At 68.0% G+C, this 57,671-nt stretch carries 50 protein-coding genes and 1 pseudogene (2 of these 51 running past the window's edge); 13 read left to right on the forward strand and 38 right to left on the reverse strand.

The features are described from left to right. Together AC1D2F_RS04925 and AC1D2F_RS04930 are read left to right on the forward strand one after the other, a co-directional pair. On the forward strand, positions 1-87 hold the 3' end of the coding sequence (locus AC1D2F_RS04925; RefSeq protein ID WP_229995424.1) for an alpha/beta fold hydrolase. It extends 840 nt beyond the left edge of the window; the window shows 87 of its 927 coding nt (coding positions 841-927); its start codon lies beyond the left edge, outside the window; it ends in the stop codon at positions 85-87. After that, positions 84-1,175, forward strand: a complete 1,092-nt coding sequence (locus tag AC1D2F_RS04930; RefSeq protein ID WP_476966318.1) for a glycosyltransferase family 4 protein — start codon at positions 84-86, stop codon at positions 1,173-1,175. The genes AC1D2F_RS04925 and AC1D2F_RS04930 overlap by 4 nt, the downstream gene beginning before the upstream one ends. A 417-nt stretch (positions 1,176-1,592) precedes the next feature. Here AC1D2F_RS04930 and AC1D2F_RS04935 read toward each other — a convergent pair whose 3' ends face one another. From AC1D2F_RS04935 to pyrR, 13 genes are all read right to left on the reverse strand, one after another. Next, positions 1,593-3,767 carry a primosomal protein N' gene (locus AC1D2F_RS04935; RefSeq protein ID WP_476966319.1) on the reverse strand — a complete coding sequence of 725 codons (2,175 nt, stop codon included), beginning with the start codon at positions 3,765-3,767 and terminating at the stop codon, positions 1,593-1,595. Between the two features lie 168 nt (positions 3,768-3,935). Continuing rightward, positions 3,936-5,171: a methionine adenosyltransferase gene (gene metK, locus AC1D2F_RS04940; protein WP_229994564.1), complete on the reverse strand. Its 1,236-nt coding sequence runs from the start codon at positions 5,169-5,171 to the stop codon at positions 3,936-3,938. Between the two features lie 77 nt (positions 5,172-5,248). Next, positions 5,249-6,565: a bifunctional phosphopantothenoylcysteine decarboxylase/phosphopantothenate synthase gene (locus AC1D2F_RS04945; RefSeq protein WP_476966320.1), complete on the reverse strand. Its 1,317-nt coding sequence runs from the start codon at positions 6,563-6,565 to the stop codon at positions 5,249-5,251. 52 nt (positions 6,566-6,617) lie between these two features. After that, positions 6,618-6,878 carry a DNA-directed RNA polymerase subunit omega gene (rpoZ, locus tag AC1D2F_RS04950; RefSeq protein WP_229994566.1) on the reverse strand — a complete coding sequence of 87 codons (261 nt, stop codon included), beginning with the start codon at positions 6,876-6,878 and terminating at the stop codon, positions 6,618-6,620. A 39-nt stretch (positions 6,879-6,917) separates the two neighbouring features. Then, entirely contained in the window at positions 6,918-7,490 is a 573-nt protein-coding gene (gene gmk / locus AC1D2F_RS04955) for a guanylate kinase (protein ID WP_229994567.1), read from the reverse strand. A 39-nt stretch (positions 7,491-7,529) separates the two neighbouring features. After that, a complete protein-coding gene (gene mihF, locus AC1D2F_RS04960; protein WP_229994568.1) occupies positions 7,530-7,847 on the reverse strand; it encodes an integration host factor, actinobacterial type in 318 nt (105 codons plus the stop codon). A 226-nt stretch (positions 7,848-8,073) separates the two neighbouring features. Then, positions 8,074-8,940 carry an orotidine-5'-phosphate decarboxylase gene (gene pyrF, locus AC1D2F_RS04965; protein WP_229994569.1) on the reverse strand — a complete coding sequence of 289 codons (867 nt, stop codon included), beginning with the start codon at positions 8,938-8,940 and terminating at the stop codon, positions 8,074-8,076. Further along, positions 8,933-12,232 (reverse strand): carbamoyl-phosphate synthase large subunit, encoded by a 3,300-nt coding sequence (gene carB / locus AC1D2F_RS04970; RefSeq protein ID WP_476966321.1) that lies wholly within the window; start codon positions 12,230-12,232, stop codon positions 8,933-8,935. The genes pyrF and carB overlap by 8 nt, the downstream gene beginning before the upstream one ends. Beyond that, complete coding sequence (gene carA / locus AC1D2F_RS04975) at positions 12,232-13,464, reverse strand: glutamine-hydrolyzing carbamoyl-phosphate synthase small subunit (protein WP_229994588.1); 1,233 nt, start codon at positions 13,462-13,464, stop codon at positions 12,232-12,234. The genes carB and carA overlap by 1 nt, the downstream gene beginning before the upstream one ends. 19 nt (positions 13,465-13,483) lie before the next feature. Beyond that, positions 13,484-14,005: a PH-like domain-containing protein gene (locus AC1D2F_RS04980; protein ID WP_229994570.1), complete on the reverse strand. Its 522-nt coding sequence runs from the start codon at positions 14,003-14,005 to the stop codon at positions 13,484-13,486. Then, positions 14,002-15,390: a dihydroorotase gene (locus AC1D2F_RS04985; RefSeq protein WP_476966322.1), complete on the reverse strand. Its 1,389-nt coding sequence runs from the start codon at positions 15,388-15,390 to the stop codon at positions 14,002-14,004. The genes AC1D2F_RS04980 and AC1D2F_RS04985 overlap by 4 nt, the downstream gene beginning before the upstream one ends. Beyond that, positions 15,390-16,442, reverse strand: coding sequence for an aspartate carbamoyltransferase catalytic subunit (locus AC1D2F_RS04990; protein WP_229994572.1), 1,053 nt, complete (start codon positions 16,440-16,442; stop codon positions 15,390-15,392). The genes AC1D2F_RS04985 and AC1D2F_RS04990 overlap by 1 nt, the downstream gene beginning before the upstream one ends. Beyond that, the gene (pyrR, locus tag AC1D2F_RS04995) at positions 16,439-17,038 is read right to left on the reverse strand and encodes a bifunctional pyr operon transcriptional regulator/uracil phosphoribosyltransferase PyrR (RefSeq protein ID WP_290369379.1); all 600 of its coding nucleotides are present in this window, start codon (positions 17,036-17,038) and stop codon (positions 16,439-16,441) included. The genes AC1D2F_RS04990 and pyrR overlap by 4 nt, the downstream gene beginning before the upstream one ends. A 136-nt stretch (positions 17,039-17,174) precedes the next feature. Here pyrR and AC1D2F_RS05000 point away from each other — a divergent pair, with 136 nt between their 5' ends. Then, the gene (locus AC1D2F_RS05000; protein WP_476966323.1) at positions 17,175-18,437 is read left to right on the forward strand and encodes a PrsW family intramembrane metalloprotease; all 1,263 of its coding nucleotides are present in this window, start codon (positions 17,175-17,177) and stop codon (positions 18,435-18,437) included. A 53-nt stretch (positions 18,438-18,490) separates the two neighbouring features. On the opposite strand, the gene nusB is transcribed toward AC1D2F_RS05000, so the two are convergent. The 15 genes from nusB to AC1D2F_RS05075 form a co-directional block, all read right to left on the reverse strand. Then, positions 18,491-18,901: a transcription antitermination factor NusB gene (nusB, locus tag AC1D2F_RS05005; RefSeq protein ID WP_018773145.1), complete on the reverse strand. Its 411-nt coding sequence runs from the start codon at positions 18,899-18,901 to the stop codon at positions 18,491-18,493. Next, positions 18,901-19,464, reverse strand: a complete 564-nt coding sequence (efp, locus tag AC1D2F_RS05010) for an elongation factor P (protein ID WP_018773146.1) — start codon at positions 19,462-19,464, stop codon at positions 18,901-18,903. Before efp ends, nusB begins: the two co-directional genes overlap by 1 nt. A gap of 155 nt (positions 19,465-19,619) precedes the next feature. Further along, the gene (locus tag AC1D2F_RS05015; RefSeq protein WP_229994574.1) at positions 19,620-20,138 is read right to left on the reverse strand and encodes a tetratricopeptide repeat protein; all 519 of its coding nucleotides are present in this window, start codon (positions 20,136-20,138) and stop codon (positions 19,620-19,622) included. Then, the gene (gene aroB / locus AC1D2F_RS05020) at positions 20,138-21,229 is read right to left on the reverse strand and encodes a 3-dehydroquinate synthase (protein WP_229994575.1); all 1,092 of its coding nucleotides are present in this window, start codon (positions 21,227-21,229) and stop codon (positions 20,138-20,140) included. The genes AC1D2F_RS05015 and aroB overlap by 1 nt, the downstream gene beginning before the upstream one ends. Beyond that, positions 21,229-21,837 (reverse strand): shikimate kinase, encoded by a 609-nt coding sequence (locus AC1D2F_RS05025; protein WP_290369380.1) that lies wholly within the window; start codon positions 21,835-21,837, stop codon positions 21,229-21,231. The genes aroB and AC1D2F_RS05025 overlap by 1 nt, the downstream gene beginning before the upstream one ends. Continuing rightward, the gene (gene aroC / locus AC1D2F_RS05030) at positions 21,837-23,036 is read right to left on the reverse strand and encodes a chorismate synthase (protein ID WP_229994576.1); all 1,200 of its coding nucleotides are present in this window, start codon (positions 23,034-23,036) and stop codon (positions 21,837-21,839) included. Before aroC ends, AC1D2F_RS05025 begins: the two co-directional genes overlap by 1 nt. Positions 23,037-23,062: 26 nt before the next feature. Beyond that, positions 23,063-24,040, reverse strand: coding sequence for a shikimate dehydrogenase family protein (locus tag AC1D2F_RS05035; RefSeq protein ID WP_229994577.1), 978 nt, complete (start codon positions 24,038-24,040; stop codon positions 23,063-23,065). Further along, complete coding sequence (mltG, locus tag AC1D2F_RS05040) at positions 24,037-25,809, reverse strand: endolytic transglycosylase MltG (protein ID WP_229994578.1); 1,773 nt, start codon at positions 25,807-25,809, stop codon at positions 24,037-24,039. The genes AC1D2F_RS05035 and mltG overlap by 4 nt, the downstream gene beginning before the upstream one ends. Then, positions 25,806-26,390 (reverse strand): Holliday junction resolvase RuvX, encoded by a 585-nt coding sequence (ruvX, locus tag AC1D2F_RS05045; protein ID WP_229994579.1) that lies wholly within the window; start codon positions 26,388-26,390, stop codon positions 25,806-25,808. The genes mltG and ruvX overlap by 4 nt, the downstream gene beginning before the upstream one ends. Before the next feature lie 10 nt (positions 26,391-26,400). After that, positions 26,401-29,079 (reverse strand): alanine--tRNA ligase, encoded by a 2,679-nt coding sequence (alaS, locus tag AC1D2F_RS05050; RefSeq protein WP_229994580.1) that lies wholly within the window; start codon positions 29,077-29,079, stop codon positions 26,401-26,403. A 167-nt stretch (positions 29,080-29,246) separates the two neighbouring features. Continuing rightward, on the reverse strand, positions 29,247-29,513 hold the full coding sequence (locus AC1D2F_RS05055; protein ID WP_229994581.1) for a DUF6167 family protein: 267 nt from the start codon (positions 29,511-29,513) through the stop codon (positions 29,247-29,249). A gap of 19 nt (positions 29,514-29,532) precedes the next feature. Further along, positions 29,533-29,907 (reverse strand): DUF948 domain-containing protein, encoded by a 375-nt coding sequence (locus AC1D2F_RS05060; RefSeq protein ID WP_229994591.1) that lies wholly within the window; start codon positions 29,905-29,907, stop codon positions 29,533-29,535. Positions 29,908-30,074: 167 nt separating this feature from the next. Beyond that, positions 30,075-30,701: a 30S ribosomal protein S4 gene (rpsD, locus tag AC1D2F_RS05065; RefSeq protein ID WP_018773157.1), complete on the reverse strand. Its 627-nt coding sequence runs from the start codon at positions 30,699-30,701 to the stop codon at positions 30,075-30,077. Positions 30,702-30,888: 187 nt separating this feature from the next. Beyond that, a complete protein-coding gene (locus AC1D2F_RS05070; protein ID WP_229994582.1) occupies positions 30,889-31,287 on the reverse strand; it encodes a cupin domain-containing protein in 399 nt (132 codons plus the stop codon). 244 nt (positions 31,288-31,531) lie between these two features. Beyond that, positions 31,532-33,067, reverse strand: a complete 1,536-nt coding sequence (locus AC1D2F_RS05075) for a replication-associated recombination protein A (protein WP_229994583.1) — start codon at positions 33,065-33,067, stop codon at positions 31,532-31,534. 65 nt (positions 33,068-33,132) lie between these two features. Between AC1D2F_RS05075 and AC1D2F_RS05080 the strand changes: the two genes are divergently transcribed. Beyond that, a complete protein-coding gene (locus tag AC1D2F_RS05080) occupies positions 33,133-33,780 on the forward strand; it encodes an acVLRF1 family peptidyl-tRNA hydrolase (protein ID WP_229994584.1) in 648 nt (215 codons plus the stop codon). 78 nt (positions 33,781-33,858) lie between these two features. On the opposite strand, the gene AC1D2F_RS05085 is transcribed toward AC1D2F_RS05080, so the two are convergent. From AC1D2F_RS05085 to chcC2, 6 genes and pseudogenes are all read right to left on the reverse strand, one after another. After that, the gene (locus AC1D2F_RS05085) at positions 33,859-34,182 is read right to left on the reverse strand and encodes a 2Fe-2S iron-sulfur cluster-binding protein (RefSeq protein ID WP_229994585.1); all 324 of its coding nucleotides are present in this window, start codon (positions 34,180-34,182) and stop codon (positions 33,859-33,861) included. A 16-nt stretch (positions 34,183-34,198) separates the two neighbouring features. Then, positions 34,199-35,452: an NAD(P)/FAD-dependent oxidoreductase gene (locus tag AC1D2F_RS05090; protein ID WP_229994586.1), complete on the reverse strand. Its 1,254-nt coding sequence runs from the start codon at positions 35,450-35,452 to the stop codon at positions 34,199-34,201. Then, a complete protein-coding gene (locus AC1D2F_RS05095) occupies positions 35,445-36,722 on the reverse strand; it encodes a cytochrome P450 (protein ID WP_229994587.1) in 1,278 nt (425 codons plus the stop codon). Before AC1D2F_RS05095 ends, AC1D2F_RS05090 begins: the two co-directional genes overlap by 8 nt. 237 nt (positions 36,723-36,959) lie before the next feature. After that, positions 36,960-38,731 (reverse strand): annotated as a pseudogene (locus tag AC1D2F_RS05100) (HNH endonuclease signature motif containing protein). Positions 38,732-38,996: 265 nt separating this feature from the next. Beyond that, positions 38,997-39,770, reverse strand: coding sequence for an IclR family transcriptional regulator (locus tag AC1D2F_RS05105; RefSeq protein ID WP_229996058.1), 774 nt, complete (start codon positions 39,768-39,770; stop codon positions 38,997-38,999). A gap of 21 nt (positions 39,771-39,791) precedes the next feature. After that, positions 39,792-41,513 (reverse strand): 4-oxocyclohex-2-ene-1-carboxylate 5-dehydrogenase, encoded by a 1,722-nt coding sequence (gene chcC2, locus AC1D2F_RS05110; RefSeq protein WP_476966324.1) that lies wholly within the window; start codon positions 41,511-41,513, stop codon positions 39,792-39,794. Positions 41,514-41,645: 132 nt separating this feature from the next. Between chcC2 and AC1D2F_RS05115 the strand changes: the two genes are divergently transcribed. The 5 genes from AC1D2F_RS05115 (at position 41,646) to AC1D2F_RS05135 (ending at position 46,860) form a co-directional block, all read left to right on the forward strand. Further along, entirely contained in the window at positions 41,646-42,431 is a 786-nt protein-coding gene (locus AC1D2F_RS05115; RefSeq protein ID WP_476966325.1) for an IclR family transcriptional regulator, read from the forward strand. 135 nt (positions 42,432-42,566) lie between these two features. Beyond that, positions 42,567-43,328, forward strand: a complete 762-nt coding sequence (locus tag AC1D2F_RS05120) for an SDR family NAD(P)-dependent oxidoreductase (RefSeq protein ID WP_229996055.1) — start codon at positions 42,567-42,569, stop codon at positions 43,326-43,328. 95 nt (positions 43,329-43,423) lie between these two features. Next, positions 43,424-45,106 carry a 4-oxocyclohexanecarboxylate 2-dehydrogenase gene (gene chcC1 / locus AC1D2F_RS05125; protein ID WP_476966326.1) on the forward strand — a complete coding sequence of 561 codons (1,683 nt, stop codon included), beginning with the start codon at positions 43,424-43,426 and terminating at the stop codon, positions 45,104-45,106. Between the two features lies 1 nt (position 45,107). Beyond that, positions 45,108-45,437, forward strand: a complete 330-nt coding sequence (locus AC1D2F_RS05130) for a Dabb family protein (RefSeq protein ID WP_364743600.1) — start codon at positions 45,108-45,110, stop codon at positions 45,435-45,437. Positions 45,438-45,447: 10 nt separating this feature from the next. Continuing rightward, the gene (locus AC1D2F_RS05135) at positions 45,448-46,860 is read left to right on the forward strand and encodes an MFS transporter (protein ID WP_364743603.1); all 1,413 of its coding nucleotides are present in this window, start codon (positions 45,448-45,450) and stop codon (positions 46,858-46,860) included. Between the two features lie 330 nt (positions 46,861-47,190). Here the strand turns inward: AC1D2F_RS05135 and AC1D2F_RS05140 are convergent, their stop codons facing one another. Both AC1D2F_RS05140 and aspS read right to left on the reverse strand, forming a co-directional pair. Beyond that, positions 47,191-48,072 carry a GNAT family N-acetyltransferase gene (locus AC1D2F_RS05140; RefSeq protein ID WP_364743606.1) on the reverse strand — a complete coding sequence of 294 codons (882 nt, stop codon included), beginning with the start codon at positions 48,070-48,072 and terminating at the stop codon, positions 47,191-47,193. A gap of 101 nt (positions 48,073-48,173) precedes the next feature. After that, positions 48,174-49,961 carry an aspartate--tRNA ligase gene (gene aspS / locus AC1D2F_RS05145; RefSeq protein ID WP_476966327.1) on the reverse strand — a complete coding sequence of 596 codons (1,788 nt, stop codon included), beginning with the start codon at positions 49,959-49,961 and terminating at the stop codon, positions 48,174-48,176. Between the two features lie 127 nt (positions 49,962-50,088). Here aspS and AC1D2F_RS05150 point away from each other — a divergent pair, with 127 nt between their 5' ends. Beyond that, positions 50,089-51,438, forward strand: a complete 1,350-nt coding sequence (locus AC1D2F_RS05150; RefSeq protein WP_364743609.1) for an APC family permease — start codon at positions 50,089-50,091, stop codon at positions 51,436-51,438. A 40-nt stretch (positions 51,439-51,478) separates the two neighbouring features. On the opposite strand, the gene hisS is transcribed toward AC1D2F_RS05150, so the two are convergent. Then, positions 51,479-52,819 (reverse strand): histidine--tRNA ligase, encoded by a 1,341-nt coding sequence (gene hisS, locus AC1D2F_RS05155; protein WP_476966328.1) that lies wholly within the window; start codon positions 52,817-52,819, stop codon positions 51,479-51,481. Between the two features lie 276 nt (positions 52,820-53,095). Between hisS and AC1D2F_RS05160 the strand changes: the two genes are divergently transcribed. The 3 genes from AC1D2F_RS05160 to AC1D2F_RS05170 all read left to right on the forward strand — a co-directional run bounded on the left by AC1D2F_RS05160 (position 53,096) and on the right by AC1D2F_RS05170 (position 56,434). After that, positions 53,096-53,902, forward strand: coding sequence for a peptidylprolyl isomerase (locus tag AC1D2F_RS05160; protein WP_364743611.1), 807 nt, complete (start codon positions 53,096-53,098; stop codon positions 53,900-53,902). Between the two features lie 61 nt (positions 53,903-53,963). Continuing rightward, positions 53,964-55,640 carry a DUF349 domain-containing protein gene (locus AC1D2F_RS05165; protein WP_476966329.1) on the forward strand — a complete coding sequence of 559 codons (1,677 nt, stop codon included), beginning with the start codon at positions 53,964-53,966 and terminating at the stop codon, positions 55,638-55,640. Positions 55,641-55,741: 101 nt separating this feature from the next. Next, positions 55,742-56,434, forward strand: a complete 693-nt coding sequence (locus AC1D2F_RS05170) for a hypothetical protein (protein ID WP_476966330.1) — start codon at positions 55,742-55,744, stop codon at positions 56,432-56,434. A 62-nt stretch (positions 56,435-56,496) separates the two neighbouring features. On the opposite strand, the gene AC1D2F_RS05175 is transcribed toward AC1D2F_RS05170, so the two are convergent. After that, a protein-coding gene (locus tag AC1D2F_RS05175) for a RelA/SpoT family protein (protein WP_414645451.1) crosses the window boundary here: on the reverse strand, positions 56,497-57,671 show its 3' portion. 1,144 nt of this gene lie beyond the right edge of the window; only the last 1,175 of its 2,319 coding nucleotides appear in the window; the start codon falls outside the window, past its right edge — the gene reads right to left on this strand; the stop codon is at positions 56,497-56,499.

The following is a 57,671-nucleotide window of genomic DNA, read 5'->3' on the forward strand; positions in this document are numbered from 1 at the left end:
CCCGGCGTCGGGCACCTGATCCACTACGAAACCCCTGAACCGGCAGCCCGCTACATCCGACGCTTCCTAAAGGACCACGCCGCATGAAGATTCTCATTGATGCCCGCTTCACCCGGCTGGACCAGCACGACGGCATCAGCCGCTACGGCGCCAGCCTGATCGCGGCGGCCGCCAAGATCGCCGACGTCTCGATGCTGATCAGCGACCCCCGCCAGCTCGCGCTCCTGCCCGATGTCCCGTACACCGTGATCAACAGCCCGCTGTCCCCGGCCGAGCTCTTCGTGGCCGCAAGGGTCAACAAGCTCGGCGCGGACGTGGTGGTGTGCCCCATGCAGACCATGGGCAGCTGGGGCCGGAAGTACGCCCTGGTGCTGACCCTGCACGACCTCATCTACTACGAGCACCCCGCCCCACCCGGGTTCCTGCCAGCCCCCGTCCGGATCCTGTGGCGCCTCTACCACAAGGCCTTCTGGCCCCAGCGGGTCCTGCTGAACAGGGCGGACATCGTGGCAACCATCAGCTCCACCACGGCGGCCCTGATATCGAAGTACCGGCTCACCCGGCGTCCCGTCAGGATTGTCGGCAACGCCCCCCAGCACGGCCACACACCGCGCGACCCCGGGGCGGGGGCCGACAAGACGCTGCTCTACATGGGTTCGTTCATGCCCTACAAGAACGTGGAAACCATGGTCCGCGGCATGGCGGAACTCCCGGACATGACCCTCCACCTGCTCAGCCGCATCACCCCGGAGCGGCGGGCCGAGCTCGAGGCGCTGGCCCCGCAGGGCGCAAACATCGTCTTCCACAACGGCGTGACCGACGCCGAGTACGAGGCCCTCCTGGCGCGCACCACCGCCCTGATCAGCCTGTCCCGGGCCGAGGGCTATGGCCTGCCGCTCGTCGAGGCCATGTCGCACGGCACGCCTGTGATCGCCAGCGACATCCCGATCTTCCGGGAAGTCGGCGACGACGCCGTCAGCTACGTGCATCCCGACTCGCCGTCGGAGTTTGCCGAGGCAGTGCGCGAGCTCGAAGACCCCGCACTGTGGAAGGCCCGTTCAAGCCGCTCAGTGGAGCGGGCCGGCGACTTCAGCTGGGACGAGTCGGCACGGCGGCTCGTGGCCGTCGCCGAAGAGGCCGTCGCGCTCCGGGGCCGCCCTCGCAACCGGAAATAGCCGGGACGGCTGTCAGTCGCCGGCGCGGAGGGCCACTCCGCGCCGCACCCGCATCGAGGCCGGGATGACGCCGGGGGCAGCGCGTCGAGGAGCACCCATTTGCCGCAGAGGGCCGCAATGGGAGCCGCCATTCCGGCCAGCTGTGGCGAATGGCCGTTGGCGACACGTCGAAATAGCGAGTGTTCTTATGATGCAGACCCAGCTTCCGTATCCTCGGCATCAAGGAGGACGCAAGGACGCAGAGACGCAGGAACGCAGCAACGCAGCAACGCAGGAACCCAGGAACGCAGCAACGCAGCAACGCAGGAACCCAGGAACGCAGGAACGCAGCAACGCAGGAACGCAGGAACGCAGCAACGCAGGAACGCAGCAACGCAGGAACGCAGGAACGCAGGAACGCAGGAACRCAGCGGAATTCTAGAGGACGTCCACGCCGTCCAGGCGCAGCTGCACCGGGTCGTCGCTGCGCTTGGCTGCGGCTGCTGCCTTGACGGCCCGCATGACCGCCGTGGCGTCCGCGGCCTGGGCGTAGGGGATGAACAGCAGGGTCCGGACCTCCCCGCCGGAATCCCGCGGCGCAGAATCCCGCGGCGGCGTGCGGCCGGCCCCCGCGGCCGCCGGCAGGATGAGGGGCGCGGGCCCGGCCGTCCGGAGGACGGTTCCCTGCGCCGCCAGCCGCTGCTGGATGGCCTCCGTGAAATGTCCGACGGCGGTCCTGCCGCCGGTGACGGAGGCTACCCGCACGGCGGGCGGCAGCTGCAGCTCCTGCCGCAGTGCCAGTTCCCGGCTGGCGTACCCGGCCGGATCCCACCGCAGCAGGGCACCAACCCCGGCGGCGTCGTCGGCGGTAATGACCACCAGGCCGCCGTCGGGTGCCGGCCGCACCAGGGCCGCCGCGTTGAACCAGCGGCGGACTGCGTCCTCCCCCGCCCTCAGGTTTTCCCGGCGCAGCAGCGAGTCGCCGTCGAGCAGCAGGGCCGCGGCGTACCCGCCGGTGGCGACCGGCTCGGCACCGACGGTGGCAACCACGAGGGCTTTCGTCTCCGGAACGGTGGCCTTGATCTGGTCTCCGGAGGAGGTGATGACCGGTTTTCCCGGAAACGCCCGGCCCAGCTCCTCCGCCGTGCGCAGGGCTCCCGTGGCGCCACGCCGGAGCCTGGCACCGTTGCACGTGCCGCACCGCCATGCCGGGGCCGGGGACGAGCACCAGCGGCATTGCGGCACGGCGCTGCTCCCGCCCGGGCCGGCAATCGCCAGGGGCCCGCTGCAGGCGGTGCAGCGCGCCGGTTCCCGGCAGGTTTCGCACACCAGCGAGGGAGCGTAGCCGGCGCGGGCCACCTGGACCAGGACCGGACCGCGTTCCAGGCCCTCCTTGGCGGCCCGCCAGGCCGCCGCGGGGAGGCGGGCGACGCGGGCAAGCGGGTCATGTTCGAGTTCATAGCTGTCGGCCGTGTTCAGGACGCGCGGGACCGTCCGGCGGAGGACGGTCCGCTCCGCTTCCACGGCCTGGGCCCAGCCGGAGGCGACCAGCCGCTCCGTTTCGGTGCTGCGTGAATGGGCCGCGAGCAGGCACGCGGCCCCCTCCTGGCCCGCGCGGAGCAGGAGGACTTCGCGGGAGTGCGCGTACGGGGAGCGCTGCTCGATGTGGAGGTCGTCGCCGTCGTCCCAGCAGACCACGAGCCCGAGGTTCGGCACCGGCGCGTAGGCCGCGGACCGTGTGCCCACGGCGACCCCGGCCGCGCCGCTGAGGACGCGCAGGAAACTGCGGTAGCGCGGCGTCTGGCCGTCGTCCGCGGTGAGCCGGGCGACGTCGCCGGCAGGGAGGAGTTCCAGCAGGGCAGACTCCACGCGGTCGAGGTCCCGGTAGTCGGGCACCACAACGACGGCGCCGCGGCCGGAGATCCGGACCGCGGCCACCGCTTCCGCGATCATCCGCGGCCAGCCGCCGTGCCCGTACCCCTGGAGGGCGGTCAGCACGGCCCGGGGCGACTCCCCCGCGGCGAGGTGGGCGAGGAACGCCGGACCGTTGCGGTACGTGGCCCAGACGCTGCCAGCGGCCGGGGGCGGAAGCGACACGTCGGTCGCAAGACCGAACATCTCAGTACCGAAAAGCGCGGGGTCGAGCCGGCCGTCCGGGGCGAATTCCCTTTCGAGTTTGGCCATGCGGGGCGGCACGGCAACGCGCAGGACGTCGCTGACCGTTCCGGCGTAACGCGAGGCGATCCGGCCGGCGAGCTCGGCCACCGCAGGGGTCAGGACTGGGACGGGAGAGAGCACTTTGTGCAGCGGCACGAGGGGGTGTCCGGCGTCGGACCCGGCCGTGCGCTCCAGCAGGTATCCGGCCAGCTCCTGCCCGTTGAACTTGACCTTGACCCGGACGCCGGGCACGGCCTCGGCGTCGAGGGCGGCAGGCACGCTGTAATCGAAGGGCCGGTCCAGGTGTGGCAGCGAGGATTCGATCAGCACCCGCGCCACCGGCAGCTGCGCAGCGAGGGCGGGTCCGGAGGCTTCCGCGGCGGAGGCGGGAAAGCCCTGGAGAAGGGACAGCTGCTGGGGTTCGCCGGGCGCGCCGCCGGCAGGACTGGGACTCACGGCTCGCACCTCCCTCGGGATCGTTCGACAAATGCACTGTTTTCCCAAATGCACTGTTTTCCCAAATGCACTGTAGCCAGGCCACTGGAGAGTGGCCTGGCTACAGTGCATCACACAGGACTGACAAAAACGCGCCGACGAGTCGGGCTCAAACGTCGTGGCCTAAACTCAGGCGTTGAAGAACGCCTTCAGCTCGTCCACCCGGTCCAGGCGTTCCCAGGTGAAGTCCGGGTCTTCGCGGCCGAAGTGCCCGTGGGCGGCGGTCTTGGTGTAGATCGGGCGCTTGAGGTCGAGGGCGTCGATGATGGCCCGGGGGCGCAGGTCGAAGATCTCGGCGATCGCGGCGCTGATCCGTGCCGGGTCCACGGTTTCGGTTCCGAACGTCTCAACGTAGGTTCCCACCGGGCGGGCCTGTCCGATCGCGTAGGCGATCTGGATTTCGGCGCGCTTGGCGAGGCCGGCGGCCACCACGTTCTTGGCGACCCAGCGCATGGCATAGGCGGCCGAGCGGTCCACCTTCGACGGGTCCTTGCCGGAGAACGCGCCGCCACCGTGGCGGGCCATGCCGCCGTAGGTGTCGACGATGATCTTGCGGCCGGTGAGGCCGGCGTCGCCCACGGGGCCGCCAATGACAAAGGCGCCCGCGGGATTCAGGATGTTGCGGGTCCGTGAGGTGTCCAGGTTGGACAGCGCCATGACCGGTCCCACCACATGCTCGGCGAGGTCGGCCCGGAGCCGGTCCAGGCTGGTGCCTTCGGCGTGCTGGCTGGAGATGACGACAGTCTCGACCGAGACCGGACGGTCGACGTCGTAGCCCACCGTGACCTGGGTCTTGCCGTCCGGGCGCAGGTAGGCGAGTTCGCCGTTCTTGCGGACCTCGGTCAGGCGCTCGGAGAGCCGGTGGGCGAGCCAGATCGGCACGGGCATGTAGGACGGCGTCTCGTCACTGGCGTAGCCGAACATGAGTCCCTGGTCGCCGGCGCCCTGGAGGTCGTAGTCGTCCTCCTGGCGTCCCTCGCGGGCTTCGAGCGAGTTGAACACGCCGCCGGCGATGTCGTTGGACTGCTGGCCGATGGATACCGAGACGCCGCACCGGGCGCCGTCGAAGCCGTTGGCCGAAGAATCGTACCCGATGCCCAGGATGGTCTCCCGGACAATCTGCGGGATCTCGACGTAGGCGTCCGTGGTGACCTCGCCGGCGACGTGGACCAGCCCGGTGGTGGCCAGCGTCTCCACGGCAACCCGGGACTCGGGGTCTTTGTCGAGCAGGGCGTCAAGGATCGCATCGCTGATCTGATCACAGATCTTGTCGGGGTGGCCCTCCGTCACCGACTCGGACGTGAAGAGCCGGAGCGCGGCGGGCGTGGACCCGTGGAAGGCGGGGATGTGCAGCGGTAAAGTCACTCAACTACCTTACTGGTTGGAAATCGGACGTCCGGCGGCGTGTGTCCCCATGCTAAGGAGATGTTGGTTACGCCGGGCTACGCCGGCGGTACAGCCCGGCTCAGCTCGGCGCTGATCCGGTCGATCACGGCGGCGGCGACGTCGGATTTGGAACCCGACGCCTCTTGGGGTTCGGAGCCGTCGCGGGAAAGGATGACTACGGAGTTCGTGTCTTCGCCAAAGACCATGTCCCGGCCCACCTGGTTGACGACCAGCAGGTCACAGGCCTTCCGGCGCAGCTTGTCCCGGGCATACTCGAGGACGTCGCCCCCGGCGTCGCCGGTCTCGGCGGCAAAGCCGACGATCAGCTGATCCCGGGACGCGGCGTCGCGGACCTCGACGATTTCCCGCAGGATGTCGGGGTTGCGCACCAGGTTGATCACCGGATCGGCGACGTCGTCGCGCTTCTTGATCTTGGTCCCGGAGACGTCCGCCGGGCGGAAGTCCGCGACGGCGGCGGCCATGATGACGACGTCGGAGTCGGCGGCCGCATGCAGCGCCGCCTTCCGCAGTTCCAGGGCAGTCTCGACCTGGACGACCTCGACGCCGGCGGGCGCCGGGACCTCCATGTGGGCGGCCAGCAGGCGGACGCGGGCGCCGGCTTCGAGGGCGGCTGCGGCCAGAGCCACGCCCTGCTTGCCCGAGGAGCGGTTGCCGAGGAACCGCACGGGGTCCAGCGGTTCCCGGGTGCCGCCGGCGCTGATGGTCACAGTGAGCCCGGCCAACGGCGGCACCACCGGCTGTGCCGCTGACGGACCTGCGGCCAGGACCGCGTTCACGTCCTGCTCCGCGGCAGGGTCGGCCAGTGCCCCTGCCGCAGCAACAGATGCCCCGGCAAGAGCCAGTGCGGCGGTGAAGATCGCCTCGGGCTCGGGCAACCGGCCGGGACCGGAGTCGGCGCCGGTCAGGCGGCCAATCGCGGGTTCCAGCACGGTGACGCCGCGGCTGCGCAGGGTTTCGACGTTGGCTTCGGTGGCGGGGTGCTGCCACATTTCGGTGTGCATGGCCGGGGCCATGAGCACCGGGCAGTCGCCGGCCATCAGCAGGGTGTTGGTGAGGAGGTCATCGGCCTGTCCGGTGGCCGCGCGGGCCAGGAGATCGGCCGTGGCGGGGGCCACGACGATCAGTTCGGCGTCGTGGCCGAGCCGGACATGGTTGACCGTGTGGACGGCGTCGAACACGCTGTTGCTCACCGGGTGCCCGGACAAGGCCTCCCACGTGGCGACGCCGACGAAGCGGGTGGCCGCCTCGGTGGGGATGACCGTGACGTCATGCCCGGCTTCAGTAAAAAGCCGGAGGAGCGATGCCACCTTGTAGGCGGCAATCCCTCCCCCGACTCCGAGGACTATGCGCACGTGATCTCCGTCAACAGGCAGTCTGTTTAATTGGCTCTTCCCGCGGAGGGAATTACTCTGTGGCTTCGATCGGCGTGGAGACGAGCTTGCCTTCGTTGATCTCGCGCAGCGCGATCGACAGGGACTTCTCGTTCAGCTTGGTGTCGACCAGCGGACCCACGTACTCAAACAGGCCCTCGTGCAGCTGGGCGTAGTACGCGTTGATCTGGCGTGCGCGCTTGGCACCAAAAATCACCAGTCCGTACTTCGAGTCGGCGGCCTTCAGCAGCTCGTCGATCGGCGGGTTGATGATTCCTTCAAGGTTCGTGGACACGAATTCTCCAAATTCTAACGGGCTGATGGCTTCCCGCGGCTAGCGCGGGTGGGGGGTCAGCCCCATGAGTGAAACAAGCTCGTCCGCTGCCCGGCGAACGTCGTCATTAATAACGGTGTGGTCGAACTCCGGTTCAGCAGCAAGCTCTACTTTACCGGTTTCCAGCCGCCGCTGCTGTTCCTCGGCACTTTCCGTGCCGCGGCCCACAAGCCGGCGCACCAATTCGTCCCAGCTGGGCGGCGCAAGGAACACGAACTGCGCATCCGGAACGGCCTGCCGTACTTGGCGTGCTCCCTGCAGATCGATTTCCAGCAGCACCGGCCGACCCTCGGCGATGGCCTGGTTGACCGTGCTCTTCAGGGTGCCATAGGTGTTCTGCCCATGCACCACGGCCCATTCGAGCAATTCGCCTGCAGCCACCAGGGACTCGAACTCTTCCTTCGACTTGAAGTAGTAGTGCACTCCGTCGATTTCCCCGGGCCGCGGAGCCCGGGTGGTAGCCGAAACGGACAGCCACACCTCGGGATAGTTATCGCGGATATAGGTGGACACGGTGCCTTTGCCAACAGCCGTCGGGCCGGCGAGGACTGTCAGTCCCGGTTTCTTGGTCACATATTCCTTTGGGCGGTGGTGGCAGCTCGGCGGACCGAGCTATTTGTCGTCAATAAAATCTACCAGCGCGCGGCGCTGGTGGATTCCCAGGCCGCGGACCCGCCGGGATTGCGCGATGCCAAGCTGGTCCATGATGGCCGCCGCCCGGACCCGGCCGATCCCGGGCAGGGCTTCGAGCAGCTCCACGATTCTCATGCGGGCAATGGCGTCGTCGGTTTCGGCGGCGCTGATGACGTTGGCGATGCTTAGTTCTCCCGTTTTGAGGCGCTCCTTTGCCTCGGCCCTGGTGGCCCTTGCGGCAGCGGCCTTGCGGAGGGCGTCGGAACGCTCCTGCGGAGTGAGGGGTCTCAAACTCACTGGAAGTCCTCCCTGCATGGCGGGACGGGGCACTCATGCCCTTGCCCCGAACCTACAGTCTGGCGGCGGCAGAAATCAATGGAAATCTGCTTGCCCCGGTACGGGAAAACTCAGGACGGGAAACTCAGAACGGGAAAACTCAGAACGGGAAAACTCAGTCCCCGAACGGGACAGCCCGCGGCCCGGGTCCGGCAGCGCCGGTCCCGGGCCGGCTGGGCGGCTGCCGCTAGGCGGCGAGGAGTTCGTCGAGGGTGCGCCGTGCGGCATCGCGGAGGGACTGCAGCTGCGGTCCGGCGCCGAGGATGTCCCGGCTCGAGGTGCCCAGAACCTGGGGGTAGGCCGCACCGAAGGTACGGCGCAGGTCCGCGGCCGTGGCGCCCTGCGCACCCAGCCCCGGGGCAAGGATGGGCCCGCGGACCGCCGCCAGGTCGAGATCCAGTGTGGTGAGGGCGGAGCCCACCGTGGCGCCGACCACGAGGCCCACTGAACCGAGGGAACCGTCATAGCGGCGGTTCTCCGCCGCGGCCGCTTCCGTGATCCGCCGCGCGACGGAGTCCGCCCCGCCGACGTGCTGGACCGAGGCACCTTCCGGGTTCGAGGTCAGCGCGAGGACGAACACGCCGCGCCCGGTCTCGGCCGCCAGGTCCAGGGCGGGCCGCAGTGACTCAAAGCCCAGGTACGGGCTCAGCGTGACCGAGTCCGCTGCCAGGGGTGAGCCGTCCCGCAGCCAGGCGTCGGCGTAGGCGGCCATGGTGGAGCCGATGTCGCCGCGTTTGGCGTCGGCAATGCTCAGCACGGACGCTTCCGCCGCCGCGGCAAGGGTGCGTTCGAGCACGGCGATTCCAGCCGAACCGTGCCGCTCGTACAGGGCCACCTGCGGCTTCACCGCGGCAGCGAGGGAGGCCACGGCCTCCAAGACGGTCAGCGAGAAGCGTTCCAGCCCGGCGGCGTCGTCAGTCAGGCCCCAGCGCTGCAGGAGTGCCGGGTGCGGGTCGATGCCGACGCACAGCGGGCCCCGGTCCGCCATGGCCCGCCCCAGCCGGGAGCCGAAGGACTCCCGGCTTGCCGTTTTGGCGGTGGGGGCCTCAGGCATCCTGCAGGGCCTTCAGGTTCGCGGCGTGCTCCTGCAGGCTCGTGACGGACCATTCGTAGGTGCGCAGCGCCTCGATCGCCTGGACGGCGGCGTTGAACTCGGCCACGGTGGTGATGCACGGGATGCCGATCGACGTCGCGGCGGCACGCAGTTCGTAGCCGTCGCTGCGGGCCTCGCCGCCGGAGGGGGTGTTGAAGACCATGTCGATCTCACCGGCGATGATGAGGTCCGCGATGGTGCCTTCGCCCTCGGCGCTGGAGCCCTCGGCGACCTTCCGGACCGGGGTGGCCTGGATGCCGTTGCGGCGCAGCACGTCGGCCGTGCCGCCGGTGGAGACGATCTCGAAGCCGAGGTCCGAGAGCCGCTTGACGCCCATGATGACCGAGCGCTTGTCCCGGTTCGCCACCGACACGAAGATCTTGCCCTCGGTGGGCAGCGCGTTGTTGGCGGCCGCCTGGCTCTTGGCGAAGGCCGTGTCGAAGTGCTTGTCGATGCCCATGACCTCGCCCGTGGAGCGCATTTCCGGGCCGAGCAGGGAGTCGACCACCTTGCCCTCGGGGGTGCGGAAGCGGCTGAACGGCAGGACGGCTTCCTTGACCGAGACCGGGGCGTCCAGCGGCAGGGAGGAGCCGTCGCCGCTCTCCGGCAGCATCTTGTAGGCGCTGCGGAGCTGGTTAATGGTGACGCCGGTGCCGATCAGGGCCGCGGCCTTCGCCATCTGGACACCGGTGGCCTTGGAGACGAACGGCACGGTGCGTGAGGCGCGGGGGTTGGCTTCGAGGACGTAGAGCACGTCGGAGGCCAGGGCGAACTGGATGTTGATCAGGCCGCGGACGCCCACGCCCTCGGCGATCGCCAGGGTGGCAGTCCGGACCCGTTCCAGCACGTTGCCGCCCAGGGTAATGGGCGGCAGCACGCAGGCCGAGTCGCCGGAGTGGATGCCGGCCTCCTCGATGTGTTCCATGATGCCGCCGAGGTACATCTCCGTGCCKTCGTAGAGGGCGTCGACGTCGATCTCGACGGCGTCCTCGAGGAAGCGGTCGATCAGCACCGGGTGGTCCGGGGTGATTTCGGTGGCGTTGGCGATGTAGCGGGAGAGGTTGGGCTCGTCGTAGACGATCTCCATGCCGCGTCCGCCGAGGACGTAGGACGGGCGGACCAGGACCGGGTAGCCGATCTCGTCGGCGATCTTCTTGGCGTCCTCGAAGGACACTGCGGTGCCGTTCTTCGGCGAGACGAGCCCGGCCTTGTCAAGTACGCGGGAGAAGGCGCCGCGGTGTTCGGCGAGGTCGATCGCCTCCGGCGAGGTGCCGAGGATCGGCACGCCGGCGTCGGCGAGCTGCTGGGCCAGTTTCAGCGGGGTCTGGCCGCCGAGCTGGACGAAGACGCCCATGACGCCGCCGGTGCGCTCCTCGGCCGCGATGACCTCGAGCACGTCCTCCAGGGTGAGCGGCTCGAAGTAGAGCCGGGTGGAGACGTCGTAGTCCGTGGAGACAGTTTCCGGGTTGCAGTTGACCATGACGGTCTCGTAGCCGGCCTTGCGCAGCGCCATCGAGGCGTGGACGCAGGAGTAGTCGAATTCGATGCCCTGGCCGATCCGGTTGGGGCCGGAACCGAGGATGATGATGGACGGCTTGGCGTGCAGCGCGACCTCGTCCTCCTCGTCATAGGAGGAGTAGTGGTACGGGGTGTAGGCGGCGAACTCGGCCGCGCAGGTGTCCACGGTCTTGTAGACGGGACGGATGCCGAGGGCCTGCCGGACGCCGCGGACGACGTCCTCGGAGTTGTGGGTCAGGGCACCGATCTGCTCGTCGGAGAAGCCGTGGCGCTTGGCGCGTGTCAGCATCTCCGGAGTCAGTGCCGCGGCCTGCCGGATTTCGAGGGAGATCTCGTTCAGCAGCTGGAGCTGGTCCAGGTACCAGGGGTCGATCTTGGTGGCCTCGAAGAGCTGTTCCACGGTGGCGCCGCCGAGCAGGGCGCGCTGGACCTGGTGCAGGCGGTCGGTGGTGGGACGCTTGGCCTTCTCGATCAGCTCAGCAACTTCCCATTCCGGGACGTGGCTGAAGTCCAGCTGGGAGCCCTTCTGCTCCAGGGAGCGCAGGGCCTTCTGCAGCGCCTCGGTGAAGTTCCGGCCCATGGCCATGGCCTCGCCCACCGATTTCATGGTGGTGGTCAGGGTGGGGTCCGCCGCCGGGAACTTCTCGAAGGCGAAGCGCGGGACCTTCACCACCACGTAGTCCAAGGTCGGTTCGAAGGACGCCGGGGTCTTCTGGGTGATGTCGTTCGGGATCTCGTCCAGGGTGTAGCCGAGGGACAGCTTGGTGGCGATCTTGGCGATCGCGAAGCCGGTGGCCTTGGAGGCGAGGGCGGAGGAGCGGGAGACGCGCGGGTTCATTTCGATCACGACGACGCGGCCGGTGTCCGGTTCGACGGCGAACTGGATGTTGCAGCCGCCGGTGTCGACGCCGACCTCGCGGATGACGGCGATCGAGATGTCGCGCAGCCGCTGGTATTCGCGGTCGGTCAGGGTCAGTGCGGGGGCGACGGTGATGGAGTCGCCGGTGTGCACGCCGACCGGGTCGAAGTTCTCAATGGAGCAGACCACCACGACGTTGTCGTTCTTGTCCCGCATCATCTCGAGCTCGTATTCCTTCCACCCGAGGATGCTCTCCTCGAGCAGCACCTCGGACGTGGGGCTGTACTGCAGGCCCTGGCCGACGATCCGGCGCAGGTCGCCCTCGTCGTAGGCCAGCCCGGAGCCGAGGCCGCCCATGGTGAAGGAGGGCCGGACGACCATCGGGTAGCCGAGGTCCCCGGCTGCGGCGAGTGCCTCGTCCATGGTGTGGATGATGTGGCTGCGGGCCGACTCGGCGCCGCAGCGCTCCACGACGCCCTTGAACTTCTCGCGGTCCTCGCCGAGCTCGATCGCGGCAATGTTGGCGCCGATCAGCTCAACGTTGTACTTCTCCAGGACGCCGTTCTTGTCCAGGGCGATGGCCGTGTTGAGGGCCGTCTGGCCGCCAAGGGTCGGCAGTAGCGCGTCGGGGCGCTCCTTCGCGATGATCTTCTCCACCACTTCGGGGGTGATCGGCTCGATGTAAGTGGCGTCCGCGAACTCGGGGTCCGTCATGATCGTGGCCGGGTTGGAGTTGACGAGGATGACCCGCAGGCCTTCCTCCTTGAGGACGCGCAGTGCCTGGGTGCCGGAGTAATCGAATTCGGCCGCCTGGCCGATCACGATCGGGCCGGACCCGATGACCATGACGCTCTTGAGGTCAGTTCTCTTGGGCATTACTTCTTGTCCTCAGTCTTGGAATCGGTGGCAGTTTTTGTGCCTGTCTCTGTCTTTGAAGAAGCGTCCGCCATCAGCTCGATGAAGCGGTCGAAGAGGTAGGCGGCGTCGTGCGGGCCGGCGGCAGCTTCGGGGTGGTACTGCACGGAGAAGGCCGGGATGTCGAGGCAGGCGAGGCCTTCGACGACGTCGTCGTTGAGGCTCACGTGGCTGACCTCGACCCGGCCGAAGCGTTCCTCGGGGGCCTGGGTGGCGCCGTTGAGCGGGGCGTCGACGGCGAACCCGTGGTTCTGCGAGGTGATTTCGACCTTGCCGGTGCGGCGGTCCATCACGGGCTGGTTGAGGCCGCGGTGGCCGTAGCGCAGCTTGTAGGTGCCGAATCCGAGGGCGCGGCCCAGGATCTGGTTGCCGAAGCAGATGCCGAAGTACGGGATCTTCTCATCGAGCACGGAGCGCAGCAGCGCCACCTGGTTGTCCGCGGTGGCCGGGTCGCCGGGGCCGTTGGACATGAAGAAGCCGTCGGGGTTGACGGCCTGGACGTCGGCGAGGGTTGCCGTGGCGGGCAGCACGTGCACCCGGACACCGCGCTCGGCGAAGCGGACCGGGGTCATGCGCTTGATGCCCAAGTCGATGGCGGCAATGCTGAACCGCGGCTCGCCGTCCCAGCCGAAGTCCTTGGGCTCCACCGTGTACGCGGCGTCCACGCTGACTTCCTCGGCGAGGCGTGAGCCTTCCATCGGCGCGCTGGCCAGGACGGCGTCGAGAAGTTCCTTGTCCGTGGCGCGGGCGGCGTCGCCGGAAAAGATGCCGGCGCGCATGGTCTTGTGTTCGCGCAGGTGGCGGGTGATGGCGCGGGTGTCGACGCCCTGGATGCCGACGATCCCCTGCTCGACGAGCTCGTCATCCAGGGAACGTTCGGAACGCCAGTTGGAGGGCCGGCGCGCGGCGTCGCGGACGATGTAGCCGGCCACCCAGATGCGGCGGGACTCGGCGTCGTCGGTGTTGACGCCCGTGTTTCCAATGTGCGGCGCGGTCTGGACCACGAGCTGGCGCGCGTAGGAGGGGTCGGTGATGGTCTCCTGGTAGCCGGTCATGCCGGTCGCGAAGACCGCCTCGCCGAGCGCCGTTCCGGTGGCGCCGTAGCTGGTGCCGCGGAAAAACCGGCCGTCCTCGAGTACGAGGACTGCGGGGGTGGATGCTGCTGCAGCGGGTGCAGTGGGGTTTGCTGTCACTTTGGGGTCCGTCACGTTGTTACTTTCCACTATCGGCTTCTGCCTGAGGGGCTGCGGAGATCAAATCTTGGAGGGTGCTGAGGAGCACGGCCTTGTCCTCGGCACGGCGGGTCCGGTAGCCGGTGTCCAGCTCGTGGGAGCCGAGCATCCAGCTGAGCACCAGCAGGCCGTCTTTCTCGACGAACTTTCCGGCCATGCCGCTTTCCTGCCGCACACCGGTGAGGCGTCCGGCCGGGATGAACACCGGGCCGGCGCCTGAGCGCTCGAACAGGACGCCTTCGGGGTGCACGCTGAGCTTGGCGTTGGTGCGGACGCCCAGGTTGTGCACGGCGATCCGGTCCAGCCAGTCGCCGGCGGTGGTGGATGCGACGTACTGGCCGTCGGCGGCGGCCAGCGGGGCGCCAAGCCCGGCGGGAACCTCGGGGAGGGGCTCGACGTCGGACTGGCGGCGCAGGCGGTTGCGCCAGCCGACGGCGATGAGGGTAAGCGCGACGCCGATCAGGACGAGGGTGAAGAGCAGGGAAAGGTCCTTGACCGTCATGGGCGGAGGCCCGCCGGTCCGGCGTCGACGGCGTCGACCGGCCACCGGTACGGGGTGTTGAGTTTTCCGTCGAGAACGGTCGGGTGGCCCTTGAAGAACGTCGCCACTACCTTCCCTGGCAGTTCCCGGCCGGCAAACGGAGAGTTACGGCCCATGGTTGCCATCTTAGAAGGGTCCACGGTCCAGCGCGCAGCCGCGTCCACGAGTATGACGTTGGCGGGCTCACCGGCCTCGAGCGGGCGGCCCTGGTCCCGGACCCGGCCGATGGCGGCCGGCGCCGTGGAGGTCACGCGGGCAAAGTCTTCCCAGCCCATCAGGCCGGTTTCGATCATGGTGTGCTGCACCACGGACAGCGCGGTTTCCAGCCCGGTCATGCCCATGGCCGCCTGCGCCCACTCGCATTCCTTGTGTTCGCTCGGGTGCGGGGCGTGGTCGGTGCCGACGACGTCGATCGTGCCGTCGGCCAGGGCGGCGCGGAGGGCCTGGACATCGGCGTCGGTGCGCAGCGGCGGGTTGACCTTGTAGACCGGGTCGTAGCTGCGGGCGAGCTCATCGGTGAGCCAGAGGTGGTGCGGGGTGACCTCGGCCGTGACGTTGACGCCGCGGGACTTGGCCCAGCGGATGATCTCCACGGACCCTGCCGTGGAGACGTGGCAAACGTGCAGGCGGGAGCCGACGTGCTGGGCCAGCAGCACGTCCCGGGCGATGATGCTCTCTTCGGCGACGGCCGGCCAGCCGGCCAGGCCCAGGACGGCGGAGACCTCGCCCTCGTTCATCTGGGCGCCGGCGGTGAGGCGGGGTTCCTGGGCGTGCTGGGCCACGACGCCGTCGAACGCCTTGACGTATTCGAGTGCGCGGCGCATCAGCACCGGATCGTGCACGCAGATGCCGTCGTCGGAGAACACCCGCACGTGCGCGCGGGAGTCGGCCATGGCGCCGAGTTCGGCGAGCTGCTCCCCCGCGAGTCCCACGGTCACGGCGCCCACCGGGCGGACGTCCACCCAGCCGGCGGTCCGGCCCAGGGTGAGGACTTGTTCGACGACGCCGGCGGTGTCCGCCACCGGGGTGCTGTTGGCCATCGCATGGACTGCCGTGTAGCCGCCCAGCGCGGCGGCGCGGGTGCCGGTTTCAACGGTTTCGGCGTCTTCGCGGCCGGGTTCGCGCAGATGGGTGTGGATGTCCACCATGCCCGGGAGCGCAATGAGGCCTGCGGCGTCAATTACCGTTGCGTCCCTCACCCCGGCGCTGTCGGCGTCCAACTGCCGGCCGCGGGCGGCGATCACGCCGTCCCGGATCAGCAGGTCCTCGGCTGCCCCGCCCAGGATCGCGGCGCCTCGGATGAGGTAGGCGCCGCTGTTGTCTGCGTGCTGTTGCTGTTCGGCCATCAGTGGCTCTCCTGGTGGGAATAAGTGAGGTTCGGATTGGCGGCGGGGGAGGTTGCGGCAGATACAGATACAGGTGCGGCGGCCGGTTCGCGGTTCTCCCCGGAAAGCAGCAGGTACAGCGCCGCCATGCGGATCGAGACGCCGTTGCGGACCTGCGCCAGCACGGTGGAGCGGGGCGAGTCGGCCGCGGCCGCGGAGATCTCCAGGCCGCGGTTCATCGGACCCGGGTGCATGATGATGGTGTCCTTGAGCCCGAGGCTGTCCAGGGCCCGGAGCCGGTTGTCGTCGAAGCCCCAGCGACGCGAGTACTCGCGGGTGGTCGGGAAGAAGGACGCATTCATCCGTTCGCCCTGGACCCGGAGCATCATCATGGCGTCCACTCCCTGCGCGAGCGTCTCGTCGAGGTCGAAGCTGACGGCGCACGGCCATTTTTCGACGCCGATGGGCAGCAGCGTGGGCGGCGCGACGAGCGTGACCTCGGCGCCGAGGGTGCGCAGCAGCCAGACGTTGGAGCGGGCCACCCGGGAGTGCAGCACGTCGCCGGCGATGGCGACGCGCATGCCTGTGAGGTCCGCCCCGGCCGACGGCGTGCCGGCGAGCTTCGACCAGTGCCGGCGCATGGTGAACGCGTCCAGCAGCGCCTGGGTGGGGTGTTCGTGGGTGCCGTCGCCGGCGTTGATGACGGCGGCGTCGATCCAGTCGGTCGCAGCGAGCCGGTGCGGGGCGCCGGAGGCCCAGTGCCGGATAACCACCGCGTCGGCGCCCATCGCGGCGAGGGTCTGGGCGGTGTCCTTGAGTGACTCGCCCTTTGAGACGGAGGAGCCCTTCGCGGCGAAGTTGATGACGTCGGCGGAGAGCCGCTTGGCGGCGGCTTCGAAGGAGATCCGGGTGCGGGTGGAGTCCTCGAAGAACAGGTTGACCACGGTGCGCCCGCGCAGGGCGGGGAGCTTTTTGACTTCGCGCTCCCCCACGGCCGACATTTCCTCGGCGGTGTCCAGGATGCGGATGGCGTCATGCAGGCTCAGGTCTTCGGTGGAGAGCAGGTGCCTCATGCGGTGGCCTCGATGACCACTTCATTGATGGGGGCGCCGTCCACAGAGTCGGTTTCCTCGAGGCGGACGCGGACCTTCTCGGACGAKGACGTGGGCAGGTTCTTGCCGACGTGGTCCGCGCGGATGGGCAGTTCCCGGTGGCCGCGGTCGATCAGCACGGCCAGGCGGACAATCCGCGGGCGGCCGAGGTCGATGATGGCATCGAGGGCTGCCCTGATGGTGCGTCCGGAGTAAAGGACGTCGTCGATCAGCACAACAACTTTGTTGTCGATCCCGGTCCGCGGGAGCTGGGTGGGGTACGGCGGCCTGGTGGGCTGGTGCGAGAGGTCATCGCGGAACATGGTGACATCGAGCTGGCCGACTATCGCGGCGGCGTCCACGGTGGGGTCGGCGGCAGCGATCTTGGCGGCGAGGCGGACGGCCAGGGGATAGCCCCGGCGCGGGATGCCCAGCAGGACGAGGTCCTGGGAGCCCTTGTTGGCCTCGAGAATTTCATGGGCGATACGAGTGAGGGCGCGGTCGATGTCAGCCTGGTTGAGGACAACCCGGGTGAGCATCACCTTCGCCGGACCCGGTGCTGAGGGCACAGAAGTCAAAGCTCGTCTCCCCTTTCCCCGCCTCACGGGACGGAATTAAAAAAGGATTATTTGCTCTTTCAAATTACCACAGCGGGGCTGACGCCCCGTCGCCGCCGGAATGCGTTTAACCTCACACGGACATAGGCTCGGTTCCATGACGACGAACGAGCCGCGCCACGGGCATGACCACCCCGGCGCCTCCGGTGAGCGGCCGCTGCCCCAGCAGGCCAACCCGACGTGGCTGGGGCACGTCCAGCCGGCGGATTACCAGAGGGCCCCTGCCAACAGCCGCGGCCAGTTCGAGCCGGCATTCCCTCCCGCCCTTCCGGCGGTCGCGGGCGGCCGCCGTTCCGCCGGCGTTCTTGGCCTCGTGCTGGCCGGCGGATTCCTCGCGTTCATCAGCCTCTTCCTGGTCCTGCCCTTCCTCCTGGAAAGGACCGGAATCTCGGGCTTTGTCATTGGCTTCATCGCCTCCCTGATTCCGCTGGGCACCGTGTTGCTGACGGTGCGCTTCATCGACCGCTGGGAGCCTGAGCCCAAGCCGCTGCTGCTTTTCGCCTTTGCCTGGGGAGCTGTCGTCTCGATAGCGGTGACGATGCTGATCCAGCCCTATTTTTCATTGGTGGCGGGACCTGCCTCGGGACTGGACTATACGACGTTCGCGGTGACGGTCCAGGCGCCGGTGGTCGAGGAATTCGCCAAGTCCCTGGGGCTGCTGGTGCTCCTGCTCTTCGCCCCGAGGCACTTCAACGGACCGGTGGACGGCGTGGTGTTCGCCTTCACCATCGCGGCAGGCTTCGCGTTCACCGAGAACATCCTTTACTTCGGCCGCGCCATCGCCGAATCGTCCGACCCCGGCACGGACCTCGCGGTGGTGTTCTTCCTCCGCGGGGTCATGTCCCCCTTCGCCCACGCAATCTTCACGGGAACCACCGGCCTGATCATGGGCCTCGCCGCGACCCGCGGGCGGACCGGCCTGTCCGTGCTGGCGTTCGTCGTCGGCCTCGTCCCCGCGATGCTGCTGCACAGCGGCTGGAACAGCATGGGCCAGGACTTCCTGGCCCAGTATCTGCTGGTGCAGGTGCCGATCTTCGTGCTGGCGGTCCTGGTCATCGTGCTGCTGCGGGTGGCGGAGCGCAGGCTCACCCGCCAGCGGCTTATGGAATACGCGGCCGCGGGCTGGTTCACCACGGCCGAGGTGGAAATGCTGGCCACCGCCGCGGGCCGCCGTTCTGCGCTGCGCTGGGCAAAGTCCGTCGGGCGGGGCRCACAGATGAGGTCTTTGCTCGATGCAGCCACCCAGCTTGCCTTCACCCGGCAACGGATTCTCAGCGGCCGGGACGTGCCGGCGCACCAACGCGATGAGCAGCACCAGCTCGCCGAGATCGCCGCGCTCCGGGCCGCCGCCGTCGGCTAACGAAAGAACCCCGCCCAGGATGTCCTGGGCGGGGTTCTTTGCGGTGCGGGGTCTCAGGCCAGCAGCGAAGGCTTCAGCTGCTGCAACCGGCCCAGCAGGCCGTTGATGAACGACGGCGACTCGTCCGTGGAGAGCGTCTTGGCCAGGGCCACAGCTTCGCTGACTGCCACGCCGTCCGGGACGTCGTCGTTGTAGAGCAGTTCCCAGGTGCCGATCCGCAGGATGATGCGGTCCACGGAGGGCATGCGCTCCAGGGTCCAGCCCTGCGAATAGGTCTCGAGGAACTCGTCGATGGCCACCTGGTGCGACACCACGCCTTCGACAATTTCGAGGGTGTACGGGTTGACGATCTGGTCGGTCTGCTCGCGGCGGGACTTCAGGACGTCGAACGCCGAGGCAGAGCGCTGCTCGGCCTCAAAAAGCACATCGAGGGCCCGGTTCCGGGCCTTACCGCGCGCACTCACTAGTCGTTGACCCGGCCGAGGTAGCTGCCGTCGCGGGTGTCGACCTTGACCTTGGTGTTGTTCTCGACGAACAGCGGCACCTGGATCTCGTACCCGGTTTCGAGGGTGGCAGGCTTGGTGCCGGCCGAGGAGCGGTCGCCCTGCAGGCCCGGCTCGGTGTAGGTGATCTCGAGGACGACGCTCGGGGGCAGCTCGATGTAGAGCGGGTTGCCCTCGTGGATGGCGATGTTGACCATCTGGTTTTCGAGCATGAAGTTGGTGGCGTCGCCGACGGTGGCGGCCGAGACGGTGAGCTGGTCGAAGTCCGAGGTGTCCATGAAGACGAAGTCGGCGCCGTCCTGGTACAGGTACTGGTAGTCGCGGCGGTCCACGGTGGCGGTCTCAATCTTCAGTCCGGCATTGAAGGTCTTGTCGACGACCTTGCCGGACATCACGTTGCGCATCTTGGTGCGCACGAACGCGCCACCCTTGCCGGGCTTGACGTGCTGGAACTCGATGATGTTCCAAAGCTGGCCCTCAAGCTTAAGGACGGTTCCGTTCTTGATGTCGTTAGTGGTTGCCACTGTATCCTCTTAGTTTCTCTCTGGTTCCATCGGGCCGGTGCTATCGGCCAGACGTTCTATGCCGGGCCGGCATGCCAAGCGGCCCGCCAACGCGTATTTGTCAAAAATCCAAGATCTATTCTACCGGTTCCCGCGGACAGCTGGCTGACGGGGGCTCAGGACTGCTGTTCCAGCACGTCCCGCGCGCGCTGCAGCGCCACCGTGGACGCGTAGATCAGGGCCGCATCGGCGGACCCGGCCACGCGCAAATCCAGCGCCTTGGCGAAGGATTCGACGGCGGCGCCAACGTTCCCGCCGGCGAAGTAGGACCGGCCGAGGTGCTGGCGGACGGCCGCCTCCTCCAGGGTGCCCTGGGTCTCGGCGAGGAGCTGGCGGAACACCTCAACGGCCCGGTCGAACCGGTTCGAAACCCGGAGCACGTCCGCTTCGAAGATCCGCAGCCGGAGCGAGCCGGGGTCCTTGTAGCGCGCCTCGGCGAGGAGCTCGGCGGCTTCGCCCGCGTGCCCTTCGACGAGCCGGACCAGGATCCGGTCCCCGGGGTCGGTGGAGGCCGCCAACGCCTCGGCCAGGACCTCGTCATTGACGATCTGGGGCATCAGGGACTGCGGGTTGATCCGGACCCCGGGCAATCCCGCGTCCGGCCACTCGCTGGTGCCGCCCTTGATCATGTTCATCAGGAGGCAATCTCCTGGTAGGCGGCAAACAGCAGTGACGTGTCCGGGACGTCGAGGATGCCGGGCCTGCCGACGCCGTCGAGCACCACGAAACGCAGCAGGTCACCGCGGGACTTTTTGTCCCGCCGCATGCCGTCCAGGAGGGCCTGCCAGCGGTCGCGGCGGTACGTGATGGGAAGCCCCAGGCTTTCGAGGATGCTGCGGTGCCTGTCGGCGTCGGCGTCGCTGAGCCGGCCCACGCTGCGGGCGAGTTCGGCGGCGAACATCATGCCCACGGAGACGGCGGCGCCGTGGCGCCAGGAGTAGCGCTCGGCGAGTTCGATCGCGTGGCCCAGGGTGTGGCCGTAGTTCAGGAACTCGCGCCGGCCGGTTTCCTTCAGGTCCTCGGAGACTACCCGGGCCTTAACACTGATGGCTCGTTCAATCAGTTCCCGCAACAGGTCCGAGCGGGGATCGGAGACCGCGGACGGGTCCTTTTCGATCAGGTCCAGGATGGCCGGGTCGGCGATGAAGCCGCATTTGATGACCTCAGCCATGCCGGAGATGATCTCGTTCTTCGGCAGCGTCTCCAGCGTGTCGAGGTCCGCGAGGACGCCGGCGGGCGGGTGGAACGCGCCCACCAGGTTCTTGCCCTCGGCGGTGTTGATGCCGGTCTTGCCGCCGACCGAGGCGTCAACCATGCCCAGCAGGCTCGTGGGCATGTGGATGACCTTGACGCCGCGCAGCCAGGTCGCGGCGACAAAGCCGGCCAGGTCCGTCACGGCGCCCCCACCGACGGCGACGACGGCGTCGGAGCGGGTGAAGTCGTTCTGGCCCAGCACCTGCCAGCAGAAGGAGGCGACCTCGATGTGCTTGCCCTCTTCGGCGTCGGGGATTTCTGCGGTCAGTGCGGTGAAACCGGCGGCGGCCAGCTCTTCCCGGACGGTGTCCCCGGTAAGCCGAAGCGCCCGGGGGTGGATGACCAGGACGCGCTTGACGCGTTCACCCAGCAGGCCCGGCAGGCTTGCCAGGAGGCCACGGCCCACTACGACGTCGTAGTTCTCACCCGGCGTTTGTCCGGTGACTTTGATGACGGTTGATTCGGTACTCACTATTCAACTTCCTTTGTCGCCGCCGGGGTAGGCACGGCCGCGGTCTTCGACACGGTGTGCTCCCCCAGCGCATCTTCCAGCCGGTGGGCCAGCTCCGGCACGCTGCCGGTCCGGACATCGAGGACGAGGTCGGCGAGACGTTCGTAGACCGGCCGCCGGGTGGCGAACAAGGTCCGCCACCGGCCCATGGCGTCGCCGGCCAGGAGCGGCCGGCCCGAATTTCTGGCGATGCGTTCCGCCACAGTCTGGGCGTCGCACTCAAGGTAAACAACGGTACAGCGGCCCAGGAGCTGCTGCGTACCGGAGTCAAGGACAGCGCCGCCGCCGAGCGAGATGACGGTGGTGCTCCCCAGGGCTTCCTCAATGGCCTGCGCCACGGCCCGCGCCTCAAGCTCACGGAAGGCGTGCTCGCCCCGGCTGGCGAAGATCTCGGCGATCGTCCCGTGCTGGGCCACCACGAGGGCGTCGGTGTCCACGAAGGCGCACCCCAGGTGCTGCGCGAGCTGCTGTCCGATCGCCGATTTGCCCACGGCCATCGGTCCGATCAGCACCACCGGGCCAATGTGCGTTGCCGCGGCGGAGAGCCCGCCGGTGTTCCCGGCCGGCACTAGTGGCCGATCGAGTCCAGGGACGCCGGAATGCTGTCCAGGTAACCCTTGATGTTGCGGGCGGTCTCCTGTACGGAGTCACCGCCGAATTTTTCGGTGACGGCTTCGGCGATCACGAGGGCCACCATGGCCTCGGCGACGACGCCGGCGGCGGGGACGGCACAGACGTCGGAGCGCTGGTGGTGGGCCTTGGCCGCCTCCCCCGTGCTGACGTCGACCGTCTTGAGCGCGCGGGGCACGGTGGCGATCGGCTTCATGGCGGCACGGACGCGCAGGACATCGCCGATGCTCATGCCGCCCTCGATCCCGCCCGCGCGGTTTGATGTGCGGATGATCTTGCCGTCCGCGTCCTTGACGATCTCGTCGTGGGCGGCCGAGCCGCGGCGCGCCGCGGTACGGAAGCCGTCGCCGACCTCAACGCCCTTGATGGCCTGGATGCCCATCAGTGCCGCAGCCAGGCGCGAGTCGAGTCGCCGGTCCCAGTGGACGTAGCTGCCCAGTCCCGGCGGGAGCCCGTAGACAAGCACTTCCACGACGCCGCCGAGGGTTTCGCCTTCCTTGTGCGCGACGTCGACCTCGGCCACCATGGCGTCCGAGGTTTCGCGGTCGAAGCAGCGCAGCGGATCGGCGTCCAGGGCGATCACGTTGCCCGGGACCGGCAGCGGCCGGCCTTCCGGCACGGCAACGCTGGCGATGGACACGGTGTGGGAGACGAGTTCGATTCCGAGCTGCTTGAGGAACGCCGCGGCGACCGTGCCGAGCGCCACCCTCGTGGCCGTCTCGCGGGCGCTGGCGCGCTCCAGGACCGGGCGGGCCTCGTCGAAGCCGTATTTCTGCATTCCGGTGAAGTCGGCGTGGCCGGGCCGGGGCCGTGTCAGTGGGGCGTTCCGGGCCTGGTCGGCCAGGATTTCCGGCTCCACGGGATCGGAGGACATGATCTGTTCCCATTTGGGCCATTCGGTGTTGCCGACCTGGACGGCGACAGGGCCGCCCTGGGTCAGGCCGTGGCGGACTCCGCCGAGGATCGTGACCACGTCCTGCTCGAATTTCATCCGGGCGCCGCGGCCGTAGCCGAGCCGCCGGCGGGCCAGGGCCTCGCTGATGTGGGCGCTGGTGAGTTCCACACCGGCGGGCACGCCTTCAATTATTCCGACCAGTGCCGGGCCATGGGATTCTCCGGCAGTCAACCAACGCAACATACATTCCATCCTGCCATGTCGAGCGGTTAGAACACCCGTCGGGGCGCCCCGACTGCGTCACACATCACATCTATGACTCCGGCCGGGAGGGCCTCGCCCAGTCCGGTGAAGTGCCGGACCTGCTCCACCGCCTGGTAGATGAGCATTTCAAGTCCCGGGACCACCGTGCCGCCGGCTTCCTGCCAGACCGCGGCGATCCGGCTGGGCCACGGATCGTAGGCGACGTCCAGGAGGACGCCCGGGCGGCCCGAGCCGCCCGAGGGTGTTGTCCGCCGTCGTCCGGCGGCATCGTTCCGAGGCACGGATTCTGCCGGCGGGGCTGGCGGCTCTTGTGCCAGTTCCGCGGCAAGCGCATCTGCCAGTTCCACGGCAAGCGGGTCTGCCGCGCGGGGCGGCAGCGTGGAGATGACGACGTCGGCCGCGGCGACGGCGGCGGCCGCACCGGCGAGGGGAAGCACCTGGACGGGGAGCCCCACGGCGGCGGAGGCCGCGCGGGCTTCGGCGGCGCGGCTGGGATCGCGCACGAACACCTCGGCAGACACTGCGCCCAGTTCTTTGAGCGCAGCGATGGCAGCAGCCGCGGTCCCGCCGCCGCCGAGGACCACGGCGGTGGGCGCCGGGGCGGCCCCCGCGTGCCGGAGCGCATTGACGATCCCGGCGACGTCCGTGTTGTAGGCGACCAACCGCGTGTGGTCAGCTCTGCCGCCGCCGGATTCGAAGGCAACGGTGTTGACGACGCCGAGTGCGCGCCCCACTCCCCGGACCTCGTCCACTTCCGCCACCATGGCCGATTTCAGCGGCATCGTGACCGAGAGCCCGCGCCAGAAACCGTCAGCGCGCGCCTCAACCCTGACCTGCCGCATGAAATCCGGCAGGTCGGCCTCTGTCACGTCAATGGCGGAGTAGGCGATGTCCACGCCCAGGTGCGCGTAGGCGGCGCGGTGCAGCGCCGGCGACTTCGAATGGCTGATGGGATGCCCGAGGACGGCCGCCCGCAGCGTCATACGCAGCGTCCCGGGTTGGCCTCGCACCAGGCGTTGTACTGCTCCACGTATCCGTTGTGTTCGGCCAGGGTCTTGGAGAATTTGGTCTCCTTGGTGTCCAGGTTGATGGTGACCCAGTAGAGGTAGCTGTTGGTCTTGGGCTTGGCGGCGGCGTCAATGGCCGTCTTGCCGGGAGAGCCAATGGGCCCGACGGGCAGCCCCTGGTTGGCATAGGTGTTGTACCGGTTCGACTTGTCAGCCTTCTGGACCTCGTCGATGTGGAAGCTGCGGATGCCCAGGCCATAGGTGACCGTGGCATCGGACTGGATCAGCCCGTTCGTCTCGGTGTTGTTCGGCTTGAGGCGGTTGTAGATGGCGCCGGCGACGTCACCGTATTCGGCCTGGCCGCCTTCGGCCTGCACGATGCTCGCCACCGTCACGACGTCGTACTGTTTCGCGGCATCGGTGACCCCCTGGGCCTTGAGTTCATCCAGGGTGTTGCCTACGAGCTTCTGCAGAATGTCCTTGGCGGAGGTGCCCAACGGGAAGCGGTACTCCCCCGGCGCCAGGTAGCCCTCGAGGTTCTTGGCCTTCGCCGGGACGCCGAACTGGGCGGGCGCATCGCTGAGCGCCTTCAGCTCCGGAACCGAAATCCCGGTGCCCTCGGAAATCGCCTGCAGGGATTCGCTGATCCGCAGCCCGGCGCTGAGCGCAAAGTACATGACCTTGCCCTGGTCCTTGTTAAGCAGGACGTCCACGGCATCGGAGTTCTTCATTTCCTGGCGCATCGAGAACGTGCCGGGGTTCAGGGCACCGCCGGAAGCGGTGAATTCCTTGAGGAACGTGTCCGCGTTCGCCACGACCTTCTTTGACTGCAGCTCGGTGGCCACGGACCTCGGCCCGGCGCCGGGTGCGACCGTGATGGTGACGTCGCCGGTCCCCGGGCCCGGGTAATCGGCCACGGTGTCCATGCCCAGGAGGGGCTTGAGGAACTGCGCGCCAACGGCGATTGCGACGACGAAGACCGTCAGGGTAAGCACCAGGGCCAGGAAGCGGCGGCGGCGGCGGACCTTCTTGGACGGAACCTTGTCGTAGCGGACCGCTCCGGCCATCAGCTCGTGGCCGGGTTCGCTGTGATATTCGGCGTCCGGGTGGCCCTGTGCCAGGTGTTCGCCGGAGTCGTCGTAAACATGGTGAGCCTCGTCGTGGGGGTGAGGAGCATAGCCATCGTGGGGGCCGGCGCCATGCGCAACCGCGTCGTGGCGGGCGTCGTGGCCAAGCTGGCCTGCCGACGCATAGACGGCGTTCCCGTGGCCGGCGTCTTCGTGGACGGGCTCTGAGTGGATGGGGATCATCCGCGTGAAGTCGTCGCGGACGGGCTCTTCGTCGGCGGGAACGTCCTGCACTGTTTCCTCGTGCAGGGGCTCTTCGTGGACGGCTTCGTTGTGCACGGGCTCTTCGTGCACGGGCTCTTCGTGCACGGGCTCTTCGTGGACGGGCTCTTCGTGGACGGGCACTTCGTGCACGGGCTCTTCAGCTGCAGCGTCTTCGTGCACGGTCGGTGCTGCTTCGGGGAGTTCCGGGGCGGCCTGCGGCAGCTCTCCCTCCGGTGCCCGTGCCGGTGCCGGCGTCGGAACATCCTGTCCGGTCTCAAAAGCCTGCGGCGGGATCACGTTGTGTCCCTGCGTCGCCAGGAACTTTTCCCGGGCCCGGATTTCTTTGCGCGTCAGCGCTCGGTCAGCACCAATAGGGGCGTCACCGGAGGAGTCATCACTGTTGACCGGGCTCACTGTAGCCTTCCATGTTCTGAAGAGTGCGTCTGTACTGCCGGGTCGGTCTGTGCGCCGTCCCCGGTCGGCCCCGGCGCAGACTCCGCGTACACGCGGTTTCCGACCTCCGTTCCCCTGGCCTTTTGCATATCAAGCGCATGTTGCAGAATACCTGCCGCCGCAACCTGATCAACTACTGTACGGTGATTTCTGCTGCTCATGCCAGCTTCATGCAGGTTGCGGTGGGCGGTCACGGTGCTGAGCCGCTCGTCAATCAGCCGCACGGGCACGTCGGAGCCGGCACCCTGCAGAGCCCGGACAAGCAGTTGTGCATAATCTGCGGCCATCCTGGCCGAGGCGTGCTCTTCGCCCTTCATGGTGCGCGGCAGTCCCACGAAAATCTCCACGACGTCCAGCTCCTCCGCCAGGGCGGCCAGGATCCGAACGTCTGTGTTCTTTTTCACATTCCGCTGCAGCGTGCGCAACGGGGTCGCCAGGATTCCGTCGCGGTCGCAGACGGCCACGCCCACGCGGACCGTGCCGACGTCCACCCCGAGCTTCACGCCCCGGGGATAGACGCCGGCCACAGCAGCTTCAGACACGTGGGATCCGCTATCGCCGCGTAATGGCGTCCACGACGGCGCCGAGGGCAGCGCCAACCTTGGCGGCGTCCGTGCCGCCGCCCTGGGCGACGTCGTCCTTGCCGCCACCGCCGCCGCCAAGGATGCCCGCGGCGAGACGCACCAGGGCGCCCGCCTTGACTCCGGCTGCCCGGGCGGCTTCGTTGGTGGCGATCAGGATGACGGGACGGTCGTTGCTGACACCGGCCACCGCGACGGCGGCGGGCTCGGAACCGAGACGCGTCCGCAGGTCCAGGGCCAGGCCGCGCAGATCGTCCGCGCCGCTGACCTGGCCGGCGTCGTGTGCAATGACCTTGACGCCGGCGGCGTCCCTTGCGGTGCCAACCAGCTGGGCAGCGGCGGCCGTGAGCTGCTCCTTGCGCAGCCGCTCGAGTTCCTTTTCGGCCGTCTTGAGCTTGGTCAGAGTGCTGGAAATACGGTCCGCGAGCAGCCCGGAGGGAACTTTCAGCATTTCCGTGAGTTCGGTGACAAGGGCACGCTCGGCGGCCAGGTGCCGGAAGGCGTCCATGCCCACGAAGGCCTCGACACGGCGGTTTCCCGAGCCGACGGACTGTTCGCCGAGCAGGGACAGGCTGCCGATCAGCGAGGTGTTCTCGACGTGGGTGCCGCCGCAGAGTTCGCGGGACCAGGCGCCGTCGATCTCCACGACCCGCACCTCGTTGCCGTAGTTCTCGCCGAACAGCGCCATGGCGCCGAGCGCCTTGGCCTCGGCGAGCCCCATGATCTTAGTTTCCACCCGGAAGTTGTTGCGGATGGCGATGTTGGAGACTTCCTCGATCTCGGACCGGGTGGCGGCGCTCAGGCCCTCGCCCCAGGCGAAGTCGAAGCGCAGGTAGCCGGCCTTATTGAAGGAACCGCGCTGCAGGGCCTCCGGGCCAAGGATCTGGTGCAGGGCCGCGTGCACAATGTGCGTGCCCGTGTGGGCCTGCTCGGCGGCGTGGCGGCGTTCCCGGTCCACGGCGGCCTGAACCAGCGAATCGGACCCGATTTCGCCTTCGCGGACAATCGCCTTGTGCACGCTCAGGCCCTTGACGGGGCGCTGGACGTCCAGGACCTCGACGACGAAGCCGTCGCCGGTGATCAGCCCGGTGTCGGCGGCCTGGCCGCCGGCCTCGGCGTAGAACGGCGTCTCGGCCAGGACCAGTTCGATTTCGTCGCCCGTGGAGGCCTGGGCGACTTTCCTGCCGCCGGACAGGATGCCGCGGACCTTGGACTCGCCCTGGAGTTCGGTGTAGCCGGTGAAGACGGTCTCGCCGGCGGACAGCAGCTCCTGGAACGCGCTGAGGTCAGCGTGCGAACCCTTCTTGCCCTTGGCATCGGCCTGGGCACGCTGGCGCTGTTCGAGCATGAGCTTGCGGAACTCGGGCTCGTCGACTTTCAGCCCGGCTTCCTCAGCCATTTCCAGAGTGAGGTCGATCGGGAAGCCGTAAGTGTCATGCAGGGCAAAGGCGTCGGCGCCGGAGAGCGGCTGGTTGGCGGCCTTGGACTCCTTGACCGCGTCCTCGAGCCGGGCGGTGCCGGAGGCGATGGTGCGCAGGAAGGCCTTCTCTTCGGCATAGGCGATCCGACTGATGCGCTCGAAGTCGGTCTCCACGATCGGGTAAACGCCCTTCATGGCGTCCCGCGAGGCCGGCAGCAGCTCGGGCAGGCAGGCCTTCTCGACGCCGAGCAGGCGCATGGAGCGCACGGCGCGCCGGATCAGGCGCCGCAGCACATAGCCGCGGCCTTCGTTGGAGGGGGTGACGCCGTCGGCGATCAGCATGAGGGCCGAGCGGATGTGGTCGGCAACGACGCGCATGCGGACATCGTCGGTGTGGTGCGGGTCCTCGGCGGACTCCGCCGAGGTGTACTCCCGGCCGGAAAGGGCCGCAGCGCGGTCGATCACGGGACGGACCTGGTCGGTCTCGTACATGTTCTCGACGTCCTGGAGGATCATCGCGAGCCGCTCCATGCCGAGGCCCGTGTCGATGTTCTTCTTGGGCAGCTCACCTGTGATGTCGAAATCCACCTTGGAGCGGACGTTGTCAATCTGGTACTGCATGAACACGAGGTTCCAGATCTCGACGTAGCGGTTTTCATCGGCGATGGGGCCGCCCTCGACGCCGTAGGAGGGGCCGCGGTCGTAGTAGATCTCCGAGCAGGGACCGGCCGGGCCGGGCTGGCCGGTGGACCAGTAGTTATCGGCCTTGCCCATCCGCTGGATCCGCTCGGCCGGCATGCCGGTGTTCTTCAGCCACAGCTGCTCGGCCTCGTCGTCCTCCTCGTAGACGGTGACCCAGAGCTTCTCCGGCGGCAGTCCGTACCCGCCGTCGTCCACGCCGGTGGTGAGGAGCTCCCATGCGAACTTGATGGCGTCTTCCTTGAAGTAGTCGCCAAAGGAGAAGTTGCCGCACATCTGGAAGAAGGTGCCGTGGCGGGCAGTCTTGCCCACTTCCTCGATGTCACCGGTCCGGATGCACTTCTGCACGCTGGTGGCCCGGGAGTAGGGGGCCTCCTCACGGGCCGTCAGGTACGGGATGAACGGGACCATGCCGGCCACGGTGAACAGCAGGGAGGGGTCGCTGGAGACCAGGGAGGCGGAGGGCACGGCGGTATGCCCCTTGCTGACAAAAAAGTCGATCCAGCGCTTGGTGATCTCCTGCGACTTCATGAGCTGATTTCTTACCCTTCAATATTCACTGCGTTATGTGGCCCGCGTCTGTGCTGAGCGGGACAAGCTGAGGACCGGCACGGATCCGGGCCCCGTCAATATGGGACTCGTTTTAGGTGGTGCCGGCGCGCCCGTGACGGGCACCCTACTTACTAATTCTCTCCCGGCTAGCGCCGGACCGCATCCCGGCGGGCGACGGCGCCGCCGGCAGCAATATCCGTTGCCGTCTCGATGCCGAGGGCCGAGCGGAGTTCGGCCTCCCGCTCGCCCATGCCTTCGCGGACGGCGTCGGCAAAGTCGAACAGGCCGTCAGCCAGCCGTCCCACTGCCCGGTTCAGGCCCTCGGGGCCGAGTGCGGACTGGGCTTCGGTGACCTTGCGGAAGGCGATGACGCCGATCGCGACGCCGATTCCCATCCAGATGATTCTGTTCATGTCAGGTTCTCCTGGAGGCTTAGCGGCTGCGCCGGCCGGTGGCGGTCTTTTTACGGGTGGAGAAGGCGGAGCGCACGCCGTAGCTGAAGGCGGCCACCTTGATCAGCGGCGAGCCGACAGTGGCGGCCATGAGCGAGGACAGCGCCGAGATGTTGGCGGAGGCGTCCGAGACGTTGGAGGCGATGCCATCAACCTTCTTCAGCTGCTCGTTGGTGGTGGTCACCGTGGCAGTGACTTCGTCCATGAGCGGGGTGGCGCCGTCGCTGATAGAGCGGATGGAGGTCCGCACTTCATCGAACACTCCCCCGAGCTTCAGGATCGGCACGGCGAGCAGCAGGACCAGCAGTGCAAACACTCCAGCCGCGATCAGGCCGGCAATATCGCCACCAGACATAGACACTCATCTCCTTGAACTGCAGTGGATACCTGCTTGTTGCGTCGGGTTCCGACGGTTTCAGCCGGCGGTCAGAACCGGCTCCCGGGGAACTCCCCCAAGTACCTTACATACAAAGAAGCCCGCGGCGCTTGCCACGGGCTTCTTTGTAGGTGGTGCCTTTGGAATTAGCGTGCGTAGAATTCCACGACGAGCTGCTCTTCGCAGGTCACGGGGATCTCGGAACGCTTCGGGCGGCGCACCAGGCGGGCCTGCAGGGCGTCAAGCTTGACGTCCAGGTACGCCGGAACGATCGGCAGGACGTCGCGGTGAGCGCCGGCTGCTGCAACCTGGAACGGAGGCATGGTCTCGCTGCGGCTGTGGACGTGGACCAGCTGGCCCTCGCCGACGCGGAAAGACGGGCGGTCAACGCGGATGCCGTCAACGAGGATGTGGCGGTGCACAACCAGCTGGCGGGCCTGGGCGATGGTGCGGGCGAAGCCGGCACGCAGAACGAGGGCGTCGAGACGCATTTCGAGCAGTTCGATCAGGTTTTCACCGGTCAGGCCCTTGGTGCGGCGTGCTTCTTCGAAGGCACGGGTCATCTGGGCTTCGCGGATGCCGTACTGGGCGCGCAGACGCTGCTTTTCGCGCAGACGTACGGCGTAGTCGGAGTCCTGCTTCTTGCGGGCACGGCCATGCTCACCGGGGCCGTACGGGCGGCGCTCCATGTACTTGGCGGCCTTGGGGGTCAGAGCGATGCCGAGTGCACGCGAAAGGCGTGCGGTACGGCGAGCACGAGTGTTGTTAGCCACTTGTGTCCTTCCAATATCTGCGGTGTGTCAGTGTTACTGGCCTCCACGATGGAGAGCATCGGCCAACCGCTGCCTTTTGCTACTGGGCACAGGGCAACCCTCATCAAATGCGAAGTTTCAATGGATTGTGCGTCCGTGCCTTGCCAGACAACGAACCAGCCTACCAGATCCGGCCGATGGACCGAAGTCAGATCCGGGCGTGCACGCCCCGGGCACCGCTGCGCCCGAAGGACGCCGCACCGAGGAATTCCACGGCCACGAACGGTTTCGGGCCCACCACCCATTCGTCGTGACCTGGCGGAATCGCGTAGGTGTCGTTGGCGTGAATCGTGGAGTGCAGCCCTTCGGCCGTTTCGACTTCCATTTCTCCGGAAATGCAGAAACCGAGATGGTGGTGCAGGCAGACGTCGGTGTGCTCATAGGGCCGGGTGTTTTCCGACCACCGCCAGCCCGGGCCCAGGATCAGTCGGGCCACCGAGTAGTCGTTCACTGTGCAGAGGTCGAATTCGGCCTTGTCCGGGCACCGTTTCTTGTCCGGCACATCGAAGGATTTCACTGCCATGGCTGTAACGAAGTTGATACTCATGGGACACTACCTGGGGACGGGGCGGGGACGCTCGCGCTGGATGACCTGGAATGGAGCGAAGTCGGCTGCCGTTCCGGGGTCCGGATAGCGAGAGCCGGCGATGTGAACGCGCTGTCCCCTGCGCCGCACGGACGGCCAGCAGATCAATGCTGACGTAATTCCACGTTAGACCTCTTGGGCCCCATGTCAACGGCGGATTCCGGCGCTGCAGGCCGCGGCGGACCAGCCGCTGGTCACAGGCCGGTCACGTGCCGCGGATGATCCTCCGAAGCCGCTCGAGCCGGGTGGCGATGTCGCGTTCGGCTCCGTTGGCGGTGGGCTCGTAATAGTTGCGACCGACGAGGTCGTCCGGCGGGTACTGCTGGGTGGCCACGGCATGCGGGGCATCGTGGGCGTACTTGTAGCCCTTGCCATGACCCAATTGCTTTGAGCCGGGGTAGTGGGCATCGCGCAGGTGGGCCGGGATGCCGTTCCCGAGCCCGGCCCGGACGTCAGCGATCGCCTGGTTGATCCCCATGTACGCGGCGTTGGACTTCGGCGCGGTGGCCAGATGCACCACGGCCTCGGCGAGGATGATGCGGCCTTCCGGCATGCCGATCAGCTGCACGGCCTGGGCCGCCGCGACGGCGGTCTGCAGCGCCGTCGGGTCCGCCATGCCGACGTCCTCGGCTGCGGAGATCACGATCCGGCGCGCCACGAACCGGGGGTCCTCACCGGCCTCCAGCATCCGGGCGAGATAGTGCAGGGCGGCGTCGACGTCGGAGCCCCTGATCGACTTGATGAACGCGCTGGCGACGTCGTAATGCTGGTCCCCGGCCCGGTCGTAGCGGACGGAGGCGACATCCAGGGCCCGCTCCGTGTGCCGCAGCTGGATCGTGACGGGCTCCGCCGTTCCTGCGCGGGAGTCTGTGCCGGTATCGGCTGCGACTGTGCCGGTATCAACTGCGACCGTGCCGGTATCAACTGCGTCGATGTCATCCGCGTCTCCGAACGCGACGCCGGCGGCCGCTTCCAGGGCAGTCAGGGCGCGGCGGGCGTCGCCGCCGGAGAGCCGGACAAGGTGCGCCAGTGCGTCGGCGCTGAGTTCGGCCTTCCCGTTCAGTCCGCGGACATCCGAAACGGCCCGCTGCAGCAGCGCCTCGACGTCGGCGTCGGTGAGAGGTTTCAGGGTCAGCAGCAGCGAGCGGGACAGCAGCGGGGACACAACGGAGAACGACGGGTTTTCGGTGGTGGCCGCCACCAGCACCACCCAGCGGTTCTCGACGCCGGGAAGCAGCGCGTCCTGCTGGGCCTTGTTGAAGCGGTGGATCTCATCGAGAAAGAGGACGGTGGTGGTCTTGAAGAGGTCGCGCGCGGTCAGGGCCTCATCCATCACGCGGCGGACGTCCTTGACGCCGGCGGTGATGGCGGAGAGCTCGACGAATTTCCGGCCGGGACCCTTGGCAATGACGTGGGCAAGGGTGGTCTTGCCGGTGCCGGGAGGACCCCAGAGAATCACCGAACTCGGGCCCGCAGGGCCGGTCGCATCGGAGCCGGCGGCCAGCTGGCGCAGCGGGGAGCCCTGGCCGAGCAGGTGCTGCTGGCCAACGACGTCATCGAGGGTGCGCGGCCGCATCCGGACGGCGAGCGGGCTCCGCGGCGAGGCTGACCCGGCGCCAGACCGGGCTCGGCTCCGGGCTTGGCCGGAATCGTCCGCGCCGCCGTCGGCAGCACCGTCGGCTACGCCGAGGTCGTCGCTTCCGTCGGCGTTGTCCCGCCCTGCGCCAAAGAGATCATCCACATAGATAGGCTACTTCTAGTTCCTGCCCGCCTTGTCACCATCGCCCCCGCAACGGAGAACCTGCCATGCCCAGCCCCGAGACCCGTGTGGCCTTCGTCTCCGGCGGCCGGCTGCCTGGCTGGGTGGACCGCTTCGCCGCGAGCCATGGCGCACTGGTGGAGGAGGAGCTCGACGCCGGCTTGCAGCTGCGCGCCGCGGACGGCGCCGTGGCAGTGCTGCGGGCGCCTTGGCCCGTGGACGGCCGGCCCGGGAGCGGCCAGGACGCCCTTTCGCGGCTGGCCTCGCTGGCCGGGCAACCCCGGAGCATCGGCGCCGTACTGGTCCGGCGCGGCGGATATTCGGTGGCTGTGGTCAGCGCCGGCGCCGTGCTGGCGTCCAAGACCGGCACCCGCCACGTCCAGTCCCGGACGGCCGCCGGCGGCTGGTCCCAGCAGCGGTTTGCCCGGCGGCGCGCCAACCAGGCAGATGCCCTCGTGGAAGCCGTCGCCGAGCACGCCGGAAGGATCTTCGCGGGGCACCGGGTCGAATACCTCGCGGCGGGCGGCGACCGGACGCTGGCGGACCAGGTGCTCGCCGAACCCGCCCTGAAACGCTACGCCGGCCTGGCACGGCTCGCGTTCCTGGACGTCCCGGATCCGCGCGCAGCGGTCCTGAAGAAAGCTGCCGCGGAGCTGTGCTCGGTGCGGATCCTGGTGACCGACCCGGCGGCGTAGGAACGGCCGCCGTTCCATCCCCCAATGTATGCAGATGGAACGACGGCCTCCTCGCTATCCGGCTGCCGGAAGCGGCGGCTACTCTTCCGGCGCCAGAGTGACGGTGACGCCGTCGAGGTCCTGGCTGAAGTCGAGCTGGCAGGAGAGCCTGGAGCCGCATTCCTGGTAGCCCTCGGCCTCGGCCAGCAACTCGAGTTCGTCCTCGCTGCGTTCGGCCAGGGTGTCAAAGACCTCCTTTTCCAGGAAGACGTGGCATGTGGCACAGGAGGCCGTGCCGCCGCAGGATGCCAGGACCGGGAGGTCGTTGTCGCGGAGGGCCTCCATCAATGTCTGGTCCGGCTCCCATTCGAGGTCGTGCGTGGACCCCTCGCGGTCGATGACGGTGAGTTTGTTGTTGCTCATGGTGGTTCCTTAGTTTTCAGGCAGCTGCGAACACAGCGGCGGTCAGTGGAGTGCCGGGATCGGCGGCGAGCAACGGGTCAATCCGCGCTTTCTGGGCTATCAGTTTCTTGGCCGGCCGGAAGTCAGCCAGGCCTGCGATGGTGTCGACGGCGGCGAGGCACCCGTCCCGGAGATAGACAACCGAGAACTTGCCGTCAGCCGGGGCGCCTCGCACGATCACCTCGTCATCGGCGCGGCGGACCCCGGCCGTCTGTAGCCGGACACCGTGCTGTACTGTCCAGAACCACGGGATTTCCGTCTCCGCGGCGTCCTGCCCGGTGATGTCCGCGGCCACCTGGTCAGCCTGCGCCATCGCGTTCTGGATGCATTCGAGGCGCTGGCTGGTGCCGTCGATAGTGCTGGTGAAGCGAGTGACGTCACCCGTGGCATAGATGTCCGGAACGGAGGTCCGCCCATGCCCGTCCACGAGGATGCCGTCCTGGCAGAGAAGTCCGGCGTCAGCGGCGAGTTCCTGGTTGGGCACAACGCCGATGCCGGCGAGGACGACGTCGGCCGGGTAGGAGGTGCCGTCGGCGGTGACGACCCGCTCGGCCCGATCGACCCCTTCGATGGCGGTGACCGCTGCACCGAAGACGAACCGGACGCCGTTTTGCTCGTGAAGTTGCTCGAAGAAGCGGGATACGGGTTCGGAGGTCACACGGCTCATCACGCGGTCCTGGAATTCGAGTACGGTGACCCCGCAGCCCTTGGCGGAAGCGGCGGCCGCGACTTCCAGCCCGATGTAACCGGCGCCGATGATGGCAACCCGGGCGCCTGGGACGAGCGCCAGCTTGAGTTCAAGGGCGTCATCCCGGGTCCGCAGGGCCTGCACTCCGGGAAGGCGGGCCCCGGGGACCGTCAGGGACCTGGCGCGCGAACCGGTGGCTATGACGAGGCGATGGTAGCCCAGGCGGCTGCCGTCGGACAGCTGGACGGTCCGGCCGGCGGGGTCGATGGCGTCGACAGCGAGCCCTGCCCGCCGGCCAATGCGTTTGTCCTGGTAGAACTTCTCTTTGCGCAGCACGGTGGACTCATCCGGGGCGCCTGCCTTCAGGAGCTCTTTGGATAGTGGAGGGCGTTCGTAGGGCGTCTCCTTTTCGGCTTCGAGCAGCAGGATGTCCCCGTCCCAGCCGCGGGTGCGCAGTCCTGCGGCCACCGCGACACCGGAGTGGCCGGCGCCAACGATGATGATTGGATTCAGGTGGTTCTCTGTGGGCTGCTGACTAGGCATTGAAGATCTCCAGCTCCACGTAGAGGTGTTCCGGGCCTGAGTTGGTCAGGTTGTTGCCCCGGACGTATTCGATCGGTTTGTCCTTGTTGAGGGTCAGGGAGCCAAGCTTTGAGGCGAGGAGTTCCACAGTCACCACGGTTTCCAGTCTGGCCAGCGGGGCGCCGAGGCAGCTGTGCACACCGTGGCCGAAGCCGAGGTGGCCGTCGGTGTTGCGGTCGATGTTGAAGGTCTCGCCGTCGGGGTACTTGGCGCTGTCGCGGTTCGCGGCGGCCGGCAGCAGCCGGACGATGGCGCCGGCAGGGATGCACACGCCGGCGACCTCGACGTCTTCGGTTGTGATCCGGCTGGCGCGCTGCACCGTTCCGCGGAAGCGTGCCAGTTCCTCGACGAACAGGTTCGCATCGGCGGGGTTCTGCCGGATCCGGTCCAGCAGTTCGGGCTGTTCGCTGAAGACCCGGAATGCGTTGGCCAGCAGGATGGTGGTGGTGTCGTGGCCGGCAACGAAGACGAAGGCGCAGAGTTCCTTGGCTTCCTTCTCGCTGAGCAGGCCGTCCTTCCACATCCGGGCGATGTGGCCGCCCACGGACTCGTTTCCCTCCACGTAGAGGCGCTCCATGGTGTCTTTCAAATACGCGAAGAACTCGAAAGTGCTCTGTTCGTCGGTGCCCGTGCCTTGCGCGTTGCGGGCCAACCGGCCGAAGTAGCTGAAGGTCTCGTCGGACCAGAACTTCATCTTCTCGAAGTCCGACGCCGGGACGTCCAGCAGGGCACTGATGGTGGACATGCTCAGCGGGATCGCGTAATCGTCGACGGCGTCGCCGCCGCCGGCCGCGATCATCGGGTCCAGATACTTGTGGGCGTTCTCGCGGACCCGTTCCTCGAAGCGGGCGATCGCCTTGGGGGTGAAGGCCTGCGCAACGACCTGGCGCAGCCGGGTGTGGTTCGGGGCATCGAACAAGGTCAGAAAGGTCAGCGGCACCGGGTCCACGACCTGGGAGGAGAAGACCTTGGGGGCGCGCATGGCTTTGCGCACGTCGTCGTAGCGGGTGATGAACCAGACATCCGATACCGGTGAGGCGGCCCGGAGGACCGGGGCGTTGTCGCGCATCCATGCGTAGTGCGCGTATGGGTCCCCCTGCGTTCCGTCGTCGACGACCTTGAACGGTGCCATGCCATCCGGCCACGCGAGGTCATGGGAGTATGGGGGCAGTTCGGCCGGCCCGGAGGGAGACTCTGCTACGGGCGATAGTTCTGTGGTGGCGGCAGACATCGTTGTCCTTCTTTCGTGCGTGACTGTTCCGGGTGAATTCCCTGGATGAGTCGACGTGATCCACGTCTCACTCAAGAGTGCCCACGGGCCCCGCGTCGGCCCCATAGGGCTTCCGTTCATCGGTTGTGAAAGTCGCCCGGCAGCTCTTGTCCGCAGGCGAGGGCGATTGTCAGCGGCAGGGCTGCGGGCCACCAAAGAAGTTCGATTACCGCACTGAACCGGCACGCAACTGGTCGGTCAGGCGGATTGATACACGACGCATTCCCGGATCGGGTCGTCGAGGGGTGCTGACCAGCCCGGATCGTCCGTGTCCACCGACGGTAGTGGGTGCGCGGCGGTGAATTGGTGCCATTCCGGGAAGGGGTCCGGGGGCAGGTCCGGTTCGGGACCTTGGCCGGGATCCCGGCCGGTTTCCTGGCCGGGTTCCTGGCCGGGGTGCCCGATGAATGCCGGGTCCGGACGAAGTCCTGGACCCGTGGGCAGGCTGCGGTCCGGGAGCGTGTCTGCGGCCGGGATATTGCGTGGCCAGCGGGGCGGTTCCCAGTCCTGGTGCTCGCTGGGGTAGTGCCGGCCGGACGGTGAAATCCAGCCCGGCGGGTGGTCCTTGCCGGCCCGGGTGGGTTGCCAGGCGGAGCCGTGTTTGAGCCGGTGRTGYCTGGGGCAGGGCTGGCCCAGGTTGGAGATGCCGGTGGTGCCGCCGTCGGCCCAGGCCAGGAGGTGGTCTGCCTCGTTGTCCAGGGAGTGGTTGCCGCAGCCGGGGAACGGGCMYYKGCCGTCGCGGAGCCGGAGCCAKTGRCGCTGGGCCTTCGTCAGACGGTAGCTGGTCCGGCCGATTTCCAGCGGGGCGCCGTCGCGGGGGTCGGTCAGGACCCGGTAGAAGGAGTCCGCGCCGCCGGTGATCAGGCGGCGGGCCATGGACGGCGGGATCGGCCCGTACCCGTCCAGGGTGGCCGGTTCCTCGCCGGCGCCCAGGAGCGACAGGACCGGGACGGTGATCAACACCTGCGCCCGCGGCGACGGCACACCACCCCCGGCCCCACCCCCGGCCAGGCCGGTGCCACCCAGGCCGGTGCCGGCGTCGGCCATTCCGCCGGTTCCGCCCAGGCCGGTGCCGCCGTCGGCCATTTCGTTGGTGAGGAGCCAGGTGGCGGCGACGTCGGCGCGGAGCTGGGAGAGGTTCCGGGCCTCGTCCGGGCCCTGAAGGGCGCGGGCGGCGGCGGTGGTCCGTTCCCAGATCCCCGCGGCGGTGTCGGCCGGGAGATAGGCCGAAAGCCAGGCCATGCCGTCCCGGTCCGGGGCGAAATCGACCCGCCGGTCCGCGGCGCTCTTGGCGTGSCGCTGTTCGATGCTGACCGGGTGGTGGCGTTCRCGCCAGGYGCGTGCCTTGGCCCGGAACCGGGACGGGATGAGGTCCCCGGCCGGGCAGCCGCGGGCCGGGCTGGGCGCGCCGGGGTCCAGGAAGTGCGCCTCCAGCCCGGCCGCTGCGGCCGGTTCCAGGCCGGAGGTTTCCTCGACGATGATCCGGGCGTGCTGCCAGGAGATCGTCCCGGCCTGCAGCGCCGCCAGGGCCAGCGGCAGCGCCGTGGTCAGCGCCAGGGAATCGGACAGGAGGGCGCCGGCGGTCCGTTCGCTGACGGTCAGGACACAGGCGACCTCGGCGACCATGGCCATGGCMTGGGCCGTGCGTTCGGGCGGGGACGCGCCGGCGGCGCCAGCGCCCCGGTGGCCCGCGCGTAGTCCGCGGCCAGCCGCACCTTCAGCGCCGCGGTCCGGGCCTCCAGCCGGGCCGCCTCGGCCAGCCCGTCCAGGCAACCGTCCGCCACGCTCCGCAGCGGATCGGCATCACTCACGGGGTCGGCGCCGGGCGGATCGGAGCGGTCCGCGCCGGCCCCGATCAGGCCAGCAAGCGCGGCAGCGGACGCGGCGACGGCCTCCACGGCCGCCCTGCTCTCCGCACTCCATGCTGTCCTGCTGTGAGCTGTCCTGCTGTGAGCTGTCCTGCTGTCCATACCCACAGCATCTCAGGACGCACCGACATTTTAGAGGCAGTTGCTTGGGATGCCGCATGACCTCTGATCTGCGGTGACAGCCATGCCCGGGCAGGGATTTTGACCGGCGCTGTGGTCGCCGTGGTGCCTGCAACCGGGTCTACTGCGGGCCTGTTCGTGCAAGCCTGGAACTCGCCCTCCCGTCCATCAAGGCTCAGGCCGGCGCTGCGGGCTGAGGTGCGTGCCCAGCAGAGGCCCGGCAGACCGCCACCCTCAGACGGCGCCCTCAGGCGCGCCGGGGCGCCGGGCTGGAGGCCTTCAGCGCACGGGAGATCCCGTGCGCTGCGGTCAGGAGCGCCGGGACGGTGAGGGGCACGGCGGCTTCCTGCCGCGGAACGATGGCATTCAGCGCGGCGGCGACGGTGTTGTCCGGGCCGAAGACCGGCACTGCGATGCCCGTCCACTCTGTGACGCCGATACCCGGCAGGGCAACGTAGCCGCGCTGCCTGATGTCCGCCAGATGCTTCCGGATGAGTGCCGGGTCAGTAATGGTCTCCGCGGTCACAGCCGCCAGCGGGCGTGAAAGCACCTCGTCCTGAAAGGAGGGCGGCGCGTAGGCGACCAGCACCAGGCCGGAGGAGGCGGCGTGAATCGGCATCCTCTGGGCAATATGGGCGGCGTCCAGGCTGGATTGGGGCGAGGACAGCCGCTCGACGTAGAGCACGGTCCCGTGGTCCAGCACGGCGAGGGTGGTGTGCTGGTGGACGGCCGCTTGGACATCCTCCATGAAGGGCAACGCCAACTCACGAAGATTCAGCGCACGCGATCCCCGTGCGGCCAGCTCCCACATCCGCATCCCCGACCGCAGGTTCCCGTCCGCCAGCCGCTCGATCAGGCCGTGCAGCACCAGATCGTCCACGAGCCGGTGGGCGGTGGTCAGGGGCAGGTCTGCCCGGCGGGCGAGGCCGGTGAGCGTCATGGTCGGAAGGTCGCGGTCGAACGCGCTCATGAGCCGCACGACGCGGCTGATGACCGATTCACCGGTGGGTGAGTTTGCCACGGACGTCTCCGGCCCTTCGCCTTAGCCGGCTTCCACGGTGGCCGCACGCTCCACACCCCGGTTGGCGGCGAGCTTCGCGATGTCTCGGCCCGCGCGGTAACCGAACACCAGGGCCGGGCCGATGTGTGAGCCGTAGCCCGGGTAGCCGCCCCCAAAAACGCTGACGGCTGCCGCACCGACCGCCATCAGGCCGGGAATCGCCGTTCCCTCTTCGGTGGTGACCTCGGAGTGTTCATTGACGCCGATGCCGGCGAAAGTGCCCAGGTCGCCCATCTGGATCGTGGCCGCGTAGTACGGTCCCTTGCCGACTGGGGCCAGGTTGGGGTTCGGCATGTGCTCCATATCCCCGCGGAAGTGGTTGTACAGGGTGGAGCCGCGGCCGAACGCCGGATCCTCGCCGCGTTCCGCTGCCGGATTGAACCCGGCCACGGTCTCCTTCAGACCCGCTGCATCGATGCCGAGCTTGCCGGCCAGCTCCGCAAGGGTGGCGCCCTTGACCAGGTAGCCCGTTTTGTAGAAGTAGCCGCGCGGCATCGGCCAGGGCTTGGCATAGCCTATGCCGTACTTGTGCATGGTCTTGGCATCGCCGATTACATACCCGAACGTCTTGTCCTCGTCCTTGTTGTGCTCAATCATGGTCCCGCCGAAGTCGTGATAGCTCAGGGCTTCGTTCCCGAAGCGCTTGCCGTGACGGTCGACGGCGATCAGCCCCGGCAGTCCGATGGCGCGCAGGTGCGGGAAGAGACGCTCTTTGCCATTGAGGTACTTGAAAACGGTCACCGGCGCCCAGGACCCCACGCTGAACACCGAATCGTCGATGTGGCCGCCGGCACTGATCGCCAGGCTGGCGGCGTCACCGCCGTGGCCCACGGTCGGGGTGAAGTGGTCGTCGGCGTCGTGCGGGAAATACTGCTTCCGCAGTTCCTTGCTGCCGGAGAAACCGCCGGCGGCGAGGATGACGCCCAGGCGTGCCTCCACGGTGGTGGAATGCTCACCGCCGATGACAGCGCCGGTGATGGTTCCGGCGTCGTCCTTGGTCAGGGAGAGGACAGGAGATGAATTCCAGAGGCGCACACCCAGGTCATCGGCACTCTTCACCATGCGGGTCATCAGCGCGTTGCCGTTGGAACGCAGGACCGGCCGCTTGTACCGGGCGGCGTCGGCCCAGGTGCGCAGCAGCTTCTTCGCCACGTAGACGAACGACTTGACCGACTGGTTCACATGGAAGAACTCGTTGATGTCGGGACCCACCTGCGGCATGTAGCCAAAGACGGTGTAGGAACTCATATAGGGCTGCATCAGGAGCCGCTTGTCCCCCAGCACGCGCGCGTCGACATCCTGCGGAAGGATTGCCCGGCCCGAGAGTTTGGCGCCCTGCAGGTCCATCTTGTAGTCCGGTGACTTCTCCGGGTAGGTGAACTTCACCTCGGTCTCGTTCTCGAAAAAGCAGATGGCTTCCGGCGCGGTGTTCAGGAACTCGCTCACCCCGGCCTCGTTGAACGTATCCGGCGCCAGGTTTCGCAAGTAGGTCTCCGCTTCCTCCCGGGTGTCCCCTTGCTCCACGCCCTGCTTGTTGCCGGGAACCCACGCCCAACCGGCGGAGATCGCCGTCGTGCCGCCGAAGTACCGTTCCTTCTCGGTCACGATCACGTTCAGTCCTTGCGAGGCGGCCTTCAACGCTGCGGCCATTCCGGCCACACCGGAGCCGATGACGAGGACATCACAGAGGACGGGTTTACTCATGGTTTTGCTCCGTTCAGTCGGCCGCGCGCTTCGCTGCGGCAGCCGGGGTGGAATGCCAGACCCCCAGTAGAGCCGGTGACGCGGATCACCGCGAGGACGATTACCATTGAGCGGGAATCCTGAGGAGGTTCATTGGCCAACTCCGCATCGGGCGAGTCGATCATCGGCCGCTTTGTGAAGATCGTCAGCGCCTTTGACGACCGCCACCCGTCCATGAGCGTCGCAGAACTGGGCCGGCGTACCGGCCTTCCCGTGACCACCACCTACCGCCTGGTCAATGACTTGCTGCTCGAGCGTCTGCTCGATCGTGAGCCGGGCGGCAATGTGCACATCGGGACCCGGATGTGGGAACTGGTGTCGCGCGGGTCCAAGATGGTGGGCTTGAGGGAGGCCGCCCTGCCGTTCATGGAGGACGTCCAGGCCGTGGTCCAGCATTCGACCACGCTGGGCATCCTGGACTCCGATGAGGTCCTCTACATCGAGCGGATTGGCTCGCATTCCACCATTGTGGACATCACGAAAATCGCCGGCCGCCTTCCACTGCACGCCACATCGTCGGGACTGGTGCTGCTGGCCAATTCGCCGTCCGAGTATCAGGAAACCGTCCTGGCCCAGGCCCTGACGAAGTTCACCGAAACCACACTCACCGACCCTTCCCAGCTCCGCCGCCACCTGGCCGAGATCCGGCAGCGGGGCTACGCCGTGATGCCCGGGGTGATCGTGAAGGAATCCAGCGGCATCGCCGTCCCCGTCTTCGGCCCGGACAATACGGTCGTCGCGGCGCTGAGCGTCGTGGTGCCCCGGAACGAGGAGAATGTCCCCGCCCGGGTTCCGGTTCTGCTGGCTTCCGCACGCGGCATCTCCCGCGCCTTGGGCTGGCGCGGGGAGCTCAAGGGCGCCCTCCGCCAGAGCCACTAAACAGAGCCACTAAGCAAAGCCACCAAAAGGTCGCTTTTCCGTTCATCGGCAATCGTGTGGTTGGCGTCACAGCCCCGCTGTCACTCTGGCTGGGACGCAGCAAAGAGGCTGCTGGAGTTACGAGGAGCAGACCACATGAACCCCACAGCGAACCGCGTGGCCGGAAAGACCGCAATCGTCACCGGCGGCCGCGGCGATCTGGGCAGCGCCACCGCCGCCCTGCTGGCCCAACATGGCGCCAAGGTCGCCAGCCTGGACGTTGCGGGCATTCCGTCCGCCGCCATTCACGAAAACATCAGCCAGTACGACGTCGACGTCACCAGCGAGGACAGCGTCGCCGAGGCGATCCGCCGGGTGACAGACGACCTCGGCGCCCCCGACGTCCTGGTCAACGCCGCCGGCATCATCGGCCCGGCCGGCGCGTCCCACACCGCCACCGTCTCTGACTTCGACACGATCTTCGACGTCAATGTCAAGGGCGTCTGGCTGATGACCAAGTACGTGGTCCCGGGAATGATCAAGAAGGGCGCCGGCAGCATCGTGAACTTCTCCTCCATCCACGGCATCACCGGCGGCAGGAACGTGCCGCTTTACCACGCCACGAAGGGCGCCGTCCGGCTGCTGAGCAAGTCGGATGCGGCGGCCTACGGAAGCCACGGCATCCGAGTGAACTCCATCCATCCCGGGTCTATGAACACCCGGATGAGCCGCCGCTCCGCCGAACAGTCGGAGATCGGCGCGGAACAGTATTACAAGCAGCTCGTCGGCTCCAATCCGCTGCCCCGGCAGGGCGAACCGGACGAAATCGCCTACGGCGTCCTGTACCTGGCCTCGGACGAATCCCGTTTCACTACGGGCTCGGAACTCGTGATCGACGGCGGCTACACCGCCGTCTGACCTCTCCGCCCCTGACCTGCCGCTGTTGCCCCCGTTTCCCCGGGGAGGCTTCCCGGCCACGCAGGAACTTCTTCATTCTTTGAAAGGCAATACCCATGAAATTCGTCAGTGGAACCGCATCGGCCAGTTACGACGTCGTCGTCGTCGGCTCCGGCGCCGGCGCCCTCACCGCGGCTGCCACCGCCGCACGTGCCGGCAAGTCCGTCGTCGTCCTGGAAAAGAGCGTCCTGCTGGGCGGCACCTCTGCCGTCTCCGGCGGCATGCTCTGGGTCGCCGACAACCACCACGCCCGGGAAGCCGGGATGACCGATTCGAAGGAAGCGGCCGCCGAGTATGTCCGCGCCGTGGCGCGGGGCCGTGGGCGGGAGGAGCTCCTGGACGCCGCCCTGAACTACGGCGACCAGATGCTCCGCTTCGTGGAAGAGGAATGCGGCGTCCGCTTCATTTTCCTCAACAATTTCCCGGACTACCGCCAGGACCTGCCCGGCGCCATGGAGGGTGGCCGCACGGTGGAGCCCGAGCTGTTCAACAGCAAGGAAGCCCTCGGCGCGCTCACCTCCCATGTCCGCACCGACGGCCGCGCCCCGTTCACGATGCAGGAATACGAAAACTGGGGAGCGTTCACCAAGTTCCCTTGGGATGATCTCAACCAGCGCCAGGCCGACGGGCTCGTGGCGAAGGGCCAAGCCCTGGTGTCCATGCTCCTTGCGAGCCTGGTCCGCGACGGCGCCGCCCTCGTCACCGGCGCCCGCGGCCACCGGCTGCTCACGGGCGGCGGGCGGGTGACCGGCGTCGAACTCGAATCCGGCGACGTCTTCCGGGCGAACGACGGCGTGGTGCTGGCCACCGGCGGCTTCGAATGGGACAAGGCACTGGCCGATTCGATGCTCGCCTCGCGGCTGTACACGATGTGCTCGCCGCCCTCGAACACCGGCGACGGCCTGCGGATGTCCCAGCGGATCGGCGGCCAGACCCGCGGAACCCGCGAAGCCTGGTGGGCCCCGATGTCCATTACCGGCGACACCCGCGACGGGCAGCCGATCGGCACCCTGCTCCGCTTCGAACGCCAGGGCCCGGGCTCGCTGATGGTCAACCGCCACGGCCGCCGCTTCGCCAACGAATCCCAGAACTACAACGACCTCGCCCGCAGCCTGCAGTCCTGGGATTCCGCCAGGAACCAGACCCTCAACACCCCCGCGCATGTGATCGTGGACCACGCCTACATGGAGCGCTACGGCATCCTGGCCCACCGCGCCGGCCAGCCCACCCCCGCCTACCTGATCGAGGCGCCGACGCTGGAGGAGCTCGCGGCGAAAATCGGCGTTCCTGCCGAAAACCTGGCCGCGACGGTGGCCCGCTTCAACGAGTTCGCCGTCAAGGGCGAGGACCCCGACTTCGGCCGCGGCGAAAGCGCTTACGACAAATACTGGGGCGACGACGAGAACCCCTACCCGAACCCGTCCCTGGGTCCGCTGCGGACCGGGCCGTTCTACGCGATGGAAGTGGTCAACGGCGCGTTCGGCACCAACGGCGGCGTCGCCACTGACGGCCGGGCCCGGGTCCTGGACGTGGACAACCGCCCCATCGAGGGCCTCTATGCCGCGGGCAACACGACCGAAAACGCCTACGCGGCAGGGTACCCGGGCGCCGGCGCGACGCTCGGCCCGATTATGACCATGGGCTACCTCGCCGGCCGCACCATCGCCGGCCAGGACCCCGACTTCGTCTCGGGTGGCCCAACCGCTGTCGAGGCCGCCGCCGAACTGGTAGGAGCCTGAGATGATCCGCCACACCGTCCTCTTCAAGTTCAAACCGGACTTCCCGCCGGCCGACAAGCAGGCATGGATCGCAGGCCTCAACAGGATGACCGGGAATATCCCCGGCATGCTCAGCCTCACCCACGGCCCGGATGTGCTCAGCACCGAGCGCTCCTTCGACTACGCCATCGTGGCGGACTTCGAAAAGGTCGAGGACATCGCAGTGTACAACACCCATCCGCTGCACGAACCGCTCAAGGCATACTCATTCCCCAACAGCCAGCAGATCCTCTCGGTGGACTTCCACCTCGGGGATACCCAGCCGGCGGCCACTGAGACATCGTCGTCTTAAGGAGACCCCCATGCACACCGCACCCGCCCCACGCCCTGCCACCCCACCCCCGGCCGCGCGCAAGACTCCGCGGAAGGCAGCCCTGGCATCGTTCCTGGGCAGCACCCTGGAGTACTACGACTTCTTCATCTACGGGACAGCCGCCGCCCTGGTTTTCCCGCACCTGTTCTTCCCCTCCGCCGACCCTGCCATCGGCCTGATCGGCGCCTTCGCCACCTTCGGCGTCGCCTACGTGGCGCGGCCGGTGGGCGGTCTGGTCATGGGCCACTTCGGCGACAAGCTGGGGCGCAAGAAGATCCTGCTGCTCACCCTGGGCATCATGGGTCTGGCCTCGCTCGGTATCGGTTTCCTGCCGACCTATGAACAGGTCGGCGTCTGGGCCCCGATCCTGCTCGTGGCCGGCCGGCTGGCCCAGGGCTTCTCCGCGGGGGCCGAGTCGGCGGGCGCATCCACGCTCACGCTTGAGCACTCCCCGGACGGCAAACGCGGCTTCTTCACCAGCTTCGTAATGACCGGCTACGCCTCCGGCATGGTCCTGGCCACGCTCGTCTTCATTCCCGTCACGTCCATGCCGCAGGACGCGATGATGAGCTGGGGCTGGCGGGTCCCGTTCTGGCTCTCGATCGTGGTCCTGGCCATCGCCTACTGGGTGCGGACCCACCTGGACGAAACTCCGGTCTTCGAGGAGGCCCAGGAGCACCGGCAGGTCGCCCCGATGCCGGTCAAGGACGTCCTCAAGTTCCAGGGCGCCGATGTCCTGCGTGTGATGGGAATGTCGATCATGTCCGTCATGCAGACCATCTTCACGGTCTTCGGACTGGCGTACGCCACCTCCACGGCCGGTTTTGACCGGGCCTCCATCCTGACCGTCAACGCCGTGGCCATCGGCTTGTCGATGTTCGCCATGCCGCTGGCCGCGAAGCTCTCGGACCGGATCGGCCGGCGCCCGGTGCTGCTGACCGCCGCGATCGGCTGCTCCCTCACGATCTTCCTGTACTTCCTGGCCCTGTCCTCCGGCAACATTGTGCTGGTCTTCCTGGCCGCACTCCTGAACATGACGGTGCTCTACTCCGGCTTCAACGGCATATGGCCGTCGTTCTTCGCCGAGCAGTTCGCCGCCCCGGTGCGCTACACGGGCATGGCGATGGGCAATCAGCTGGGCCTGGTCCTGGCCGGCTTCGCCCCGATGATCGCCGGCATGCTCCTGGCCCCGGGCATCGCCGGCTGGGTTCCCGTGGCCGTCTTCGGCACGGTCTGCATGCTGATCGCCGCCGTCTCGGTGTACTTCTCCCGCGAGACGTACAAGACCCCCATCCAGGATCTGGGCGGCCCCTACCTGGCCGGAACCGCGCGGCGCCGGGAACTGCTTGCCGAGGAAAATCTCGCCGGGCAGCAGGCTCTGCCGGCCATGCGGCTTCCCTGAACCGCCCCGACCCCGAGGAGACCCACATGTCCAGAACCAGTCCCCACAGCGCATTCCCGCACCACTGGCCAATTCACTTGACCGGGCACCGGACCCTGGGACTGCAGGGATCCAACACACAAAGGCCCATGCCGTGCGTGGCCCCGGCTGCACGCGGCGAGGTACCGCCGGCCGCACCTCGGCCCTCCAATGGTCAACTGACTGCCTCGCCGTGGCTCGGCCTGCACTACGAAACCGAAGACATGTAGAGCCCCCGTACTGCGCCTACTGCTCCGAGAGGCCCGACGGCGTCTGCGGCGCCCGATTCGCTCGGGTGCCGCAGACGCCGTTTCAGCAGCCGGTCAGGTGCCGCTTCGGCCGTTCCTGCCGGTAGAGGTACCGGCCGGCTTCGCGGAAGCCGGCGTGGGTGTACAGACTCCGGGCACCTGCGTTCGATGCCATCACCAAAAGCCAGTACCCGGCCACGCCGCGGGCCCCGCCCTCACGCAAAAGCGCCCGGACAATCCGGCCGCCATAGCCCAGCCGCCGCACATCCGGACGCGTAGCCATGCAGTACAGTCCACCCCACGCGGGCCCAGTGCGCCCTGTGCCAGGCAAAGCGAGCCGCGCGACGGCGGCGGGCGCGCCGGAGTCATCCCGCACGAGGGCGTACAGGGCGGGGCACCCTGCCAGGATGCGGCGGGCCACGTCGAGCTCGGCCGCTCCCCCGCGGCCGTCAACGCTCCACCACAGGTCCAGCCAATCCGCCGACGGCTCCGCCGAGATTTCTACGGCGGGGTCGGGGTCGCCGGAACCCGCACCGGGCTGCGGGCCGGGTCCGCGGACCAGGACCAGGGTTTCGGACTGCCGGGTGAATCCTTCGGCATCGAGCACCGACTGCAAAGCCGATTGGCGCGGGCCGTCAAAGATCTGGAAGATCAGCGGAAGCCGGCGGTTCCGGTACCAAAGCCGCGCCGCCCGGAGTGCGGCCAGTTGCCGGTGCGGGTCGTCATCGCCGGCGTCCCGCACCCAGACCGAGTTCGCCCGTTGCGTCACCCCGGAGGCCGCCCGCAGTACCCAGCCGCCGGACTCCTCCCGTTCGGCGGCCGGCCACGCCGCATCCATCAGCGCTTCCAGCCCCGGGGTGGATTCAGTGTTGGCTGCCGCGATGGCTTCGGAATTGGTTTCCGCGCCCGACTCGGGGCTCGCTTCACGGTGCGGACTCAGGTCCATCGGGGTCCTCTCCATCCGGAACAAATGCGGCCGAGTATGACAACAGCAGGGGCTCTCCGGTTGCCCGGGGAGCCCCTGCTGTTCATGCTGATGCTTCCGGCTTAGTTCTTGCCGTCCTCGGGCTTCTTCTTGGCCTCTGGTTTGAAGTCGACGCCGGCTTCCTTGCGCTGCTGCGCCGTGATGGGAGCGGGAGCCTGGGTCAGGGGGTCGAAGCCGCCGCCGGACTTCGGGAACGCGATGACGTCGCGGATGGACTCCACGCCGGCCAGCAGGGCAACCACCCGGTCCCAGCCGAACGCGATGCCGCCGTGCGGAGGGGCGCCGAACTTGAAGCCCTCCAGCAGGAAGCCGAACTTGGTCTGCGCGTCTGCCTTGTCCAGGCCCATGAGCTCGAAGACGCGTTCCTGGACGTCGCGCTCGTGGATACGGATCGAGCCGCCGCCGATTTCGTTGCCGTTGCAGACGATGTCGTAGGCGTAGGACAGCGCCGACTCGGGATCCGTGTCGAAGGAGCCCATGAACTCGGGCTTGGGCGAGGTGAACGCGTGGTGCACGGCCGTCCACTGGCCGGCGCCAACGGCGACGTCGCCGGACGCCACCGCAGCCGCTGCGGGTTCGAACATCGGCGCGTCCACGACCCAGCAGAAGGCCCAGTCAGCGGGGTTGATGAGGCCGGTACGGTGGCCGATCTCCACGCGGGCAGCGCCGAGGAGTGCCCGGGAGGGKCTCTTCTCGCCGGCTGCGAAGAAGATGCAGTCACCGGGCTTGGCGCCGACGGCGTCGGCGAGGCCCGCACGCTCGGTGTCCGTGAGGTTCTTGGCGACGGGACCGGCGAGCTCGCCGTCTTCCTTGTACAGGACGTACGCCAGGCCCTTGGCGCCGCGCTGCTTGGCCCATTCCTGCCAGGCGTCGAGGGCCCGGCGGGCCTGGGAGGCGCCGCCGGGCATGACGACGGCACCGACATAGGGCGCCTTGAAGACACCGAAATTAGTGTCCTTGAAGAATTCGGTCAGCTCGGTGAGCTCCTGGCCGAAGCGCAGGTCCGGCTTGTCCGAGCCGTAGCGGGCCATGGCGTCGTGGTAGGTGATGCGCTGGATCGGCGTCGGAATCTCGACGTCGATCAGCTTCCACAGGGCTTTGACGATGTTCTCGCCCAGGCGGATGATATCGTCCTGATCCACGAAGCTGGCCTCGATGTCCAGCTGCGTGAATTCCGGCTGGCGGTCCGCGCGGAAGTCTTCATCGCGGTAGCAGCGGGCGATCTGGTAGTACTTTTCGAAGCCGCCCACCTGCAGGAGCTGCTTGAACAGCTGCGGGGACTGCGGCAGCGCGTACCAGGAACCCGGCGCGAGGCGTGCGGGAACCACAAAGTCGCGGGCGCCTTCCGGCGTCGAACGGGTCAGCGTGGGGGTTTCGATCTCCACGTAGCCATCCTGGTGGAGCAGCTCGCGGGCCACGCGGTTGGCTTCCGAGCGCAGGCGCAGGTTGCGGGCGGGGCCGGGGCGGCGCAGGTCCAGGTAACGGTGCTTCAGGCGCGCTTCCTCGCCTACCTCAACGTGCTCGTCGATCTGGAACGGCAGCGGATCGGAGGTGTTGAGGATGGTGACCTTCTCGGCCATGACCTCGATCTCACCGGTGGGAAGCGCCGGGTTCTCGTTGCCCTCGGGGCGCTGGGAAACCGTGCCGACAATCTGCAGCACGTACTCGTTGCGCAGGCCGTGGAAGACCTCTTCTTCGCGGACCACCACTTGGGCGACGCCGGACGCGTCGCGCAGGTCAACGAATGCGACACCACCGTGGTCACGACGCCGGCCGACCCAGCCGGCGAGGGTTACGGTTTGTCCAATGTGCTCGGAGCGAAGCGATCCGAGGTCATGTGTGCGCAGCACAGCATTCCTTTCAGCGGAAAATCAAAAAGTGACGTTCAAGAAATCGATATTCAGTAAATGAAGTTCAATAGGATCGCTTCAGGAACGATCCCGTTCGAGTTTACCCGTTGGAAAGGTCCCTCCCGCCATGGCAACCCGGCACAACGGAACCCAGCCCGGTGATGTGCCCGGTGACCGCCCCGGTTACAGGTCCGGACCGCAGCGGCCCCACCGGCAGCTGCAGCGCCGGCTCGGCGTGTTCGATTCCACGGCAATCGGCCTGGGTTCCATGCTCGGCGCCGGCGTGTTCGTCGTGTTCTCCCCCGCCGCCGCCCTGGCCGGGCCGCTGCTGACTCTCGCCGTGGCCGTGGCCGGCGCCATCGCCTACTGCAACGCGGTCGCGTCGGCGCAGCTGGCAGCCAGATACCCCGCCAGCGGGGGCACGTATGTGTACGGACGCCGGCAGCTCGGCGAGTGGCCCGGCTTCATTGCGGGCTGGGGCTTCGTGACGGGCAAGACTGCGTCCTGCGCGGCRATGGCGCTGACGTTCGGGCACTACGTGGCGCCGGCCTACGCCACGCCGCTGGCTGTCGCCGGCGTCGTGGTCCTCACGGGCGTAAATTTGCTCGGCATCACGCGGACCGCAATGCTGACCCGGGTCCTGCTGGCCGTGGTGCTGGCCACACTTGTCTTTGTCGCCGTGGCGTCGCTGCTGGGCCCGCACCCGGATGGCGCCCCCGCGGTGGCGGCGGCGCCGGCCTACCTTGCGGCGCCCTCCGGCGGCTGGGGCGTCCTTCCCGCGGCGGGCCTGATGTTCTTCGCCTTCGCGGGCTATGCGCGGATCGCCACCCTGGGCGAGGAGGTCAAGGACCCCGCCCGCACCATCCCGCGGGCCATCCTGGCCGCGCTGGCCGCGGCCTTCGTGATTTACCTTGGCCTGGCCGCGCTGCTGCAGTGGCACCTGCCGCCGCAGCAGCTGGCGGGTTCGACGGCGCCGCTGCTGGACGCGGTGGCGGCCTCCCGCTTCAGCGGCGGCGTCCCCTTCGTCCAAGCCGGAGCGGCGGCCGCCTGCCTTGGCGCGTTGCTGGCCCTGATCACCGGGGTCGGCAGGACCACCCTGGCGATGGCGCGGGAACGGGACCTGCCCGCCCCGCTGGCCAGGGTGGGCCGCGCCCACACCGTCCCGTTCGTTGCGGAACTGGCCGTCGCCGCCGCCGTCGTCATCCTGCTGCTGAGCACCAACGTCATGACCGTGGTCGGATTTTCCAGCTTCGGCGTACTGATCTATTACGCCGTGACCAACGCCGCCGCATTCACGCTGGCCGGCCGCCCCTGGCATGCGCCGCGCTGGCTCAATGTGTTGGGGTTCCTCGGCTGCGTGGTCCTGGCCGTCACCCTGCCGCCGGCCTCCATGCTGTTCATGGCCGCGGTGCTGGCCGCCGGGGTGGCCGGGCGGTTCCTCGTCATGCGGGTGCGCCGGGCTCCCAGCAAAAAGTAGGCCCCGCCAGGACTGGGCCTTAGAACCAGGCCCGGAGGAACTAGCGCGCGGCGGTTACGCGCACGTGCAGGTCTTCCTCGGAGGGCGTCCACGCGTCCGGGTCGGCGTCGTACTGCTCGCCGGTGCGGATGTCCTTGACCTGGTGCTTGCCGTCGTCGTCGGTGAACCAGACAAACGGGATGCCGCGGCGGTCGGCGAACTTGATCTGCTTGCCGAACTTCTCGGCCTTCGCGGCGACCTCAGTGGCGATGCTCCGGCTGCGCAGCTTTGCCGCGACATCCTGCGCCGCGCCCCAGCTCTCGTCGTTGTTGAGCGTCACCAGCACGGCGGTCGGCACGGAGCGCGAGGCCTTGGCGAGGTCCTGGCTCAGGATCCGTGACACCAGGCGGGTCACGCCGATCGAGAGGCCGACGCCGGGGAATTTGCGGTTGCCCTTGCTGGCCAGTGCGTCGTAGCGGCCGCCGGAGCAGATCGAGCCCAGCTGCTCGTGTCCCACCAGGACGGTTTCCACCACGGTGCCCGTGTAGTAGTCCAGGCCGCGGGCGATGCTGAGATCGGCAACGACTCGTCCCGGGGCGTGCAGGACGGCGGCCGCGATGACCTGCTCGAGCTCGTTCAGGCCTTCTTCCAGCAGCTCATTGGTGACACCCAGCGCCCGGACCTGCGCCACGAAGGACGTGTCCTGGGTACGGATACCGGCGAGTTTCAGGGCGGCCTGCGCCTGATCGTCAGTGGCGCCGAGTTCCTCCTTGAGCAGCTCGGCCACCTTCGCGGGCCCGACCTTTTCGAGTTTGTCGATGCTGCGCAGAACGCCCGCGGTGTCCGTGAGCCCGATCCCGGTGTAGAAGCCTTCGGCCAGCTTGCGGTTGTTGATCCGCAGCAGGAAATCGGGGATGGGCAGCGCGTTGAGCGCCTCGGCGATCACGAGCGCGATTTCAACGTCATAGCGGAACGGCAGTTCGCCGTCGCCGACAACATCGATGTCCGCCTGGGTGAACTCGCGGGCCCGTCCCTCCTGGGGACGTTCCCCGCGCCAGACCTTCTGGATCTGGTAGCGGCGGAACGGGAAGGCCAGGTAGCCGGCGTTTTCCACGACGTACCGGGCGAAAGGCACGGTGAGGTCGAAGTGCAGGGCAAGGGCATGGGGGTCGAACTTGGCCGCGGAGTCCTCATCGTCCTGGAGCCGGCTCAGCCCGTAGACCTCTTTGTCGATTTCGCCCTTGCGCAGCAACTGGCCCACCGTTTCCACGGCGCGGGTCTCGATCGAGGAGAAACCATGGAGCTCGAACGTCCGGCGCAGCGTGTCCAGCACATGGAGTTCCACCAGCCGCTCCTCGGGAAGCCACTCGGGGAATCCTGACAGGGAGGCTGTGCGTGCCATGGTGAAATTTTCTCCTCTGGTTACCACTGCGGTATCTCGTTGCTACTGCAGCATCTTCGGGCGCGGGTCCACGCGGCATTCATCTGTCGAAACGTAACGAAGATAAGCGGCAGACCGGCCAGTCGTGCATAAACTGTGTGCGGCAGTCAGTTTATGCGTTCGGCGCCCGCTTCTTCCAACGGAGCCGGCCCCGGCGGGACTGCCGGCAGCTTGCTGCCGCTGCCGCGACGGTGCCTACGGCCCGTGACGGAAGCGGCCATACAACCAGGAGGACCATTGGCGGCCAGTTCACGCAGCGCACGCGAGGCGAAGCGGCGCGTCCAGCAGATGGAGGCCAGGCGCGGCCTGCGCAAGGATCAGGACAAGCGCCGCAAGCGCGACAACGTCCTGGCCATCAGCGTCGGCACAGCGGCGATCGGCCTGGCCCTGGTCCTGCAGCTCACAGTCTTCGCGTCCAACCCGACCGAAGAGGAGTTCGCTGCCGTGCAGGAGGGGCTCCAGAGCCCGTCAGCGTCCGCCACACCCTCAGCTGCCTCCACGAATGCCGAGAACATCCCGAAGCCGGAAACGGCCGCGGGCAAGACCTTCACGGGCGAGCTCAAGCTGAACCGTGGCGGGCTAGGCGTCGAGCTCGACGGCACGAAGGCCCCGCAGGCGGCGGCGGTGTTCAAATCCCTCGCCGACCAAAACTTCTACAACGGCCTCAGCTGCCACCGGCTGACCACGGCCGAGAACTTTGGCGTACTGCAGTGCGGTTCCAAGGCCGGAGACGGCAGCAGCGACCCGAGCTACATGTGGGGCCCGCTGGAAAACACCCCGCAGGACAACAAGTACCCTGCCGGGACGATCGCCGTGGCCCGGACCGGCGGGAACGCCAACAGCAACGGCACCCAGTTCTTCATTGTGTACAAGGACACCGTTATCCCGGCGGATGCCGCCGGTGGCTATACGGTGGTGGGCAAGGTGACCTCGGGTCTCGACGTGGTGAGCGGGATTGCCGCCGCCGGACTGAAGCCAGGCGACAACGCCACCGACGGCGCACCTGCGGAACCAGTCACGATAGACTCGTTCTCACTGAAGTGACCAGCCACGGCCCTGAAGGCCGTGGTCCCGGTATTTCCCTCCAAGCGAAAGACTTCTAGCGGTGACAGACAGTCAGAAATCCGACGAAACATTGGCAACAGCAGCTGCCAACGAAACCGAAGCCGAGGCAACCCCAGCCGAGAGTGCAGGCGCTGCCGTAGACGCCGCCGGCGAGGCTGCGGCAACCGCAGCCCCAGCCGCGGGCGAGGACGCCGAGGCCGGCGAGGACGCAGCGTCCACCGAGTCCGCGGTGCCAGCAGCGCCCACCGAGTCCGCACAGCCCGCCGAGGCACCGTCGGCGGAAACGGCAGCCGAGCCTGCTACTGAGCCGGCAGCCGAGACTGTTGCTGAAACCGGGGCCACTGCTGCTCCGTCGCCGGCCGCGCGTCCCGCGCCGAGCCCGGCAGCGTTTGCCGCCCGGCCGAAGGCCAAGCCGTCCCCGGCCGCACCGGCCCCCGCGCCGGTGGCCGTGTCCTCCGCAGCCTCACTGGCCGAAGCAGCCCGCTGGGGCCGTGTTGAAGGCGACGGCCATGTCTTCCTGACCGTTGACGGCACGGAATATCCCGTCGGCCAGTACCCGGGAGTCAGCGCCGACGAGGCCCTGGGCTACTTTGCCCGGAAGTTCGACGACGTCGTGGCCCAGATCGTCCTGCTGGAACAGCGTGTGAGCTCCAAGGCGCCCACCGCGGACATGCAGAAGACCGTCACGCACCTGCGCGAGCAGCTTGCCGAGCGGAACATGGTGGGCGACTTCCGCTCCGCCGAGGCACGGCTGGACGCACTGGTGACGCAGATCGGCGAGCTCGAAAAGGCCGAGAAAGCCGAGCACGACGCCGTCCGCGCCGCTGAGCTTGCCGCCCGCGAGGCCATCGTGGCCGAGGCCGAGGAAATCGCCGGCCACGATCCCGCGCAGATCCAGTGGAAGACCTCCAGTGCGCGGATGAACGAACTGTTCGAGAGCTGGAAGACCGCCCAGAAGAGCGGGGTCCGGCTCGGCCGCAGCAACGAGGACGCGCTGTGGAAGCGGTTCCGTGCCGCCCGCACTGTGTTTGACCGGCACCGCCGCGCGTACTTCTCCCAGCTGGACAGCACCAACTCGGCAGCCAAGGCAGCCAAAGAGAAGCTGATCGCCGAGGCTGAGGCCCTTTCCTCCTCGACCGACTGGGGCTTCGCCGCCGGCGAATACCGCCGCCTCATGGATGAGTGGAAAGCCTCCCCGCGCGCCAGCCGCAAGGACGACGACGCTCTGTGGGCCCGCTTCCGCGCCGCCCAGGACGTCTTCTTCACGAACAGGCAGGCAGCCAACGACGAGATCGACCAGGAATACGGTGCGAACCTGGTGGTGAAGGAAGCGCTCCTGGTGGAGGCCAACGAGCTCCTGCCGATCAAGGACCTACCGGCGGCCAAGAAGGCGCTGCAGTCCATCCGTGACCGCTGGGAAGAAGCCGGCAAGGTTCCGCGCGCCGACATGGGCCGTATCGAAGCCGGCCTGCGGAAGGTGGAGGACGCCGTCCGCCACGCCGAGGACGAAAACTGGAAGCGCTCCAACCCGGAGACGAAGGCGCGCACCAACAGTGCCCTGACCCAGCTCGAAGCCGCCATTGCCGGTCTCAAGGAAGACCTGGCCAAGGCGGAGAAGGCAGGCGACGAGCGCAAGATCATGGCAGCCCGGGAAGCCCTAGAGGCGCGCCAGGCCTGGCTGGAGCAGCTCGAGCGCTCGGCGAGCGAGCTCTCCTAGGCACGCGGCACACCAGCAAGCCAGTCCAGGCCCCGTTTCGGTTATCCACATGACCGGAACGGGGCCTGTTCCATGTCCGGGGAACCGGGAACGATGGCGGAATGGTACTCATGCCCCGCGCTCCCGCCGCACGTTCCGGGCAGCCTGTTCCGGACCGGGGCGCCCCCGGAATACCTGTTCCGGGCCGGCGCGCTCCCGGGCCGGGGCCGGAGCACTGCGAGCTCTACTCCCCCGGCGCGCTGTTCTCCTGGCCGGAGCTGCAGGCCATGGCCGCCGACGGTGTGCTGACGCAGCTGTACCAGCGCGGCTATCTGCCCCCGGGCGCCCCTGCCAGTCCGCAGCTTCGCGCCCGCGCCGCGTCACTGGCTGTGGCGCCGGCGATCCGGCAGCGGGTCGTGGCGGGGCGGATGACCGCGGCCTGGATCTATGGTTGCGCCGCGGAGCCGGACCGCCTGGCGCTGCTGGTTGACGCCAACCGACGGATTTCCAGCCTGAGGTCCGTGCGCGGCTGCACCTTCCACGAAGTTCGGCTGGGGCCGTTCGACGTCGTGAGCATGGGAGGTCTGATGGTGTCCAGCCCGCTGCGCACGGCCGTGGACGTGGCCTTGCATGTGGAGGCGGAACGGGCCGTGCCGGCCCTGAGGGCGTTACTGGCCCGTCCCGAGCTGGGCGTGCGTCTCCGGCTGCTCAGGCTTGCCGTCGAGGCCAGCCCGCGCGTCCCGCACAAACGGGCGGCGCTGGCGAAGCTGGCCGCCCTCCCGGCACAGCCGGAGGCGCCCGATGCAGCGGGCTAGCGTTGCTGGGTGCCGGACAGGTATCCTGGCCCGGCTTCCCGGGTCCGACCGCCGGGGCCGGATCAGCTGCGGCGGCGGTTTCCGGTGGTGCGGTACACGTCGAAGACGCCGTCGATCCGGCGGACTGCGCTAAGCACATGGCTGAGGTACTTGGGATCGCCCATTTCGAACGCAAACTTCGAGATTGCCACGCGATCCGTGGACGTGTGGACGCTCGCCGCCAGGATGTTGACGTGGTTTTCCGAGAGCACGCGGGTGACGTCGGAGAGCAGCGATTTGCGGTCCAGTGCTTCGACCTGGATCTCCACGAGGAACACGCTGGCCTGCGTGGGCGCCCAGTCCACTTCCACGATCCTGTCCGGCTGACCCATCAGACCGCTCACGTTCGTGCAGTCGGTCCGGTGCACAGAGACGCCGGAGCCGCGCGTGACGAAGCCAAGGATCGGGTCCGGCGGGACCGGCGTGCAGCACCGGGCCAGCTTCACCCAGACGTCGTCCACGCCGCGGACAACAACACCGGAATCGGAGAACCGGGTCTTGCTGACCTGGGTGGGGATGGAGACTTCGGTGAGGGCGTCGTCCGGGTGCTCGTTTCCACCGAGGCTCTCCACCAGGCGTTCCATGACGGACTGTGCGGAGGTGTGGCCGTCGCCCACGCCGGCGTAGAGCCCGGAGATGTCGACATACTTGAAGTCCTCCGCGATCGCGGCGAGGGCGTCGTGGGTCATGAGCCGCTGCAGCGGGAGGTTTTGCTTCCGCATCGCCTTGGTCAGCAGGTCCTTGCCGCGGTCAATCGCTTCCTCGCGGCGTTCCTTGCTGAACCATTGCCTGATCTTGTTACGGGCCCGGGCGCTCTTGACGAAGTGCTGCCAGTCCTGGCTGGGGCCGGCGCCTTCAGCCTTGGAGGTGAAGATTTCCACCCAGTCGCCGTGGTTCAGTTCGCTGTTGAGTGGAACGAGCTTGCCGTTGACGCGCGCGCCTATGGTCCGGTGGCCCACCTCGGTGTGCACGGCATAGGCGAAGTCCACGGGCGTGGATCCGGCAGGCAGGGCCATGACCTCGCCCTTGGGGGTGAACACGAACACTTCGCGGGCGTTGATTTCAAAGCGCAGGGAGTCGAGGAACTCGCCGGGGTCCGACGTTTCCTGCTGCCAGTCCACGAGGGAGCGCAGCCAGCCCATGTCGCCGTCGCGCGGGCTGCCTGGCCCGGCGGCCGTCCTGTTCGGCTGGTCCTTGT

The sequence above is a fragment of the Arthrobacter sp. P1_B3 genome (assembly GCF_056406615.1).

Excerpts from the sequence above, each read along its gene's own strand:
- AC1D2F_RS05170 (WP_476966330.1), top strand. The coding sequence starts at position 55,742 with ATGGTACTCATGCCCCGCGCTCCCGCCGCACGTTCCGGGCAGCCTGTT.
- AC1D2F_RS04980 (WP_229994570.1), bottom strand. The coding sequence starts at position 14,005 with ATGACGGTCAAGGACCTTTCCCTGCTCTTCACCCTCGTCCTGATCGGC.
- AC1D2F_RS04985 (WP_476966322.1), bottom strand. The coding sequence starts at position 15,390 with ATGGCCGAACAGCAACAGCACGCAGACAACAGCGGCGCCTACCTCATC.
- AC1D2F_RS05060 (WP_229994591.1), bottom strand. The coding sequence starts at position 29,907 with ATGTCTGGTGGCGATATTGCCGGCCTGATCGCGGCTGGAGTGTTTGCA.
- AC1D2F_RS05035 (WP_229994577.1), bottom strand. The coding sequence starts at position 24,040 with ATGACGCTGCGGGCGGCCGTCCTCGGGCATCCCATCAGCCATTCGAAG.
- AC1D2F_RS05140 (WP_364743606.1), bottom strand. The coding sequence starts at position 48,072 with ATGGACCTGAGTCCGCACCGTGAAGCGAGCCCCGAGTCGGGCGCGGAA.
- AC1D2F_RS05120 (WP_229996055.1), top strand. The coding sequence starts at position 42,567 with ATGAACCCCACAGCGAACCGCGTGGCCGGAAAGACCGCAATCGTCACC.
- chcC2 (WP_476966324.1), bottom strand. The coding sequence starts at position 41,513 with ATGAGTAAACCCGTCCTCTGTGATGTCCTCGTCATCGGCTCCGGTGTG.
- AC1D2F_RS05130 (WP_364743600.1), top strand. The coding sequence starts at position 45,108 with ATGATCCGCCACACCGTCCTCTTCAAGTTCAAACCGGACTTCCCGCCG.
- AC1D2F_RS05055 (WP_229994581.1), bottom strand. The coding sequence starts at position 29,513 with ATGAACAGAATCATCTGGATGGGAATCGGCGTCGCGATCGGCGTCATC.
- aroC (WP_229994576.1), bottom strand. The coding sequence starts at position 23,036 with ATGTTGCGTTGGTTGACTGCCGGAGAATCCCATGGCCCGGCACTGGTC.
- alaS (WP_229994580.1), bottom strand. The coding sequence starts at position 29,079 with ATGAAGTCGCAGGAGATCACCAAGCGCTGGATCGACTTTTTTGTCAGC.
- AC1D2F_RS05090 (WP_229994586.1), bottom strand. The coding sequence starts at position 35,452 with ATGCCTAGTCAGCAGCCCACAGAGAACCACCTGAATCCAATCATCATC.
- AC1D2F_RS05070 (WP_229994582.1), bottom strand. The coding sequence starts at position 31,287 with ATGAGTATCAACTTCGTTACAGCCATGGCAGTGAAATCCTTCGATGTG.
- AC1D2F_RS05085 (WP_229994585.1), bottom strand. The coding sequence starts at position 34,182 with ATGAGCAACAACAAACTCACCGTCATCGACCGCGAGGGGTCCACGCAC.
- chcC1 (WP_476966326.1), top strand. The coding sequence starts at position 43,424 with ATGAAATTCGTCAGTGGAACCGCATCGGCCAGTTACGACGTCGTCGTC.
- AC1D2F_RS04930 (WP_476966318.1), top strand. The coding sequence starts at position 84 with ATGAAGATTCTCATTGATGCCCGCTTCACCCGGCTGGACCAGCACGAC.
- AC1D2F_RS05080 (WP_229994584.1), top strand. The coding sequence starts at position 33,133 with ATGCCCAGCCCCGAGACCCGTGTGGCCTTCGTCTCCGGCGGCCGGCTG.
- AC1D2F_RS05095 (WP_229994587.1), bottom strand. The coding sequence starts at position 36,722 with ATGTCTGCCGCCACCACAGAACTATCGCCCGTAGCAGAGTCTCCCTCC.
- hisS (WP_476966328.1), bottom strand. The coding sequence starts at position 52,819 with ATGGCACGCACAGCCTCCCTGTCAGGATTCCCCGAGTGGCTTCCCGAG.
- AC1D2F_RS04990 (WP_229994572.1), bottom strand. The coding sequence starts at position 16,442 with ATGAGGCACCTGCTCTCCACCGAAGACCTGAGCCTGCATGACGCCATC.
- AC1D2F_RS05135 (WP_364743603.1), top strand. The coding sequence starts at position 45,448 with ATGCACACCGCACCCGCCCCACGCCCTGCCACCCCACCCCCGGCCGCG.
- pyrF (WP_229994569.1), bottom strand. The coding sequence starts at position 8,940 with ATGCCTGAGGCCCCCACCGCCAAAACGGCAAGCCGGGAGTCCTTCGGC.
- AC1D2F_RS05015 (WP_229994574.1), bottom strand. The coding sequence starts at position 20,138 with ATGAACATGATCAAGGGCGGCACCAGCGAGTGGCCGGACGCGGGATTG.